Here is a 57,671-nt window from a genome sequence, read left to right as displayed (position 1 = left end):
CTGATTTCTTCAGATGCAGTTCTTAAATATTCAACTGTGTGCTCCTTCCTTTCTTCCCAGGATAAAGACTTGTCAGGTTCTGAACATCCTTCAACAATCACGGCGACTTCTTTTCCAAAATCACGTTCAATATCTGCCAAAGTTAAATCCGTATCTTCTACCGTGTCATGCAAAACACCAGCTGCTACCATTTCATCTCGGTATCCCGCTCTTTGTAAAATCATTCCGACTGCCGCCGGATGAGCAATATATGGTATTTTTGTATTTTTGCGATACTGCCCCTCATGTGCCGAAGAAGCAATTTGCAAGGCTTTGTCGATTAACTCCATCCTCATCTTCCTCCAGTTATCTCAGATACTTAATTACTTCTGTAATAAATCAGTAATTCCTTCCATCGAAAAATGGCAAATCTGATTATTTTCTCAAAATTATTCTGCTATATTTAGAATATAAACCTTTTGGAGGCTGACATGACAAAACTGACAGACCACTTAATCGTCATTTCTTTTGACTGTCTTTCTGAGCACGATGTTCCAATACTTAAGGAGCTGCCAAATTTTAAGAAGTTTATAAAGAACAGCTCTTTCTGTACCAAGGTAGAAACCATCTATCCTTCTGTAACCTACCCTTGCCATGCGACAATTGTAACCGGTAATTACCCAAATCGGCATGGTATTGTCAACAATACATTCATCCAGCCTGGCAAAATATCACCTGACTGGTACTGGCACAGGCGTCATGTAAAAGGAACAACCCTTTATGACGAGGCAAAAAAGGCGGGCATGAAAACTGCCGCATTATTATGGCCAGTAACGGCAAAAGCCGATATTGACTACAACATGCCTGAAATATTTGCTAACCGACCATGGCATCATCAGATTCCCGTTTCTCTTTTTAACGGAAGTCCTCTCTACCAGCTTGAAATGAATGCTAAATTCGGCCATATCAGAAACGGACTGAGCCAGCCTGAGCTTGACGATTTCGTTCTCGAAGCAACAGTTGAAACGATTAAAACGAAGAAGCCAGAATTGATGTTGATCCATTTTGTCGATCTTGACTCCCAACGCCATATGCAGGGATTTTCATCAGAAGAAGCTATCGCGGCACTTCACCGTCATGATGAGAGACTGGGCCGCATTATGGATGCCCTCAAAAATGCTGGAATATCAAAAAATTCAACCATCGCCATTCTTGGTGATCACAGTGCACTTGATGAGTCTAAAGTGGTCAAATTGAACGTATTATTTAAAGAACGAGGACTTATCCAAACCAACACTGCGGGTAAAGTGACCGAATGGAAAGCCTATTGCAAGAGTTGTGACGGCTCGGCCTATGTATATGTAAAAGATTCAAACGATGATGCTTCGAAAAACGCAGTTGCGGAAATTTTGGCAGAGCTTTTACAGGATGACAGCAATGGAATAGAATCAGCGATCACTGGTGCCGAGGCAAATGCCAAAGGAGCTGATGGCACTGCCTTCAGGATGCTGGAAGCTTCCCGAGGATTTTATTTTAGCGAGGCAATTGACGGTGACTACATCGAGGAAGTGACCGAACAGGATGCCAGGACAAAAAAGTACACCTTTGCCTGCCATGGATATTCTCCTGAAAAAGAGGGATATCACACTGTTTTCTTCGCTGCAGGAAAAGGCATTCGCCCAGGGATTTCAGTCAAGTCGATGCACCTTACAGACGAAGGCCCAACCTTTGCCCGCCTGCTCGGCCTCGACCTGGGAGATACAGATGGGTCCATCATCGAAGGGATTTTAGATATTTAGCACTAGGAAAGAAGGTCTTTTGAGGACCTGAAGCGAAGTATATTACCAGTTGGATTGGATTTTTTTGGTTAGGAAAGTTTTATTTCCAGTTGAGACAGCCTTATTAACGGTTGGATGGATTTTAGGTACGCTTGCAACAAATTTATTATCGGTTGAGTCGGTATAAATCAATTTACCAGACAAAAATACAATCTTATTGGGGGCAAAAAGATGAAAGGTTTTACGAAGGAAGAGAGCAGCTGGATTCGCTATGATTGGGCCAGCTCAGCTTATTCGATTATCATTTCGACGGCTGTTTTCCCGCTCTTTTATAAAGCTTCCGCTACCGAGGCTGGTGTGAGCCTATCAAATTCGACCGCCTACTTGGGTTATACAATTGCCATCGCCACCTTCATTTTGGCATTGATCGGGCCAATCCTGGGAACAATTGCGGACTATCAAGGAATGAAAAAACGTTTCTTCACTATATTCTTCACGTTAGGAATCACCTTTACAGCTGGTCTTGCCTTCGTGCCGAGCGGAAACTGGCTGATGCTGCTTGTCGTCTACACACTTGCCGTGCTCGGATCAACAGGTTCCAACGTCTTTTACGATGCCTTCATCGTCGATGTGACATCGGATGAAAGGATGGACAGAGTTTCAGCGCGCGGATATGGGATGGGTTACATCGGAAGTACGATTCCATTCATCATCAGTATCGCAATCATAATATTAGCCCAGACAAAAGTCCTTCCTATTTCTATGACATTAGCCAGCCAGACAGCTTTTATCATTACCGCTATTTGGTGGGGACTTTTCTCCATTCCGATGTTTAAGAATGTACATCAAAAGCATTACATCGAGCGTGAACCGCAACTGGTTCTGCAAAGCTTTAGGCGTTTAGGAAAAACCTTTAAGGAAATTCGCAAGTACAGGGCATTATTTTTATTCTTATTAGCCTATTTCTTTTACATTGATGGCGTCGGAACGATCATTACGATGTCTACAGCCTATGGAACCGATTTGGGCATCAGCTCTACTAACCTATTAATCATCCTTTTCGCTACCCAGGTAGTCGCCTGGCCATTCGCCATCTTATTCGGAAAGCTATCCGAGCGTTTTACCGGTAAAAAGATGCTTTATGTAGGAATTACGGTTTATATTTTCGTATGTATTTACGCTTACTTCCTTGAAACAACGACAGATTTCTGGATCCTGGCAATGCTTGTTGCCACGTCCCAGGGCGGAATCCAGGCTTTAAGCCGTTCTTATTTTGCAAAATTGGTACCGAAAGCGAATGCCAATGAGTTCTTCGGTTTCTATAACATCTTCGGAAAGTTTGCTTCAATTATGGGGCCGCTCATGGTCGGACTGACAGCACAGCTTACCGGCAATTCGAGCATGGGAGTGTTCAGCCTCGTCATCCTTTTTGTTATTGGAATGATTATTCTGGCCTTTGTACCTGAACCAGAACAGCAGCCCCAAGCACCCGAAATTGCCTAACCATCAGCCTCTGGGAAACCAGAGGCTTTTTTTAAAAATGAATGGAGGTTTTCTAGAAGTCTATGAAAACACTAAAGCTTTCCTTAATGATTATTGGCAGCCTGATCCTAGTTTTCATCATTGTCACCTTGTTCAATGCCCTCACCTTGGAATCCCGCCAGCCTTCACCCAAACATTTTAATGGCACCATTAAAGAAGGCCATGCGATTAATACCCTTTCAAAAGCGATTCAATTTAAGACGATTTCCTACCAGGACCGCAGCAAAATGGACCTGAATGAATTCGATCGTTTCATTACCTTTTTAAACGAGAGCTTTCCCATTGTTCATGAAGAGCTTGAGCTCGAAAAAGTGAATGGCCATGCGCTTGTTTATAAATGGAGTGGAGCGGACTCTGCGAAGCTTCCTATTGGTTTGACTAGCCATTACGATGTCGTTCCCGTCCTTGAAGGCACGGAGGATAATTGGGAGAATCCCCCATTCAGCGGGACAATCGCAGACGGAAAGATCTGGGGATGCGGTACACTGGATGATAAAATCGGTGTGATTGGAATACTTGAAGCTGTAGAACACTTGCTAAAAGAAGGTTATCAGCCTTCCCGCGATATCTATCTAATGTTCGGACATGATGAAGAAATCGGCGGTGATGAAGGAGCCGCAATGATCGTAAGCACCCTAAATGAAAGGGGCATCAGGTTTGATTTCGTTTTAGACGAAGGAGGAGCCATCGTCGAGAACATGGTTCCTGGTGTCAATCAACCCGTCGGTGTTGTCGGTGTTTCTGAAAAAGGTTCTGCGACTGCAGAGCTGTCAATTGAAGGAAGCGGCGGCCATTCCTCACAGCCAAAAGACCGGACCAATATCGGCAGGATTGCCAGCGCGATCGCCAGGCTGGAAGAAACCCAGTTCCCTGCAGATCTGAAAGGACCTGGTGAGGACCTATTTGAGTTTGTAGCACATGAAATGAGCTTTGCCATGAAATATGTCTTTGCCAACAAGTTCATTTTCGAACCGGTGATTGAAAAAATCCTGCTCCAGCAGCCTGCATCATCTGCGCTGATCAGGACAACGATCGCACCAACCATCTTCCAAGCCGGTGAGCAGTATAACGCCCTACCAGAAAAAGCATCTGCCATCATCAACCTTCGCCTAATGCCAGGTGATTCATTGGATGAAGTGAAGGAATACATGGAAGAAACGATTGATGACGATGGAATCAAAGTGACAATTGAAGGCTCGGAGGCTTCTGGAGTATCTGATGTTGACAGTTGGCATTTCAAAACAATCCAGCAAAGCGCAAGGAATGTATATGATGATGCAGTTATTGCCCCCTATCTGATGTTCGCAGGTTCCGATGCAAAGCATTACGACAGTATAGCCGAGAATACCTTCCGTTTCCTCCCAGTCCAGTTGACATCTGATGACCTCAACAGGATGCATGGAACGAATGAACATATCAGTATCGAAAACTATCTTAATGCTATCCGTTTTTATATGGAAATCATCCAGGAGAGCAACCAACCTTAAAGAAGGTGAATTCGTGAAAGTTTCTATACTTTCCTTTCTCATATTGTTTTTGTTTTGGTTTACAGCATCCACTATTTATTCCGAACCCGTCTGGTGGTCAATTTTTTCAGCAGAACGCACGACACACACACCTTTAAGTGAACAAGTCTCATTGATAAAAGTTACTTTTACATCCTTTCTTTTGCTTGGGATAAGAGCAATATTAAAAAGGGTCAGTACGTAACAAAAATATTTGTCTAAAAAAACTAAAAAACAAGACGATATAATTAAGCAGAGACTTTTAGCTTTATTGCAAGAAAGGGACAATCTGATATGAAACTCAACCTTCGAGCCTATATGGCTCTATTTTTTGGTGTTATCATCATTGCACTTACGATGCTGCTGAGCATAACGATCAGCAGACATTCCGGTGAAACGATCAAAAGAGAGATAGGAAACAGCCTGTCTACTACGGCCTATCATATGGCAGATAAACTGGATTCATTCATGTGGTCAAGGATTGGTGAAGTAGAAGTCCTGAGCCGAATAGAGGTTATAAAAACCCAAGATGACCTGCAGTCCGCACAGACATTGATGGACCAGTTAAAGTCCAGTATTCCTGTATTTTCATGGATTGGCCTGACTGATTCAGCTGGGAACGTGGTCGCCGCATCAGACAATATTCTGGTAGGATCCAATATTTCTAAGCGACCTGTTTATCAGGAAGGTAAAAAAGGAACTTTCATTGGCGATGTCCATAACGCAGTCCTTCTTGCAAACCTGCTTCCAAATCCAACTGGAGAGCCGATGCAATTTGTCGACATCAGCAAGCCATTAACAGATAAAGATGGAAATTTCACGGGTGTTTTGGCGGCCCATCTGAGCTGGGAATGGTCGAGACAAGTAAAAGGTAACATCGTCGAACCTTTAAAAGATGAACTAAGTGGAGCGGAAGTATTTGTGGTGAGCGGTATGGACAATACTGTGCTTCTTGGACCTGACGGAATGACCGGTGATGTGCTTGATATCAAAAGTGTACATAATGCAAGAACGGGTGACAACAGCTGGCTCGTGGAAAAATGGCCTGACGGCAAGGAGTATCTTACAGGTTTTGCAGTAGGTGACGGCCACCATGATTATTCAGGACTGGGATGGACAGTCATCGTCCGCATTCCTATAGAGAATGCGTTTGCTCCTGTTGAAAATTTAAAATCTTACATCATTAAACTTGGGACAATTACGGCTATTGTATTCGCGATTATTGGGTGGTTCGTTGCGGGATTCATATCGAATCCTTTGCGAAAAATATCAAAGGCCGCCCACAATCTAAGAATAGGAAAAGAAACGTCCATTCCTTATATAAACGGAATTAAAGACCTTGAAATTCTTTCCAGTTCACTAAGAGAACTGGTTGAATCTTTGGTAAGGACTGAATCCAATTTAGGAAAAATGGAAACCCTGGCTCACCAGGATCTTTTAACAGGTCTTGGCAATCGTTTCGCGCTGGATCAATTCATGAAAAAGGCGCAAATTGCGGGTCGCTCGCTATCTTTTTTATATTTGGATCTGGATGGATTTAAACAAATCAATGATACTTATAGTCATCAAACCGGAGACCTGGTCCTCCAAGAAGTTGCACGCAGACTAGAAAAAAGCACACGGAAGAAAGATTCCATCTTCAGGCTGGGCGGCGATGAGTTCCTTATCGTGCTGGACACACCAGATCTATCGGCCGAATCAGCGCTTGAAGCTATTGCCAACAAGTTGGTCACAAACATCAACATGCCCTATGATATGACAAATACCCAGCTAAAAATTGGCTGCAGCGTCGGGGGTGCCGTCTGGCCAGAGCATGATATTGATCCATTTACAGTTATTAGTTACGCAGATGAAGCGTTATATATTTCCAAAAGAAACGGCAAAAATAAATTTACCTTCCATAGGGGTAAGGTTAAAAAACAAATGCCAGGAGCATAACTCCTGGCATTTCGTATTGTCATCCATATTTAATCCAAGGGTATTTTCGCTTTCAAAAATTCTTTCATTATAGTCATAGGTTTTCAACGCAATCCCCTCGTGATTCAAGACTACATATGCCGGTGCTTTTTCAATCCCGGCAGTCGAGAAGGACTCTTGAGCTGCTTCCAACGATTTTGGGTGATAATTCAAATGAACTTTCGATTCATCAACGCCCTCATTCGCTAACCTGGTTCCATCCACTTCCTCATCACCGACGACGTATAAGCCATAAATACCTTCCTGATCCGAGACCAATCCTTTTAACTGCTGTTCCTCTTCACTGCAGCCTGTTAAAAAAGCGATAATTGTCATTGACAGTACAATTAGCAGCTTTTTCATTACGTACCTCCGGAAGATTAGTATTTAAAAGAAATACGTTTTAGTAGTGATAAAGGTATCAAATAAATGGATAATAATAATTCTTATCCTACTTCTCCATTTTTCTCTAAAAACCTCTCGAGCCATTCATAATCCACAGGCCCATTGGTGATGTGATATTGATACAGATCGTGTAATAGAATATCTTTTTCGATTAATGAGGGCATGGTCATTCTCTCGTCTTTATACTCCAATTGGAACTGGAATTGTTCATCTGGATATTCAGAAACAAAATCACGGTCGCCGACCTTTTTAACGTTATACTGACTTAAGAAATGAATGAGCTCCTTGAGTGAAGCATCATTTGTTATTTGACGATTATATGCTCTCTTTTCATCCATAATCGGAAGCTGTTTGTAATAGATTTTTTCAATTTCTCCTGGATCAAACAAAGACACTAAATTCTTTTCACTATAATCGTCCCATTTAGCAACTCCATACATAAGTAAAATTAAAATAGCGATTGATAATATATAAAAGTTTTTCTTTTTCAAACCCTATCTCCTTCCTTAGAGGATAAAAATAGTCCTAAAACCAACCCATAAATCCAGTGCCCTGCCATCCAGACAGCAAAGGCATATGCATTTGTTATTGTAGGTGTCCGATCTGAAAGAAGCGTCGTTGGAAATAGCAGCAAACCTACTATTAAGCTAACTCTAATAACTAATCGATGGATTGTTTCTTTTCCTAATTCCTTTCTGCTGATGTAAAAGTTCATAACGAAGGCAAGCATAATTGATATCACCATATGCAAACCAAACTCAACTACTTCCGATAATTTTATGTCCTTTAGAAATGGTATGTAATCCACATTCAGCAATAAGGTATACACTTTCAGGCTTGTTATAGATTGGGTGATTTTTAAAAACAATCCAAGGACGATCCCTGATGTCAGCCCTCCGGCTAATGGTTTTATTTTTGGATGAATAAGACTTCTTCCTCTCTAACTTAACATAAATTCTAATTACAAATTCACTTGTTATCTATTCGGGAAAAATGGTAGATATTCCTGTGGGTAAATAGAAAAAAGCAAGTCTCATAGACCTGCGTTTCACTGGTAAAGCGACTTTACTCTCTCAAAGTCGCTTAACAATTGTCTAATCTCTGATTGGGTCAACCTAACCGGCATTTGTTCATAAAGTGTGATGATTTGACCATCAGGATCCTTTTCGTGTTTCTTCAAATAATTATAAACTGATTCCATCTGGCACTCTTTGAAAATGGATTGGGTCTCAAAGCTTTTCACCCGCTGCAAAGAAAATTCATTTATGGATTGATCAAATTCACCCGAGATAATTTTTCCGTCGACAAACATTCTATCACTCCTTGGTAGCATGAAGATATTTTCCCCCATACCAAGGAACATAACACCGAGTTAACCGAAATATTTTTCATACTCTTCTTCAAGTAAATGAGGATTTAATTCTTCGTATGCTAACTCCTTGGAGGTGATACAAAGTCCGGCACAAACTGTTCCCAGTTTAAGCGATTCTTCAATTGATTTGCCCTTTAGGAACCCGAACAAGAAACCAGAAAAAAAGCTGTCACCTGCGCCGTTCGCATCTTTGTATTCATACTCGTTGATAATTGGAGTTTCCATCCATTCGTGGTTATTTGTAAGAGACGTCGCTCCATTTTTTCCGTGTGTACAGACAACCAGCTGTTTGCCCATGGATATCCACTTCTCCATCATAGGTTTATAATCAGGCATATTGTCAGAGCTGACAAAGATATAATCTGCGATTGCGATAAAATCCTCATGATACGGGTTACCGGGATTATAGTCGTGTAAATCGGTCCACACAGGCTTATTATATTTTTTTATCAACGGGATTAACTGCTTGGTGTACGCGATGATATTCAAAACAACCAAATCAGCCTCTTTGATTAACTGCTCGATCCTATGCAGGTTTAAATGCAAATCAGATGAAGACTGAGTAACAAATATCGATATCCTTTCTCCCTGCGGACTCATCAAATTGATATGCCTCTCTGTCCCCTGAGGATCATGGTCATAAACAAAATCGATATCGCCCTCATCGAGTTTCTTACGGATTTTCGACCCATATTCATCATTCCCGATTATTGAATGAAGTGTTACAGGTACCTTCAGCTTCGAAAGGTTCAATGCTTTGCCCGCACCAGTAGAACCCAATGTCTCAGAAAAAGCGGCATAGTGAATCGTTTGTGGCACCGGTTCTGGAAGTTTATCCAAATGTATGATCGAATCGAATGTAGTTCCACCTATTATAAGAACATTTCCCAACTCATTCTCCTCCTTATATCTTTCTTCCCTTAAGTTCAAAGAAGCTGTATCTCTCCCACTGAATTGAAAAACCAGATCATTAAGATAACCATTGGTCCGGGCAAGCTGCCACCAGAAACATGATGTTATTCAGGACATCTGGTAACTAGTGCACAATGAAATTTAGATAGTATGTATAACTTTAGAATAACAGTGCGGTGTAAATTATTTATATACATTTTTGTCTAAAACTCCACAAACTTTTGTAGAATCTTAGCCTTTTTCTTGAAGCAGATATAAGGGAAAACACCTATTAAATACCTTATCAAGCAAAAAGAAGCGTTATTCACGCTTCTCGAAACAAGACATTTCTGCGGTTTTTAATTTTTCTATAATATTAGGAGACTTTACTCATAGCTTCCGGACTTTTTCCCCATCAACAATCATCAAATTGATTCCCCAGCCTTCCGCGCTCAAAGAGTCTCTTCCTAACTTAGATAAATCGATCTCAGTCTCTATTCTGACCATTTGTCTCTCTTTTCCATGGAGGGTGACCTCGTATGGTCCTCCTTCATTCATTAGAGATAGAATTGGGTGGTCATCCTCGAACAGGTATTTTTCATAGAATTCGATATTGAACTGAACCGTCTGATTGCTGTGATTTTCAAGTGGAAGATGACAGACCGCATATAATGTTGTATCGTCTTTCATTTCAAAACGGTAAAAACTCTCTCCTCTTTCATACTCGACAGCGTAAATACCTGTCGCGAACGTTTTTTGATAGGCATTTACCAGTTCAAGCGGCAGGAGGACAACTAAAACGATAGCAATTAAAACCATGCGCTTATGGTATATTTTGAGGGATCTCACCAGAAAAAACAGACTGATGAAAAACAGAACAAGTCCAGAGACTCCAATATAACTGACTCCATTCATGGTAGTGAGGGTAAATCCAAAAGCTGACGATCGTTCCTGTCCTATAGGAGATTCATGAGGGAACGGAAAGTTCAGTGCTATTGATATGAAGAAAAAGATAATAGCAAGGATCAGATAGTTTTTATTCTTAATCATTAGGTTCATTCCCTTCACCCATGAAATAAATGTGATTCCTGCAAAGTAATTTATTGGGCAAGCTTATACAGAACATCAAATTGGATAATAAGCAGCACGATTCCAATCAGGAGAACTCCCTCTGCAATGGACAGGATGGACTCTTTAGGGTGATCAGAAGCTTTCCATTCGAAATAAGCTCGCAGAAAACTTTGCGCAGTGAACAGCAATGTCATGATCAGCAGAAAAAGATTGAGTGAGAAATTTTCATACATTAATTGATAAAATAAAAACAAATAAGCAATCACAGTCATAATACGCAGAAGCCATTCTGCATTTCGGTGAGCATTATTTATATGATTATAGGAAAATACCTTTTTTTTAACTTTAGGAATGTCGAGCGCTTTTCTTAATAAGAATTTCATCAGCCAGGCGATTGTTCCGATCAGGACAATAAGGAACACCAATAATCCCAAAAAATCCCTCCTTATCTATTATATTACCATTCCATCACAGTGAATGATAGAGAAGTATTACCTTTTCAACTTCAGTTACCTGCTGCCTAGGAATAGTATAATAAGAGTTAAGATCAATCCTTTTCTTTACCTGTTTTTAAGATTTTTTCTCAAAAAGAGCCTTTCGCAATAAAGCGAAAGGCTCTTCCTTGGGATTAAACGCTATTTCTTGCCTTTTTTCTTCACATTGATGATCAGCTTGCCAACTGCCGTTTTCCTTGTTTCGTTGCCATAGGAGTCTACTGCTTTGACCTCAACGACGGCTCCATCTGCGACGACATCCTTAGTGGCTGTATAGTATCCTACATAGTATCCTGGTGAAACTTCACGCATTGGAAGCTCTGTCGCATTCGTTATCTGAGAATTACTCGTTAATGGCATATGAATAACAAATGTTGCATCCAGGTTTGATTCACTCATGAACTCGATTTTTACACTTTCCCCTTTCTTCAATGTTTGATCCTGGTCTGGTTTCAAGTCTGAAATCACTGGAGCCGTGTATTTTACATCAACATTTACCGATTCTTCGGTTACATTTCCAGCTTTGTCTGTTGCAATTACCGTGATTTCGTTCATTCCCTCATCCAGCATGACCCTAGCTGAATAGGATCCATTTTCTACCTTCGCTGCTGAACCGTTAACCGTGACACCTTCAAGGTTTGCATCCGCAATTTCTCCGGTAACGGTAACCGTTTCTTTATTAATCTTGCTGCCGTCATCAGGTGAAGTGATGGACAATTCCGGTGCATTCGGATCATAAACCACTGTTACTGGTTCTGATGGATCAGTAATTCCCTGCTCTGTCGATGCTTTGGCTGTCAGTACATTCGTACCTTCATTGAGGGTTACCTCTACAGAATAGGAGCCATCATCGTTTGCAGCTGTGGTTGCAACCTCTTGGCCATCATTATAGATATGGACGGTCGTTGTTGGTGCTGCCGATCCTTCGACTGTTACAGTACCTTCATTTGTAAAAGAACCATCTGCAGGTGAAGCGATGCTTGGTGCTGTCACTTCATAATCAACCACTGCACGAATCATATAGTTTCCTTCATCCTCTGGAGAAGGCGACCAGCTTCCGCCCACCATCTGCCAGCTTCTTAATGCATTCTCACCGTTTTCATCAGTAGCCAGGCCTGGCGAGGCTGTGTTGATTCCTGCCTGGATGTAAACCAGGTAGAAATCTCCTTCAACCACGATGCCATGGCTGCTTAAATCAATATGTGTCCATTCACCATTTCTTAATGCGGTGGCGTCGATTGGGCCCGCCAGCTTCTTGCCTGGTGCACCATCAGTTCCACTTGCATCGTAAACTTCCACTTTGAAATCCGTACCGCCCGGAACTGGCCACTCTGTATCCCAGAAACGGAACAATCCTCCAGTAACCAGTGCTTTGTCATTGCCTTCTGCCAATGACATTTTTACAGCCCAGCCATTGCCAGCGTCATAGAATGCACGTGCATTTTCAGCGCTGCCATCATCATAGCCAATTTCACCTGGATAACCGATGAAAGGCTTGATTTCAAAGTTTTGCTCAACATCACCATCAAGCGTCACAGACGCTTCTTGACTGTAAAAATGCGGAGCAATTACCTTTACAGTGTATTCCCCTTCATATGCAGTCAACGAGTATTGACCATTTTCATCTGTTGCCACTGGTGCAATGTTCGCATCTTCCAGCAAGTAAATGGTAGCACCCTCAACAGGTTCACCTGTGGCTTTGTTCGTGATCGAACCAGATAATGTCCCTTTTGGCAATTCCTCGAGATTGAAGTTTGCCGTTGATTCTCCATCCTGCTCAATTTCAACTGTTTGAGTCTGTGGGCGGAAACCATAAGCTTCTGCTACAACCGTGAAGGTACCGGCTGCATGTGTCAGTTCGAAACTGCCATTTGCAGGGTTGGTTTTTACGGAACGTCCTGATTCGACGACCGTCACTACAGCCTGCATAGGCAATGCCATTAGACTTGCTGAGCTGTCTGCCTTTTGCTGTTTAGGCAATACCATCTGGATTTTATTGGGATCGACCTCCTCTTTCAGGCTAGCCTTCGTATCGTCCTTATCTACAGATGTATCTGCCTTAACTGGCGCAGCAAGCGGAGTATCGGATAAAACTACATCATCAAGATACCAGCCATCCCTGACCACGCTTCCGTCAGTTGTTACGTTGAAAGCGACATAAATCCTTTGGCCAGCATATTCACTTAAATCGACTTCTCCATCGATCCAGCCATTCGAAAGGTTATTCACGCGCAGTATTTGCACCCAGTTAACAGCATCGGTGGAGACAAATACATGACCGTAGTCATAATTTCTCTCCAGGTTGTACCATTGCTTGAACTGGAGGAAGCTGCTGCCTTCCGGTAAATCGATCGGCGGCATCTGCAGTGACATATTCGCACGGTTTTGATACGTTCCACCCAGGGCAGTTCCATAGACTTTTTCTCCTGAAAAAGCAGAGCCAGGACCACTTGTCGGAGTGCCCCACTCCCAGCTGTTGGCGTCTCCATAAGAGGTCCAGCCAGAAGCATCGTTCTCGAAATTCTGTTCATAGCCTACAGTGATTCCAGGCAAGACTGGCACGGTAAATTCGCTTACCGTTTCATTCCCCCCGAAGTCCACTGCTCTCCATTTGTATACGAATTCATTTCCGGAGACTGCTTCACCAGGTATATTGGTCTGGTACGTTCCATTTTTATAGTCTCCAGCAATACGTACGGCTGAAACAGCAGTCCAGGACCCATCCTCCAATTGATATTCCACTTCAACATTTGTTACACTGATGTTGTCGGCAGCTGAAGCCTCTAAAGTCAGCGGCATTCCTGCAAAAACCGTGGCAGGTTGGGAATGCTCCAACACTGGTGCTTCACTGTCGTCTCCATCCTTTGTTACCTGTCCTTTTAATTTCCCCAGACCTGAAACCACCGAGGAAACCGCATCAAAAACATTTAACAATCCAGAACCATAGCCATTATTCGGTGATTCAGGATAAGCATTGTCTGTTAATGGCAATGCCGTCGTTAATAGAATCTCTTCCAACTCATCAACGGTCAGACTGGAATTTGCCTGCAGCAGTAGAGCAATTGCCGCTGAAACATGCGGTCCGGCCATTGACGTTCCGTTCCATCCACCTTCATATCCGCTTCCAGGAACAGATGAACGGATATTGACACCAGGTGCTGTCAGTTCAGGCTTGATTTCACCATATGGTGACGGCCCTAAGAGTGAAAAGCTTCCCAAGTTATTATTAATGTCTGTCGCTCCTGTCGCGACTGATTCTGGATAATTAGCAGGGTTTGCAACGGAACCTGGCCCGCCTGGATTGCTGAATGTCGTATTCCCGGCAGAGAATTCAGGGAAGATTTCAGCAGCTCTCCAAGCTTGAACCATCGGACGGTACCATTCATCCAGACCCGGTCCGCCGCCCCATGAATTGTTGACAACGTCTGGAGCCAAATCCGGGTTCCCGTTTGGAGCAAGGATCCACTCACCAGCTTCTAATAAATCAACATCTGTACCTCCAGAGGCAGTGAAAGCTTTAACAGCAATCCATTTTGCGCCTGGGGCTACTCCGATCGCGTTTGAACCATCCGGCTCGGACCCCACCATTGTCCCCGTCACATGCGTACCATGTCCGTGGTCATCATATGGTGCAGATTGGCCGCCAACAGCATCAAACCAGTTACCTTCATTCGACACCTCTCCGGTGGCTGAGTCATAGCCCCGGTATTTTTCCTGTAATGCCGGGTGATTCCATTGAACACCCGTATCGATCGAAGCTACGGTAATCCCGCTGCCGTCAATCCCCATTTCCCAGACCGCTGGTGCTCCAACACGGTCAATATTCCATTCAATGGAATTTGTTTCAGCAACAGGATCCTGAACAGCAGCCGCTGATTTTTCTGGAATGAACAGTTGCCTTGTTTCATTTGGCAGAATTTTATCGACCTCGGCGAACCCAGCTACTTTATTCATTACCTCTTTGGTAGCTGTTACCGCAATTGCATTCACCACATGGTAAGAATGAATATCCTTCGCTGCGCCATTTTTCTCTTGTTCCTTAAGGAATTCCATCACATCGAACTGTGTTTCCTGTGCCTTTGCTTTTAGCTCTGATACAATTGTAGAACGCTTCATCGATTTCGTTTTTGCAGGTGTAGCCTTATTCAGGCTGGCTTTCTTCTCAGCCTCTTTAGCAACAGCCTTGGTATCAACCTGCTCTTTCATTTTTACAAGGAACGTAACTTTATCTTGATTCTCAAATTGCGTATAAAGCTTTTTGTTCACTTTCTGCTCTTCAGTCTGGACTGCTTCCTTTGCAGAAGCACTGATTCCCTTGGATGCTGCAGCTGTCTGGATCTGTGGCTGAAGCAGCAATGGCACGACAAGTGCAGTTGATAGAAGTACGGATAATAATCGGCGTTTTTTACGTTTCATCCATTTACCTCCTAAGTATTTTTCCTTTGAACTTCTTTCCTGCCCTCCTTTCGTCGCACACTCTATGTGAAAATAGGTGCTAAAACAACCATAGCCTTTTGTGGGTGGTAGTTTTGTCGAATCTTAGTACATAAAACTGAATATTCAGAAAATGATTATTTAGTTGCTGTTGGGAAATTTTTAAAATAATCCTTATAGAGTGTAAACCTATTTTGTAACATGCTAAGTCTATAACTTTCTAATTATTTCCATATGATAATCTCCCAGCTAGAAGTGGAAGAGATCGAAAAATGGCTATTCATTCCTAAATCAAACATCTATCCCTGGGTAAAATGTTCTGAAACTTACTCTAATACCCCATTCATTTATGCAAAAGGACCTATAAAAAACGCCAACGGTTAGTGCACATAGCGGATTTAGCCTCATTTTGCAGATCACAGTTTATTTATCGAATAAAAAAACAGAGACCATATGCCTCTGTTTTGTATTGTTTTTATTTAATTGTGAAGGTAATCCTTTGATTAAAGGACTTTTCCAAATCAGACTCCATCCAAACTTCGAGTTCATATGTTCCTTTTGCATACCTACGCTTACTTTTGACAGCATTTCCTCTTTTCGCACCAAACCTGTCTTAAGTTTGGCTTTCTTTTAACAGCTTTTCCTCTTTTTCCGCCAGACCTTTCTTAAGCTGGTATAAAAGAAAAAGTTTCAGAACTTACTAAATTTTTATTTCGCTTTTCGAAAAAGATGCTACAATACTAATTAAATCATTCATAAAGAAGGGAATATAATGGACAAAAAATTATGGCTTACATATGGCATGTTGACCTTTGCCACGTCTACTTGGGGAAGTGCATTTATTGCCGGAAAATATGCGGTCCAAAGCTTTGAACCGGCCACAGTCGCTTTTTTCCGGTTTTTTGGGGCTGCCATCCTCCTATTTCCACTCATGTTCATAATGGAGAAAAACCGTCAGAAACCGAACTGGAAGGATATCAGCTTATTTGCAGTTCTGGGCCTTACAGGAATCGCATTGTACAATATCTTCTTTTTCCTGGCCAGCAAACATGCACCTGTTATCAAAAGCTCTCTGTTCATCGCTTCCAACCCGGTGCTGATCGTACTTTTGTCGGCTTTATTTTTAAAAGAAACCATCACCCGCAACAACGTGATTGGATTGGCTATCGCCCTTTCAGGTGCCTTTTTCATCATTACCGATGGAAATTTGATGAATTTATTTAAACTTGGATTCGAGCCCATTGACTTCGTTTTGATGGGTGCGGTTGTAAGCTGGGCGCTTTACAGTGTAGTTGGCAAAATTGTACTGAAGAAGTTCAGCTCTGTGGAGTCGACTACCTATGCAGTAGCATTCGGTACGCTCTTTTTACTGCCTTTCGCCCTGGCAGAAACGTCATGGCAGGATGTACAGCAGGCATCGGGTACAACCTGGGTCGCGATTATCCATATGAGCGTTTTGGTTACGGTCGTGTCATTCGTCATGTATTACAACGGAATCAAAGAAGTTGGCGCCGCGAAGGCATCCATTTTCATCAACGTTATGCCGGTATCTGCGGTCATAATGGCTACTTTGTTTTTAGGTGAAAATTTCACTGCCGCTCATGCAATCGGAGCAGCTTTCGTATTATCAGGAGTTTATATTGGAACGAACCCGAGGCTTTTTAAAAAGAAGCCCAAAGCTGAGATAGTAAAAAATGAAATCGCATAAGGAGTGGCGAACATGATCCACAATATCGATCTGAAATCCGAAAACCTGCATGGTTCTTTTAGTAATGAATATAAACCAATCCTTACAATCCAATCCGGAGATTCAATCCGCATGCAGACTCCAGACATCGAATGGGGATATTCAGCATCCAAAGGAATCGATAGAGAGTTTTTCAAGTCTGCTGTAAATGAAGAAACTCCCCTTCACCCGATGATTGGTCCGATTGAAGTGAAGGGCGCCAAGCCAGGAATGGTGTTGGAAGTGAAGTTGAACGATGTTGTGCCAGGCTGGTATGGGACGAACTGGGCAGGGGGTAAAAAAACCTGGCAAAATGACGCAGTCGGTTTGGCAGGAACTGAGAAAATCCGCCTCGACTGGGAATTGTACCGAGATACGATGACTGCGAGGACTGAAGTGGTTTCCCGTCCGGTGAATGTCGCGCTTAATCCTTTCATAGGACTAATGGGAGTCGCACCAGCAGAACATGGCGTGCACCACACCTCTCCTCCCCGCTATTGCGGCGGGAATATCGACTGCAAGGAGCTAAAAAGAGGCAGTACCTTGTACCTGCCGATATCTGTTGAAGGAGCTTTATTTTCGATCGGGGACGGCCATGCCGCACAGGGAGACGGAGAAGTTTCCGGCACTGCAATCGAGTGCCCGATGGATTTAGTCGATATCACGTTAACTTTAAGAGACGATATGCAGCTGGCTATGCCAAGGGCAAAGACACCTGCTGGATGGATAACATTCGGTTTTAATGAAGATTTAAATCAGGCAGCTGCACAAGCCCTTGACGAAATGGTTGAATTGATCAGCGTGTTTTATAAAATCGAACGATCACAAGCTCTGGCGCTGGCCAGTGTCACAGTCGATCTGCGAGTTACACAAGTAGTAAACGGTGTTAAAGGTGTGCACGCCGTATTGCCGGATGGCAGCATAGCTTTATAAGTGTAATGGGGCAAATCCACAGTAAACTGGATTTGAACCCATGCTGAAACCGACTATAGAAATCTCTAAAGAAACTCAAAATCGGATGTGGAATTCAGTTAAGCTAAATTTGAAAAGGCTGTAATCTCAGATCCCTCCTCAAAGAAAAATCAGCGGGCTGACCCGCTGATTTTTTTACTTATTCTTATAAAAACGATCCCGGACTCGCTTCAGACGCGCATGATAATTCAAGATATCAAGTCTTGCCTTTTCTGCCTCCGGCGCGATCGGCCTTAAATTTTCGATATCCCAGTAGTCGATGATCACATCCAGGACTTGATCGAAATATTCAAGCGGTCCATAATTCGCCTCTTTCGCGATGATTGACATCCGATTATCGAAATCAGGCATTACAGCTCCCGGCATTTGGAAATTCATGATGACATTCCCCAGGTAGTAGCAATAATTAGGTTCAAGCTCCAGATGATACTTAATAACTTCGCGGTAGAATGCATAATGCAAGGTTTCATCCTTAGCAAGTCTGCGCAGCAATGTTGCTAATTCCCTGTCATGTGCGCCTGCTACTTTTGCGACATTATTGTAAAACACCATCGTGGCGAGCTCCTGCATCGATGTGTAAACCATCGTTTCAAATGGAGTATGAAAATCAGGATCCCAGCCATTCTCAAGCGTCATTTTATGTAACTGGTGCAGCCTCATTGGCTCAACATTCCTGGTAATCAAAAGATAAGTCTCAAGCAAATTTGAATGCTGATCCTCTTCCGCTGTCCAGGTATGGACGAAATCCTTGATGACCGACAATGACCCTTTAAAAGTCTGATCCAGATAGGATGTAAACCACGGCAAATTCACCTCGGTCAACAGCGCAGTCTCAATCGCTGTAATCACCGATGCCGGCAGCGTTACCTGGCTTTCATCCCATGGGACCCGTTTGAAGTCCATAGCCTTGTCCCATGGTAAAAATTCATGATACCCCCAATCTATTTTTTCCGCCCGCATTTTGTGCTCTTCATACAGTTCCCTAATCCTAGGTTCGAGTCTAAAATCCAAATGATTTGTTAACATTTAGTCCCTCCGTTATTCTTCGAAAACGATTTGATTAATTACTAGATGTTATGACCTGTTACTAATTTAAATTTTAACATATTTTCTGAATTTAACTTAATTAGAAGTTTTATATCTTAATAAATAGGTCCTTTGCAGTATGAATTGCTTAGTTGGTAAAACCCCAAAAATGGCGTTCTAATATAAAATCTTAAATCCCCTGCTTACTGAGCCGCTGTAACTCTTTCTTTCAAAATTGATGTGACACCATAGACATCTCTTTTCTATCAGCCTACCTTTTATTACGGATCATGTTTTCAAGTTCCTTCTTTGTGTGTCAGGATGAAGGATGGCCTTATCAGTAAGATCCAAGGTCCCTGGCTTTACCTTCCTGCCCCACTTTCTTGAAAACGACCGCCAATCACAGACCATTTCCAGTAAAAATTTTCGGGGCATTGGCAATGCCAGTTTTTTATTATGATCTACTACCCAATATTCCCAGTGATGTTTGTTCTTATGTTGGTGATTCAGCCAAGCATACCGCCATCTTAATTCCTCTTCATCGGTTAGTTTTCTTCCAGAAAAAAACTTCATCGCATAAGGAAAAAATTCTTTCGGGGAAAATTTTGATAAATCGTGAGTAATCCCCTGGATATATAGTCCCTCAATCCAACATTCAACAAGGACATTCATTTTGTGGTCAAGTAGGTATAATACATACTTCCAATAGGATTTCAGCATAAAAGTACCTGCCAATCTAATAATCTTAATTCTATATTCTGTTTATGTGTTTACATTTCCTTCCTGTCATTCCAACAATGAGAGGGTAAAAAAAAGCAACCCAATCCATGTTAAAGAGGGTTGCCAATTATCATAATTACTTTTTCAAGATACCTAAATAACTCTTCCATGGACCTACTGCCTCATCATATCTCTTTGCCAACACTCTGGTAATCTGGGAAATATGGGTTAAGTCGTGAACGGCCCATGTAGAAATCAATTCGCGTGCTTTCACTTCTCCATACTCAGGATGAAATCCCTTCATTTCAAACTGAGTATCATCTTTGAACAATTCTTTCAGTTTCTTAATACTTTTCGCCCTTAAATAACTGAATTCACGAATCTTTTCTTCGATTGACCATTCATTGTACTGCTGTAAATGTGAAAACCGGTCAAATACGGGGAATCTTTTATCACTTTTATCGCTTAACATTAACTCCAATCTAGGGATCCAGTTATATTTCTCACCTTCGATCAGATGGCCAACGACCTGGGAGGGATTCCAGGTTCCTTCCCCTTCATTGGATTCAAGCCAATCACTGGATAGACCACCTAAATATTGTTCTAATACATTTGGTGTCCGTTCCAATATCTCAATAACTTCCGGTAAGTTAAATGCCATTCTTTCTCAGGCCCCCTTTATTCATTTTCAAGCTATAGATGTAACACATTGTCATACTTCTGTTCTTTTTCTGAAAAAAATCAATGGTATGATAGATTTGTCTGATTATTTTTAAGATAAGAGAGTGAAATAGATGCTGACAATCAAAGAAGCTGCAGAACAATTAACATCATATGGGATGGAAACGACTGAACAGGAAGTCCAGACCTGGATCGATACAGGCTTTTTATCCGCTGAATCTGATAAAATAAATCCCAGGAATCTCGCAGAATTTGTTATTAAGAAAAACACTGACCTATTGGAACAGTCTCGTCGCGAAAATGACAAACTGAACGAACAGCTCGATCTTTTAAATACAAGATTACATATCGAACAATCAAAGGTTCGCACATTAAAAAAAATGCTCAATGACCATATAGAGGCGTCGGGTGCGCCCACTTCTGAACTTGAGCAATTGCTGGGGTTGAAACTGAATAGCAGCGCTCATTCACTTAAAAAAGAATTCAAAAAAATACTCAAGGCCCTTCATCCCGACCGCGGCGGCGATGAAAGACTCTTTAAAGTCTTCAAAGAACATTATGAGAAATTGTGATGAGCTTTAGAAGGTCGATTTGAAATCAATTTTTCATTGCTAAATAATATGTACTGATTCGCATTATCAGACCACCTGATACACCAATGGCTGCGGCTGCTGCAAAGCATATAATGGACAAATAGATGCAGGCCATGTATGTGAACAACCCGGCCATGAACAGAAATTCACCTTTATTCATGATGACTCCCTTTATCTTTGTTTTACACAGTTACTTCTATATAAACATGGAAATACCCTTTATTTAGGAGAAGAGTCGACGTATCAAGGCAATTCAGACGTCTCATTGAATGTTCCACTGCTAATACCTCCATAAAGCAAAAAAAAAAACCTCCAAATCCAACGATTCAGAGGGTTTTTGAAATTTATTCTTTCGGTTCAACCGGCCCTTCAAACACTTTTGCTTGTTTGGCAAAACTGAATTCATTCTTGGCCAGTCCTCCGAGTGATAAGTCGAAATACATATTAACATGATCGCCTGTTTGATGGGCTTTTTTGTTTTCCAATTCTTTTGCGCGCATGATCGCTTCTTCGAAAAGTTGAGCATGGGCTGCTTCGCGATCAATCAGGAATTGGAACATCTCCCTTGCTCCCGGGTCGTCCACATGGCGATATAACTCCTCATATACCTTTTTCGCACGCAGTTCAGCCGCTAAATCTGACTGCAAATTGGCGACGAGGTCGCCTACATTATTGATGAAATTACCTGTAAATGGAGTTCCTGAAGAATCCACAAAATCTAGTCCGTGACCATCGAGAATCATGCTTTTCTGAACAGTAGAATTAAAGTTGAAATGCATCATATTGTTGATATGGCTCTTAGCATCAGACAGAATATTCCCTTCACCGGACATCTTCCGTTCATCCGCACCCATCTCTTCAGTCTTCTGCTCTTTATCAGGACCACCCATTAACTGAGTGATACACTCCCCAACCATTTCAAGGTGGGAAATTTCTTCAGTAGAAATATCCATTAGTAAATCACGGATTGCCGGGTCAGGAGTGCTAAAGCTTTGGGCAAAATATTGAAGACAGGCTTTCAATTCACCGTTGGCACCGCCAAATTGTTCAAGTACTGCAGCTGCATGTGCTGGATTGGGGCTTTTAACTTGGACAGGAAACAATAATTCTTTTTTGTGGATATACATTATTCAGCCTCCATCAAGTATATTTTTACACTTAGACTCATTCCCGAGTGGCGTTTGTATAAACGTCTATTTTCTTAATTTTTAAAAATGTCCCATAACAATCCTGTTACTCGAAACAAAACCTTCATAAATGATATAATGACATTTCAGTTAAAAACGATATACTTATTACCATACATAGGAGGTGCACCCATGAGGAAATCGATAATTTTTATTATGTTATTAATGGTCGGTGCTATTATCAGCGGCTGTTCTGGGGGAAAATCCGAATCGAAAGGCCTTTCCCTTCCGGATGATAACGGTGAGGAAGTATCCTTTGAAAATATGGAGGAGCCTGCGCTCGTTTTCTTTTTTACCGGAGTTGGTTGAGACTTCTGTAAATCGCAGCTGGTCGAGCTGCAAAACCGAAAAGAATCATTCAGCCAGTTTCCAGGAAAGATTTATGCAGTAAGCGCATCGTCCGTTGAGGAACATAAAGCAATGAAAGAAGAACTCGGACTGGAATATCCCGTTATATCGGACAAGGACTTGAAGTTGATCAAGAAGGCAAACCTGTTGGACCCTGAGTCTCCAATTGCTGTCCGCGGATTTGCTGTTATTGATAAAGACGGCACCGTCCTACACTCGCAGCAAATCGATACATTCGGTATAGAGGCGGAAGGAATCATTCCTTACGCAGCTGATATTGCAAATGGAGAGAAACCTGCGGAGTAAACACGTAAGAACCACCTAAATTGCTAGGTGGTTCTTCTAATTGTTCATTCAGGTTATCCTATCAAGAAGTACCAATAAACAGAGCCTCCAACTATTACTTGAAATTCGAAAATTCCACAAGCTCGAGTTGGTTGCCGAATGGATCCTCAATAATGTTATATCTTCCTGGCGGGCAGGGCCTCGATTCATCGAACAAGATTCTTGCACCCTTTTCACGCAGAGTATTAACATCCTCATCAAGGTTTTCAGATAGAATGCCTAACAGCACCCTCTGACCTCCAGCTGCAATAGTTTCTTCACTCTTCTCGAGCACAATCGGGATCTCATTATGTACTAATGAAACGATATTTTCCCCATAATGTTTAGAGATTTCGAAGTCCAACACATTAGTATAAAATTCCAGAGCTTTTTCCATGTCGCCAACCTTAATGGTTAATACACAAACTTTTTTTAACAATACAATCACTCCTTTTTTATTTCATTAATTGTTAACAAATGATTCTGCTAGGTTTCTTTATTCAGGAAACTCTCAAGGCTAGGATTTCTTGATGTTCCGTTGCTTACTCAATTTTAACTGTTAGTAAATTGGTAACCTATAATCTATTCGTCTTGTTTCATCAAAATCCTTTTAAACATACTAAAAAATCCCAACCCTTTATTAGAGTTGAGCATTCGATCTAAAGGCTAACTATTTTAGCAACTGATAAAATTAATTGGTACGCTTGCAGCCATCATAAAAATAAGTTTTTTTCTCACAGATTAGCCTGCAAAAATTACATTTTCTATCGTCTTTTCAAAGACTGGGCCAATAATTTGGTGGATTCAATTAGGATAATAAGGTTGAGAGGAGAATATCTGTGGTGAGTCATTCGGGTAAAGATAGACATTGCAACAAATTAGCCAAGCTTTCAGTCCACTGGTAAGCTTGGCAGCAAAAGAAGGATAGCTTATGATTCCGAAGTTCTTTTCATAATCTCAAGTTCTCTCTCATTTCGCACTGCCTTTTCCCAGATGAAGTCCTGGTCTTTTTCTAACCTTTTAACTTGATTCAACATTTCTTGGTGCCTTAGTTCGTTCTTTGTTTCCATTTGGTCCATCTTGGTTTCTATTGGGTTCAGCTTGGATACCATTTGGTCCATTTTTGTTTCCATATTGCCCATTCTCATTTCAATTGCTTCGAACCTCTTTCCATGTTCCTTTTGGACAGTTTGCATCTCACTCATGCTGTTATGCAGGTTACCGACCATGGTGATCAGTTGCGACATCATTCCTTCTAATCGCTCAAGTCTTTCCTCTGTCATTTTTCTCACCTCCTTCACCACATTATAAAATAAATCTGTCGATTAGGGTAGAAAATTAAACCGCCTTCCTCCCTGGAAAGCGGCTCTTATGTCCTAATGAATCAACTGCGACAGCATCTTTTGCCTGGCATAAAAGTAAGATCCCACCTGGATTATAACGTAAATTCCCGCTATCTGGAGGAAGTGCATCAAAATATCAGGGTTTTGCATGATTCCTCCGACATCTGTTGACAAGATTGTCAGGTATAAAAAGGCCAGCGTTGTTCCTAGTATGATTGGAACGAAAAAGATCGTCGCTAATTCCCCTGTAACGTTTTGCTTAATTTCATTTGTTGACATCCCAATTTTATTAAGTTTTCGATACTTCAATTTTTCAGTATCCATTTCCGAGAATAGATTTAGATATAGCAATATAAAGGTGCCGAAAAAGAACATGATGCTTAAGAATGTGGTCACGTAGAACATCATTCCGTTGGTTGTTTTGTTAGTTTGGTAGTCCCCGATTTTTGAAGCAACCCTAAACAATTCGGATTCTGAGGTATGCTCCATATCAGGGTAAACCATTGACGGAGTCGTCTGATTGTTAACCTTGAATTTCTCGATTAACTCATCAACATCACTTTCGCTGTCTTTCCAATTGTCAACATTAATTAAATGCAAATTCAGTTCATACCCTTCCACTTCATTCCGCAAATAATCAAAATCGTCCTCATTTACAACAATAAATTCGTAGGCATTTGGCAGCAAATTGACCGTTCTTTCAATCACTCGATCCTTCAATGTATAAGTTACAGCTTCATTATTCAAAGTGAATTTTATCGAATTAGCAATATCCGTATGAGCATATTCTGGTTCAGAGTTTAAATAAAATAGGTACTCATTTTTCCCCAGCTTTACCTGACTCGAAGTCAGCATATTGTAATCATCCAGAGACATGATGTCATAGGTTTGGTATCCATCAACATATTCAAGTTTTTCATAATAGTTCAAGATCGGTATTTCGAGATGTTCCTTTATATCAAACAACCCATTTAGCTCTTTATCGGAAATCGAATTCTTGGTTTCTGACTGATAAAACCCAACATCAAATGGATTATTTATTACAGCCTCCTTTTCAGAAGCCTTGTAAAACGTCAATAATAACGTGCTATAGAAAATGGTGATCATGATCATCACTGTCACAAGCAAGATGATTGATGTTAGCTGCTTGAACTTATAATCCAGGCTTCTCAGGAACAGCAATCTGCGATAATAGAAGCCGGGAAACTTTTTAGCGAGACTGATCAAGAAACTGGCAGACTGATTGAGTGAAATATACAGGCCAAGGAACATCGCCAATGTCCAAAGCGGCAGGAATGAACCAGATGAGGTTTCATAAGTTAAATACAGAATAAGCAGTGAACCGGACAGGAGCAACAGCCCGAAACCGCCAATCAACGGACTTCTCATTTTTAATGTCTCTGCAAACCTGTTGCTTTTCATGCTTAAGACGAGGCTGCTTCTTAGAGTCTGGAACAATGATTTCCCGACGGCCAGCAGAAATACTGCCAGAAAAGCACCAATTGAGTAAAAAAACATTTTACCAGAGAAGTGAAAAGAAACTTCATTAAGTTCGACCAAATTCATTAACAGCATGAAAAATAGTCTGGAGAATACTGCTCCAGCAAGAATACCTGAGATAATGGATAGTATAGCAATCACACCATTTTCCAGGATCAACAACTTAGCGATGTCTCTTTTTGCCATGCCCAGAGTCATGAACAGCCCGAATTCACTTCTTCTCTGTTTGATAAAAACACTGTGTGCATAGCTGATGAAGAAAACTGTAAAGATGATCAGCACCGCACCAGGTATCGAAAGAGCATCCTGGAGGCTCTCCAATTTTTTTCCTTGCTCAACCCTGCTGTTAAAATAAATGGTCGAAAACATAAAGAAGAACATCACCGCAAAGCTATTGCAAAGGTAATAAAAGATATATTTTTTATAATTCACTTTCGCCATCTTCCAGACAATGTGGTTAAATGTCATAGGTTCTTCCTCCAAGGACGGCTAAGTTATCCATGATGCGGTCCAGAAATTCCTTCCTGTCCCCTTTTTTCACGATACTCGAATGAATCTTTCCGTCTTTGATAAAAACAACCTTTTGACAATAACTGGCTGCGAATACATCATGCGTGACAAGGAGGACTGTTGTCTTTAATTCATGTACGATTTTTTCAAAGCACTCCATAATGATTGCGGAAGCTTTAGAATCCAGATTCCCGGTTGGTTCATCAGCGAATATGATGGCAGGTTCATTTACCAGTGCACGGCTGACCGCGGTCCGCTGCTGCTGGCCGCCTGATATGTTGTAGGGATACTTTTCAAGGGTAGCCAGAATTTCGAAAAGTTGAGCCAGTTCCTGTACCTTTGCTTCCATATCGCTTGCCGGCTTCTTTTCAAGCACCATTGGCAGCATGATATTTTCTTTAACTGTCAAGCTGTCCAAAAGGTTAAACTCCTGAAATACAAACCCTAGTTGTCGGCGACGGAAAAGGGCAAGCTCATCCGCTGACATCTCGCTTATTTCCTGGCTGGCAATCGACACTTTCCCAGAAGTAGAACGATCTATGCCGCTCAAAATGTTCAGCAGAGTAGTCTTCCCGCTGCCAGAAGGCCCCATAATGGCAACAAACTCTCCCTCATTAATCTTAAGGCTGACCCCATCCAAAGCAGTAGTTGAACCTTCACCACTCGATCCACCATAAACTTTTACTATATTATTTATTTCTAAAATAGCCATTCTTTTTCCCCCTTTTATTTCCTTTCCGGTTCGACCCGAGATTTTTGACATTACCAGGCACCCTGTTCGTTCATTCAAGAGGACTAGCGGCATTTTTGTTAAAACTGCCACCGGTTCGCTCGGTACCCATAACAACATCCTAATATGTTCGTATTCAGGCAGCCATCGATGACGCTAAAAAATACCTTACACTTTTGTAAGGTATTCAATGACTTTTTCCAGCTAGCCACTTGATTTGGACTGTCGTTCCTTCCCCTTGTTTGGATTGTATTTCAATCGCAGCTCCAAGTTTGCCGGCAATTTTTTTGCTGAGGTAAAGTCCTATCCCAGTTGAGTTTGGAAACTTACGACCATTTTCACCTGTAAAGAATGGATGGAAAACCCGCTCAAGATCATAATCTGGAATTCCGACTCCTTGATCAACAATCGATAAGCAAATATGTTCGTCTTTTCTATCAATCTGAAAAACCAGCTTTTTGCTTCCTTCCTTTACCCCTGAGTATTTAATGGCGTTGGAGATAATCTGATCAATTAAAATTTCAATCCACTTTGAATCTGTAATAATGATTGCTTGTTCTTCCTCAAACTCAATTGAAGGGAAAATGGATGTATAAATCCACTCTCTTTTTCTGGCGTTGACCAGCTTCCGCAAAGTCGAAAGCAAATCAACAGCCTTAAGTTCAAAGTCGTTTTCAAAGCTGTCCATCCTGATCATCGTCAGACCCTGTTCTATGGAAGTATACAGCCGTTTGTTTTCCTGATGAATTTTTTCGAGTGCCTCTGTCTTTTCTTCATTATTGATGATCAACTCGATTACGGAAACAGGCGTTTTTAAATGGTGCATCCAGTGAGATAGAAAATAGAGTCTCTCTTTATTTTGCTCTTTCAATTCAGTGTATTTTTGGGAGTATTCCCCAACTGTCTTTGACAATAATTTCTTAAATGCTTTCTGTTCCTCCGTATAAGCATGAAACTCTACATCCTGATTCCTTAACTGTTGTGCAACTGCCGAGTTCGCTGGGTAAAACCGCAGCCAGTCCATCACTAAATAAACCAGCAGCAAAAACAGGCCGATCGACACCGGATAGAAAAATTCCGTGTCCGCCGGTACATTAAGGTAGAAAAACAGCAGGATACTGGCCAAATTCAATATGTATATCAAAATCAGAAGCAGACGATCTTTTAAAAAAGCTTTAACCATTCCTGTCACCTTGAGGATAATGAAGCATGTATCCTACTCCTCTTTTGCTTTTAATTAGATCCTTCAAACCAAGCTCTGAGAGTGTTTGTTTAATCCTCGTTACATTTACTGTAAGCGTATTATCATCCACGAATGTAACCGAATCCCATACTTCTTCAATCAGCTCTTCTCTTGAAACGAATGAATTCTCGTTTTCCATCAATTTTTTCAACAGTTTAAAAACGTTTTTAGAAAGTTCTACTTTTATCCCATTATAATCCAGGCTCATTGTTTTTTCGTCCAGGCACAATGAACCGACACAGATGTTTCTGTCATCCTTCACCGCATATTCTCCGTACACTCTTCTCATTGTTGCTTTGACTTTTGACTGCAGCATCTCGAATGTGAACGGCTTCGTGATAAAATCATCAGCCCCAAGTTCAATCGCCATAATTTGGTCCATTTCCTGGCTCCGGGCAGAGATCATCAGGATCGGTACAGTGGATTTTTGCCGGAAACTCCTGCACAAAAAATAGCCATCATAATATGGCAGGTTAATATCCAGCAACACAAGATCCGGATTGACTGTTAAAAACTCTTCTTCTATATTGGTAAAATGCTCAGGCAAAATTACATTGTATCCATAGCGCTCCAAATTTTCCTTAATTAGCCCGCAAAGCTGGTGATCATCTTCAATCAGCATCACTTTATACATTTTCAGAACTCCTCTTTATCTAAAACTCTCTTACCCTAGTATAAATTTTTCTCAACATAATATCAGCAGAATTTTCCATAAAAAAGAAGCAAGCCATTGCTCACATCTATTTACGTCGATTATTCGCAAGTGTATCGTTATTTTTCTAATTCCCAGAACAGCTATGTGAGCGCCGAAACCCTTTAGGTAGTATCCCCATCTTTATTCGGTACTTACAGATAAGTCCTGCTCATATTCTTATAAAAAACCATTAAAAAGGAGGCGAAGAAAAAAGATGAGCAAAGTTCAGGTTAAATTACGCCCCATAGTTGGCAGGTTAAATTTACCCACTGTCATAAAAACAGCAATTCTTCCAGGGGATTCATCCGATAGCTTATTTATTGCGACCCAGCCAGGAGAAATATTTTATATAAGCAACGGAGTTATAAAGACATTATTAAATATTCGCCAACGTGTGATTGAATTGGGTTCTAATGGTGGATATGATGAACGTGGATTGCTCGGTTTGGCGTTTCATCCCGATTTTCATTATAACGGTCTATTTTACCTTCATTATTCAGCAGCGGGAACACAAGGTCCAGGGGCGCGTTCTGGCTCTTTCCAGCCTGACCCTTGTGACCCGAAAACCTTAAACCTTAAGTGGGAGAATAGAGAGAACCAATATGATCATGTTGATACAGTCGAAGAATGGACTGTACAATCGAATGGCCAGCCTCGCAGACGCCGGACGCTGCTGAACTTAAGGAGACCTTTTTCCAATCATAATGGAGTCAATAGCTTAAACTTTTCACCTGAAACAGGAAAGCTCGTTTTAACAACAGGCGATGGTGGGTCAGGTTATGATCCATTCAATTTAAGCCAGGATGATATGGAGATTGCCGGTAAAATAATTGAAATTGATATAAGCAAGAATGCTTTCGGCTCTGAGCCACCCGCAGTTAGCCGTTTTGATGAGCTTCCTCCTTCTATTCAGGAGGCACTTACTGTCATAGCTAAAGGGGTCCGTAATATTCCCGGTATCGCCTATCAAAGATTTTATAACCAGTACATCAAGTATGTTGGAAATGTTGGTCAGGATTTTGCCGAGTCGATATTTTCATTCATTAATTATCGACCAGTGCCGGTAAGTGAGCTTACTCAAACTGCTTCAGGGAGAATGGAAAAGGAGAAAGAAGGAATTATTAATTTCGGCTGGCGGAGTTGGGAAGGTGCTTTCCCTACTCCAATTATAAGAACCTGTTCGGAAAATTCGACACTGGATCAGAAAACAATAGCCTTTTATAGGGAAGCAGTAAGAACTTCAATCGGTCGTTTGCCGCCTTTAACTAATTATTTTCATCAAGAACCCCGATTGAATAAGTATGGAGGAACTGCACTTACGGGGGTTCAGCCCTATATGGGAAACAAAATCCCTGAGTTATCGGGAAGTCTGGTGTTCACCGACCTCTCCAGGGCTAAAAGTAATGACCATCCTGACCAAGGCTTTTTAGCTTATACCAGGTTCAGGACAGATGGAAAACTGAATGATTTTCATGTGATTGAAACAGATTATGACTTTGGCTCCCAACCTGCTTATTATGTCAGTTTAGGGACAAATCAGAATCATACCAGGATGTTTTTAGGAGTATATGGCTCCATGAAAGTAACGGATTATAACCTGGGAACTGTATTTGAAATTGTTCCCCCCTAAGGTTTCAGAGATAACTAAATCATGAACGACTTTATTCTTTTGAAAAAGAATAGTGATATCTCAACCCAAATCACGCTGTATAGGAAGGCAAATAGGGAAATTCCCCCGGTTATCATGATTGAAAAGGACATAGATACAGCAGGGCCAAGAATAGGAAAGTGTAGAACATAAAGAAGAATCATGATTCCTATGAACAAGGTAACTGCCCCAGCAAAAATAACGCTTAATCTCTTGTGAAAGAATGAAAATCCCGTGCCTACTCCAAGAGCTAACAGGCCTGTCGTAAAAGGAAACACGAATAGTTCGCCCGGTTGTAAAATAAACAGCATTACTATTGTTAAAATATACGACATCGTACCAATGGGCAGAGAAAACATCGCACAAATCAAAATCGGCAGGGTGGCAAATGGACTGATTAAATATCCGATTCCTGGCAAAAAGCCTCCTGCTGCCTGTAATATGGCTGCCATAGACGCGAGGACGGACCCGACCATGAGTTTCTTCATTCTCGTTTGTTTTTGGAATTCTGAATGTGTATGCTGTACATCAGAAGGAATGTCTCTTAAAAAATACATGCTTCACCTCATTCAATGAATTTTCCAGTTACGATACAATATATTAACCAGATTAATGAGGTTGAACATGGAACTTAAATTTGGCAGCAAACCTTAGATGATACACAAACGCTGAAGGCGAACCATTAAACAGAATAATGACGTATGCTGACTGCATACGTCATTATTCTGCTGATTTTTTAGTTTACGGAATTTCAATTTCAAATCCTTCTAACATTTCCGGTAAAGGCTGGTGACGTGTTTTTAGCGTCAATCCTTTCTTTTTACCGGTATCAAATTCTTTTTTAAAACTTTGATCCTTAATTCGTTCAGGAAAAGGCTTTTCATCAAGTATGAGTTTTTCACCCTTTGCATCTTCAATCCAGAGCGTACTCATTGATGCATAATTATCAAGAATCGCCTCACCTTGGACATCATAGTAAACGATTGTACGGTCGTCTGCATACTTGATATCCGTTATAATAATGTCACCAAATTCACCCTGACTCATTCTAAAAGGCAACTCGATTTTATCCATCCCAACCGATTCTTCTTTTAAATCTCCCAATGGAAATTCTATACGATAAGGTATAACTTTAACTCTCCCCACCCTCTCATCAAGAGGCTCATAAAGTCTTTGAATTGTGGCATATTCTTTTCCATCGACTGTCTCACCATGAATCCTTCCATTCAAAAAATTAATGACACTCCCTTTATCATCAATCAGGTAAAATTCCAGACTATGAGGATCAAGCAATCCAGAGTCAGCAATGATTTTCATATCCAGAACTGTGCCAGCAGGTCCAATCTTCAATGAGTTAACATTTAGCTCAGCTCCCACTAGCTTTATGTCCTCATCAAGTCTTATAACCTTCACCTCATTTGATTGTTTGACAGGGAACTGAAACGTCCAATTACCCGGAACTAGTCCTACTGAATCAAAGTGAATCTTCATCTCAAATTGCTCAGGAAGTTCCTTCGTAGGTGTAATATCGATCACGCCCTTATACTTCTGAGGTGTTACAAATTCACCAGAATAACCGGAACTGAAGTTAATTTCCTTTCCATCTGCTTTGATTACCGGGCGCTCAAGTTCGCCAAGTGGCAAAATGGATTCCTGTGTGTATCCTAACGTCAATCGGGTACCATCGTAAAAAACCTCATTGATTGTCAGCGTGACACCATTATCTTTAGCTGTTTGGTCAACAACTTGCGTTAATCCTTTTTGTCCCGCTATCTTCAGACCCTCATCACCTATATCATTGAAAAAAGTTCCTACGATCGGGATGTTCGAAGCAACTTTTGCCATCGCTGGAGAAACCATGGCCGAGCCGATAAACAAGCCGAAGCCGACAACTGCAGCGCTCACCGCATACATAACAATACGCTTTTTTGGCTTCTTTATCTTTGTCTCGCTAACAGTCTCTGCAATAATAGTATCCAGCTTTTCAACTGGCACGGAGATTTGGTCCATTTCATTTTTTAAATCCGGGAATTGGCTACTCATTCACACAATCCTCCTTTAATCTTCCTCTTAATAAGTTCACGCCGCGATGGATTTTCGTTTTAACAGTACCCTCAGGACAGTCGAGGATTTCAGCGATTTCTTTTACTGGTAAGTCCTTATAAAACCGGAGAATCAGCACTTCTTTATACTTTTCCTCAAGCTCCATTACAGCCTCAAGCAAGTCAGAGTGACGTTCACTCTCAATATAGACCGGAGCCTTACTTTCAAGCGCATCCCGCTCCATCGGGATCACCCTTTTCTTTTTCCGTAAAAGATCAACAGCATTGTTAATGAGAATTCTCGTCAGCCACGTAGAGAAATACCGCTCATCTTTCAAATTAGCAATGGACACAAGTGCTTTATAAACCGTCTCCTGAAAAACCTCCAGAGCATCGGCTTCATTTTTCATATAAACATAAGCTATTTTGTAAAGTTTCAATTTCTCATCTTCCATCAATTCCTGGAAAGCCTTTTTGTTCCCTTTGATTGCACGGCGTACCTTTTTGATATCTGCCAAACCAGTGCCCCTCCCTTCTTCCACTGTTAGACAGACGGGTTATGTAAAACGTTTCAATAAATTTTCATAAAAAAAGAGCAAGACTGATTAAATCAGTTTGCTCCGTATATTTAAATTATACCATATCTAACCAATCTTTATTAGTCTATTATTTTTCCTAATTGCTGTTACCCTTAACTTAGACTGCTGGGAGGGTGATATATGATTGATTATAGGATTAAGTCCGTTGGGTGTTACTCAAAAAGGATTGGCGAATTAGTTTCAATGCTGGAACACACCAGAGCCGTTACCCTGAAGGAAATTAAGGGTTTAACTCAAATGGATTTGGATTATCTAACAGATGAGGAGTCAAATTCAATCGGAGCACTGTTGATGCATATAGCCTCAATTGAATTTGTCCATCAGGTAATTACCTTTGAGGAACGTGATATTAACAGCAAAGAGCTATTGAAGTGGCAGGCTGCATTAGAACTTGGGCACCATGCCAGACAAACAATAAAGCTTAACCATCTTGATTTTTACTTAAATGAGCTCGCACTAGTTCGAGAACGAACGTTGTCTCAAATAAAGAATTATAACGATGATTGGTTATTCGAAGAAAGGCAGTGGGATAATGGTGTGCAACATAATTATTACTATCTTTGGTTCCACGTGCTTGAAGACGAAATCAGCCATCGGGGACAAATTCGTTTAATAAAAAGAAGACTCCTGCAAAACAATTAAAAAGGCATTTTATGAATTTATACTCGAAAAAAGGGCTCCCGTGGGGAAGCTCTTTTTCAATAGTCTCTTTAACTGCACTAAATACAGGCTACTAATCTTCCTCTTTTCTTACCCATTCATCATCATCATTCTTCTCATACTCATTTTTAACGGCGCTCCATGCCACCTTAAAAGCAGTTTCCTCCTCATCGTATTGCTCTGAGGCTGAATTGAATGCCTCTTTGAAAATTTCCTGGGCATGATGTGGCAGATTATCCTTTACTGCGTCCGGCAGATCTTTTAAAGAATTATAAGGCACAATGCTAACCTCCTAAAGTAGAATCTATCTTCTACTTTTCCCGCAATGGAGACTGTTGAAACCATTCTGTTTGGACAGGCACACTATAAGGAACTCTCTCAATATACGGGCACTGGTTTCTTTTTCAGATAAAAGGGGAACATCTTAATAATCAGAGATTCATAGAGGAAGTGTACAAGCAATGAATTCGCATTCAACTATTGAAGTCAGAAATAAATTGAGAGAAGCTAAACCGTGGGTGCGCCGGTTTGCTCGTTTTGGCTACATTGCCAAGGGCCTTGTTTACGGTATGGTCGGAGTGCTCGCTGCCTTAGCCGCTTTTGGACCCAGCGGAGACACGACAGGAACCTCGGGGGCACTTCAATCGCTCGCTGCTATTCCATTCGGCGAAGTTGCCTTATGGTTCATCGGAATCGGCTTAATTGGCTACATCTTGTGGGATTTTATTAAAGCCATAAAAGATCCTGCAAATGAAGGAACAGATGCCAAGGGATTGATTAAAAGAACAGGCTATTTCATCAGCGGGCTGATTTATAGTAATTTAGCTTTTGGGGCGATTAAATTAGCCAGTAACACTGGTTCAGCAGGTGGTGAAAATTCGGGGAAGACGATTTCGGCCAAGTTAATGGAGCAGCCATTCGGTGTTTGGCTGGTCGGAATAATAGGCGCTATTATAATTGGTTATGGTGTTTACGAACTTTATAGCGGCGCCAAAGAAAAGTTTATGTCAAAATTCAAAACATATGAGATGAATGATAAAGAACGCAAAATTGCACGCCTTTCCGGTAAAATTGGGCTCATCTCCAGGGGAATCGTTTTAAGTATGGTCGGATTCTTCTTCATTCGCACCGCATACACTCATAACCCGAATGAGTCAAAAGGGCTGGGCGGTGCATTAACAGAACTCGCAAACCAGCCATTTGGGAAATCATTATTAGCGATCGTGGCAGCCGGCCTGATCTTATACGGCATCTACCAAATTATCAAAGGCCGCTACCAACAGATGAATTTTGGGTAAAATAAAAAATAGATAGATATGAAATGATAAGCTAGTACGGTTTCGAATGGCCGTACTAGCTTATCTTATGTAATAAAGCTGAGTGGTAAAACTTCATGATTCATTTCGCGAATATACTGTCCAAGAACAGATAAATCCCAGTACAACTTAAAATGATATAGGTAAAAATCCTGAATGCTCGCTGATTGATCCTTTCATATAATTTTTGACCGAGAAACATACCGAACAGAACGATCGGCACTGCAAACATACTTGCAATCATGATCGTTTTGTTTGATCCCATAATGAGCACCTGGGTGACAAGGCTAACGAAATAGATAAACAGATAAAACGCCAGCGTCGTTCCTCTCAGCTTCGCTTTTTCAGTATCCGTACCCGCAAAATAAAGCAATAATGGCGGTCCTGGCATTCCAATGCTCGTCGTTAAAAGACCAGATAACCCACCAACCAGATAGTCCCTAAATGGTGTTGCATCGACCCTGAATTTTAAAATCAATAACAAGGTTAGCAGCAACAGAAGGATACTAACCCCTAATTTAAACGCCTCTATGTTCATGGAAACAAAGATTAATATGCCAAACGGTACCCCAGCAATGCTTCCCAAAGTGAATCTTTTCAGTAAAATAACGTCAATATCCTTTTTGATTTTCCAAATAAGAGTCACCGAGATGATCAATGACAATATGATATTTATTTGAATCGCTTCATATGGCAGAAATAGCATTAATAGGAACGGAGTCGCCATTATAGAAAAGCCAAAACCCGTACTTGTTTGCAAAACAGAAGCGACCAGGATAATAATGATGAAAATGAATGAAGTTACCAAATCGGACCTCCTGTTATATCTCAAAAGAAAAAAGCCGCCTTTTTGGCAGCTAGATACTTAAACCTTTGATTATCACTTATCTTCCACCATATTTTAACTTAATTTTCTCCTCTTTACCATTCCACTTAACGGTTATTTCAAATGTAGTATCCTGATTATCTAAGGGTCTATAATCAGAACCCTTCGGAATATGGGAAGTACCTTCGCTGGAACTTGATGAAGTGAAGACCTCATTGACATCAATCGGTTCCCCTTCTAATACTTCTCGAACTGAGCTGCCATAATCATATGAGTATTCCACGGTGCGCCCTAAATCCGGTTCATTGCCAATATACTTTAGCTTTAAAGTATGTTTTCGTTCATATTTCATTTCATAATGGTTTTCGAATTTCTCATGATCTCGATATTCGACCTTGCCTTTCTGAATCAATTCTGCGGACCAATGCTCACTTGTACCTGTATACGTCTGATAATAATCCTTTGTAGTTGTGCACCCAGATAATATGGATAAAATGAAGACAAATAGAATAGTTAATCGTTTCATCCAGTTCCTCCTCCTCTGAATATATCTGTAAGGTACCTTCTTTAAAAAAGTTTATTAACAATCGCTAATTAATATCTCTATTTAGATGTTTCGATGGTTTATCGTCCCGGAGTACGTAAAATTTCTTGAATCACAGATTCAGCTTCTTTATTATCTTTAATTACGAATAAATGATCTGCTTCCCTTTCCTCTGGATCGATTACATCCTCTTTTAAAGAATCAGCCATCTGCTTAGCCAATACTTGCTCAAAATTCGTATAGGAACCTCTGAATATATTGGTGCTCCGTTTACTTTCTGTAACGCGAGCTTGGAGAACATGGTATGGGATGTCAAAATGTACAATGATATGTATAAAGTCATCTTTCGGAAAGAACTTTTCAAAAAGGTGCGACCGGTCTATTACGCTTTGATTAGAGTTACAAATGATAAGATGATGATCGGTATAGTCTATTGCGTAATTGACAATCATCCTCGATATAGCATGCTTAAATGTATTTGGTCCGTTCTTGGGTTGCAGTTTTTCATAATAAGTATTGATAAATTTCGCGTGGATGTCCTGGTCAATAACCGTAGAGTTACACAATTCTTTTTCTAAAGCACGCGCAAATGTAGTTTTTCCACTGTGAGTATTGCCAACAGTTATAATCGCAAGCCTTTTCAACCTTTTCCCGCCTTTATACTGTATTTCTTAAACATATTATCTTATAATTTTACAAAAAATTGAAACTTTTCTTTTCGCTAATCGTAACACTTCAAAAGGGGGTAATCTTCATCGGTAAAATCATTAGCTTTTTAGCAACTTTGGCCGTCATCGGGTTAATTAACTTTGGGGTAACTTTAATAACGAATTTTAGTTTTATAGATATTTCTGTTTTTGTGGCATTAGCCTGTGTATTTCTCATTTATTTCTTTAGCTCAACAGGCGGAGTTACAAGCCGCAGCATTGATATGCAAGTTCAGGGTGAAACAGGAATCAAAATGAACCAAACAAAACAAACTTTTTCACCTTCTTATGCTTTTTACGCTTCGATTCTCTATTTGCTTGGATCAGTGATAGCCACATTTTTTATGTACAAAGAATACTTTATGTAGTTGTTAGTAATTGAATTCGAGTATGGAACGACGGTTGTTTCATATTCATTTATTTACATTGGCAGTTTGTAAAAAAGGCCATAAGAAAGACCGTTTTCAGCTGAAAAACGGTCTTGGGCATTAGGCTATTGCAATTTTTATTTTTCCATCACTGCAAAGTAATTCTCCTCATCATCCGCAAAGTTAAATACTTTTCCTGAAGGCATGTTCACAATTTCCCCTACTACAACATTTTTCTTTGATAAATCCCTGCGCAATTCCTCAAGATTGTCAGAATAAAACATTAAAGATGGTGTACCAAGATGGAGTCCAGGCGACATTTTTGCCACGAAATCTTTATTATGCAGCACGATACTTGTTTCTGACTCTTTACTAGGGGAAATTTCAATCCATCTAAACCCTTGCCCATTATCTTCTTCTGCATTAATTATAAAACCCAATTTTTCCGTCCAGAACTTTGCAATAGCATCTTGATCATTTACGTACACCATGATCTGACCAATTTTATTTATCATGTATTTTTTCACTCCTTGTAAAAGTCTATAGATAGATTCTATAATTATGGGCCATAATCCTCCTGCCCTTTTATGCTATTCTTGAATGACAAGAATCGTCTTATCCCACGCCTTCTGGTTGCTGCATTCCTCCAAAACATAATCAGTGCGTGAATCAGTCTTCACTACTGCAATCCCTTTGCAGTTCGCTTCTTCAATACTTCGTGATCCGAACCCGTCTCTGGTAGAATCGTAGGTTGAGTGGATTTCTGTGCCGTCGAATTGCAAGTCGTGGATCATGGGTGCTCCCTCAGTTGTATATTTGACGATCCTGACTTTATCATTCTTACCTTGCTCAAGGTGATCGACAAATGCATAAAATCTCTCTAAATTCGTAATGTCTCCATGCATATTGACTATATCATCCGGTGCCTGAATGTATTCAGGAGGATCAGGAAGATTTGCAGCTTCCTCTTGGATTGTTTGCTCCTCGCTCTGACATCCTGCCAGCACCAAAGTTAACAGCATTATGAATATGATTTTTTTCTTCATTGACCTATCACCACTTTCCTGGTGTTCATTTAAATAATAATGGGTAATCTGTATGTATCTTTAATTTTAATAAAGGTGTGTTGTTCTATGAAGAATATATTTTTCTCAGAGGTAGCCGTTCCAATTGAACCTCCGTTTGGCTTCATTCCAGGAAAGCAATCGGAACGAGATTTTACTTTTGAAAAAGAGGATTGTTTTAAGGATTACATATTGGAAAAGAATGGTCAATCTTATGATGTTAGTCTTGATGATAAGGGGCAATGGCACTTCTTTACCTCCATCGAATGTAGATCGCTAGATGAATTGAAACTTTCGAGGCAGATTTTTCGACCTCCTTATTTAAAAGATGAGAAGTTAAAGCTGATTGATTTAATGATGATGCTGGATATTAAGCCATTATATGAAGGTCATGATAAAGCATACGGGCATGTTCTTTCACTCGTCCATCAGCTGGATTCTGTTTCCGCTTTCAATCAGGCGAGGATTGCCAATTATGATGGCAGCGATGATCCAACCATTATCAAGAAGATCCATTTTATCGAAAATGAGTACAAGGGTGAGAAAACTCGCTTTATCTCAGGCTTCGAGACCCGATCCTTTGCAACTGTGACAGAAAACGAATTTTATGCAAAAGAAATTCACTTGCCTGGCAATGCGCGTAATTATTTGAAACTCTTTATCTATTTCTCAAGATACGGCATCCTTCCATCCCAGCAGATGATGCCAAGGTTCCTCGGAAACCTGTGGGCCTCAACACAAAGCTTGAATACCTCTGCCAACCCAGCGTTTTTTAAGGATGAAGGGATTGAATGATTTACAACTTAGTCTCTGACTGTATAAGATTTGACCCAAATATGTGATTCTCCTCTTTCATGGGCACATGTTGGCTTTACTCGGAGTCCTGAATTCGTTATCCTTCTCCTTTACGGTGGGCCCACTAATGGTTTTGGATCAGTGGGCTAAATTCTCACACAATGGTGCGGTACTTGTCCCTTCCCCCTCAAAAGGATTCACGGTTGTTTAACACCCGATATTCTCAACCTCTTAACATTATTACAAGCTGTTTTTAATACAATTCTTGTAGAGGTGATAAAAATGCCAAGGGTTAAATATGTCGACAGTGACGTTGCATTGATTGCCAGGATGATGAGGGCGGAAGCTGAAGGTGAAGGACCGCTGGGGATGCTAATGGTTGGTAATGTAGTTGTTAATCGACTGAAAGCGAATTGTCTGGATTTTAAAGATTTAAGGTCTGTACGAGATGTGATTTTTCAAATTCAAGGAGGAAACTATTCATTCGAGGCCGTTCAAAAGGGGAATGTTTTTTATAACAGAGCAAGAAGTGTAGAAAAGAGATTGGCTAAACAAACCTTGGATTATTGGAGACAACAACCTTCCAAGTATGCTCTTTGGTATTTTAATCCGTATGCTCCATGCCCTCCAACCTGGTACAATCAGCCATTCGCAGGACAATACAAGCAACATTGTTACTATGAACCAATCGCTAATACATGTGAAGGTGCTTATAGATGGTAGGATTAACCTACAGCCTGGAGAATTAGCGGTTATAAATAAGCCGGGGCAAGATATTCTCACCCCGGCTTCAAAGTCAACGATCATTTTGTATTGGTAAACCCGCCATCAATACGGACGACTTCCCCATTAATATACTCCGCTTTGGATGTTAGCAGGAATGTCACCAGTTCGGCAACTTCTTCCGGCTTGCCCAAACGTCTCTGAGGAATGCCTTTCGTTGCGTTTTCCTTCATCGCTGGATTCGCCTCGTAAAAAGCCTTTACCATTGGTGTCTCGGTTGGACCCGGAGCAATGGCGTTCACACGAAGTCCGTCTTTACCATACTCTGCGACCATGCTTTTTGTTAAGCCAATTATTCCATGCTTTGTAGCAGAATAGGTCACAACGGAATCCTGTCCAATTACGCCTGCACTTGAAGCGGTGTTCACAATCGAACCTCCGCCATTCTTCAGCATAACCTCAGCGACATAACGGACTCCATAAAGTGCACCCAATAGGTTGATCCCGACAATCTGTTCAATTTCTTCAATGGATGAATCCAGGAAATACGAACCGCTTCCCGATATCCCTGCATTATTAAAGAAGTAATCAATTTTGCCGAATTGTTCAACCGTTTGATCGACATAATTTTTAACATCTTCTTGCTTTGAGACATCAGCTTTGATGAAAACAGCCTCGACACCGAGCCTTTTTACCATTTCGACTGTTTCATTTCCGCCTTTCTCACTGATATCAACCACTACGATATTCACTTTTTCTTCCGCTAGTCGAAGTGCGGTCGATTGACCTAATCCACTTCCACCACCTGTGATAATTGCTACTTTATTGCCATTTGCCATCACAAAATCAACTCTCCTTAACATATTTTCCAACTTGGGTTATTTTCTCCTGAAGGACTAAATTTATTTCCCCTTCTTCTCCAGAGCCTTGACCAGCTCTTCTCCCATTAACTCAGAGGAAAATGGATCACGGCTTGTCACGAGCTGCTCGTCCGCCCAGACAGCATGTCCTGTTTTTTCGAGGTCTCCTTGATCATATTGGCTGATTTTCCGCATTTCCTGTTCGAGACTAAACGGCAGGATATCCAACAGACCTTCAGGCTCCATCTCATCTGGATAACCGGTCACTTTTTTACCAGCGATAAAGCTGTCACCATTTGGACGCTTTGCATATACAAGCGGTGCAGGGCCGTGGCATTCAGCAGCGACAATGCCGCCTCCGTCGTGAATACTGTTCATGATCTTATGCAAATCCTCATCTTTAGCCAGATCATACATCGCACCATGACCGCCTACCACTAGCACGACATCGTAATCGTCCGCATTCACATCTGAAAGCTTCATCGTATCGTCCGCTTTTCCAGACTCATAAAGCTTCTTATATTTACCTTTCGGATCATATTCTTCACTGATACTCATTTTATCGATAACCGGCTTGCCTCCTAGCGGTGATGCCAGGTCGACTTGATGACCCGCCTCTTCAAGAAGCTGCATCGGGGCGAATAATTCCTCTCCCCACCAGCCAGTTTCATAATTTTTTTCCTCGTCCTTATGTCCACTTGATAAAACCGCTAATACTTTTGCCATTGAAAATACCTCCTTTTGCTGATAACAGAATATATTTTCCCTATTCCACCTGATTTACTCATGAAATCTAATTCCTCCTTTTGCCATAAAAAAGTCAAAGTGAAAAATCTTTTTATAGATTCGTTGAATCAGAGTTCTATTTTCTCGATGGAACATGATTTATAGCAACTTTTTAATAAGACTAGGATGGCTAATGACATACAAACCGCCTGGTAATGAAGCCAGGCGGTTTTGTATGTCTATTCACTCTGCACATAAAATAAAGCTATTCAAAGATTGCTCATTGTCCATCTTTGCATTTATTAATTCATAATAGCTGTTAACCAAAGTTTGAATCATATCCGGTGCGTTCGCAAATTCATGACGGATGCTATTGGCATAACTCTTTTCCCAATTGCCATCCTGTAAATACGTGGCATCCACGATACCGACTTTAATGATTTTAAACTCAGCCCTTTCTAGCAGCTCTTGGATTAGTGCTTTGTGAAACAGGTTTTGTATATTCCCGTCATTATTTACGAAGGTCGAGTGCAAAGCCAGAATGGAGGCAGCCAAAAAATGTGAGCGCTGCGTTAAATAAGAATAGTCGAGATCCCATTCCGCTATACAAACACGTTTCGCCATTTTTCGCAATTTTTGAAAATAACGAAGCAGTCTTTCAGTGCTCTTAAAATACCAGGAACTATGAGATAAAATGGCAATATCAAATATCTCGCTACATTCATAAACATCAAAATCCATTTCAAAATGGAATTCAATTCGGTCTCCTAATACAGACTTCTTGATTCGGTCGGTTGCCTGTCCTAAAGTGAACGGAGCTCCATAATCTCGACTGGCAATATCGATCGCCGTGACCTTGCCCTCATTTCCTACTGTGTCTGCTAATGCCACCGTTGTATCTCCCTGTCCACAGCCAATTTCCAAAATTCTCATTCCTTTTTCTATTCCAAACGCTTCGACGAGATCCAGTCGATGCTGCAGTTGGACCTGCTGGATTTCATCGTCTTCAAACAATTGGTATGTATTCAGGAACTTTTCAGTTTTACTATTTAACGCAAATTCTGTCATAAATCTGCCTCCAAGCGCCTGATTTTATGCCGTAAATAAACTCCCCACCACAGGAAATTCTCCTGCAGCTGGGGAGTTTGCATAAAGTATTTACTCCGCTACTACCTTCGCTTCTACAAACTGATCAAAAAACTCAAGAATCGTGCGGTTCACAAGAATCTCGTTTTCCTTTTTCGAGAATCCATGTCCCTCGTCTTCAAGTACAAGGTATTTCACGTCACGGCCTTTTTCCTGAAGAGCTTTAACAATCTGGTCGGATTCCTGCTTAACGACGCGTGGGTCGTTTGCACCCTGGATGATCAGCATTGGTTTTGTCATCGTCTCCAGATAAGTAATCGGTGAATACTCTGTCAGCTTATCGAAGTCTTTGACCGGATCGCCGACCCACTGATTCATTATTGGTTTCCAATGTTCAGGGACAGAATTAATGAATGAGAATAAATCGGATGGGCCGAAAATATCGACGACTGCCTTGAAGTATTCCGGATGGCGCCCGTGCAATAGCAGTGCCATATATCCGCCAAAGCTTCCACCCATCAATAATGTCTTATCCCTGTCAGCTAATCCATTTTCGTAAAGGTATTCGAGGCCAGCAATGTTATCAAGGCGTGGTCCTTCGCCCCAGTTACCCTCGACCATCTTGGTGAACGCCAGGCCGTAACCCGTTGATCCGCGGAAATTCGGTGCGAAAATGCTATAGCCTCTGTTCACAAGGAACTGGAACATCGCCCGGAAGAATTTCCGTTCTGCTGCCTGCGGGCCACCATGAGGCCAAAGGATGACATGGCCATTGCTCACTTCTTCCTTCGCCTTGAAAAATAACGCTTCCATACTCATGCCATCATATGATGAGTATGTCAGAACTTCAGGATCTACAAGCTCCTCTTCCTTGACTCCTGGAACAGCCAGGTTCGTCAGCTCCTTCCACTCATCACTGCCCGCTTCTTTCATGTAAATGTTATTAGGTTTTGTTGCTGATCCGGCCAGAATATATACATTGCCACTCTTAGCGACTGTGCCACCCTGGATAATCGAAGCAGGCAATTGACTGTTTGTATATGTGCCTTCGGCTAAATCGTATTGATATAAATAATCATTGACCCCTTTAGATGTAACAAAATAAAGGCTATTTGTACTCTTATCATATCGGATAGGCCCGAACTCTTCTTTTTCAATCGAAAGAACTTTGGTAAACTCGTGTGTGTTAAGATTGAATTTTGCAAGATAATCAAAATCCTCACCATATGTAGTGACAAAGTAGTACTCGTCACCTACAAACACTCCCTCACCGACTGTGAATTGCTCATCTGTTTCAGGAGTCAGTGAGTACGACTTTCCATCTTGAAAAATAAATCCAGGAGCGTATGTATTGGCATATTGTTTTAGGTAGACAAAATTATTCTCTTCTTCATCAACAGCCACTAAAAAGCAAGCAGCGCCCTCTCCCTCAATGACAATGCTCTCATCACCTGATACGATATCATACCGGTAAATATTCAGATAGGTTTCGTTACCCTTTGTAGAAGTGTAGTAAAGGCGTTGATCGTCCTTTGATAAGAACGGATATATGTGGCGATGCCCTTCAGCCGTGCGAAGCGGCACCATCTCTCCACCTGCAGGAGGGAGTGCGTATAACTGGCCATTTTCATCACCATCATTATCAAAACCAACCACCATAAAGCTTCCATCATGCGAATAGCTCAATGCCTGGCATGTCTGGTCAATAAATGTCAACGGATATGGATATTGGTTCGGCAAATCCATCGCCCACAAATTATATTTCCCTGTTAAATTCGTGCTGAAGACCAATTGCCTCTCATCTGGACTTACTGTAAAACTTTGAATATTAAAGGTCCGATAAAAATTCTCTACATCCGGCTTTTTAAATTGAATCAATTTCCCCAACCCCTGTTCTTTTTGAAATTTCTATCTATACTGAAAACTTAAACAGAACTAGGGCTAAATGTCCAGTCAAAACCATAACAGACTTACGACAAAAGCTGTCCGAACTTGGGCCTGCTTCAGACAGCTTTGAAGGGAATCAGTGAAAAGTTGTCCGAACCTGGTGCTGCTTAAGACAAGTTTGCAGGAAATCCAGATAATTTATTTTTTACGTTAACAGAAATGCCATCTGCCACAATAACCAATAATGCGACAAAGCCTGAAAATAAAGTCAAATCCTGCGCTTTCCCGAGAAATAATTTACGGCTTTTAGAAGGATTTCCCCTCGTAAAATAGAATATTAAAAACACAGAAGAATGTCTGGAGGTCACTAATTTGTTACTTTTCTTTTGATTCTTATCAACTGCCTAAAAAATAATTGGGAGTTGATAAAAATGTTATATAAAAATTCACTTGAGGGAATTACACCTGAAATGCTGGAAGGCTTTTTTGACGGTTGGCCAACACCGCCAAGTCCAGAGACTCATTTAAAGTTATTAAAGAACAGCAGCAAAGTCGTCTTAGCGTTCGACAAAGATACCAATCAAGTTGTTGGGTTCATCACAGCAGTTAGTGATGGAGTTCTATCCGCTTATATCCCCTTCCTTGAAGTGCTGCCTGAGTACAAAAATAGAGGTATCGGCAAGGATCTGGTCCTTCGAATGATGACCGAACTTGCTGAAATATATATGATTGACTTGTGTTGTGACGATGACCTGGTCCCCTATTACGAAAAACTCGGCTTGATAAAAGCTAACGGAATGCTTATAAGGAATTATGAGAAGCAGTCAGGGAGTACGACGGGATCTTAGTTTTAGATATGAAAATTACCGCCAAGTATTTCACAACCAGATAGTAATTACTATAAAAAGAATTCAGTCCATATTTTAGGACTGAATTCTTTTTACGAGACTATTTATTTTTTCCTGCAAAATTATTACATTGATGAATGAGAAATTTAGAGAACCCTAAAGTGCTATTCAATCTATTCATTTCTGAGTCAAAAATTTTTTCTTTTTCACCACTACGTATATTCATGGCTTCTCTAATAATATTGTGCCATTCCACTGGAAGCTGTTTTATTCCATATTCCCCAGCGTCCAGCTTGGAAATTATATCGTTTTCCTTAATCGTATAAAATTGACGCAGCAACCCGAGAACGGTCCATTCTATTTCTAAATCAATTTCGCTGGATGGCAGCTTAACCAACTGATCAATTGATGCTTCTGCCATTTGAGTCCTGTTGGACCAGTAAAAATTCATGTTTTCAACTACATACGAAGTTAGCTCCTGTGGCTGAGTATCAATATTAAAGTCTGCTATCTCCGGTCCAAATACCTTCTTTCCTTTACTTTTTAAAACCCACCAGGTTATAGGATTAAAATTAAAGTAGTCGCCGAATGCCAGTTTACCATTGTTATAATACGGATATTCTTTGTGATCATCGCTGCTTTTGTGTAACTTCCCTATATCCTCGCGAAGAGCATATACTCCGTCCATTTCTGGCTTCTTATATTTGTTCTCAATTGTTTTATGAATATATGATAAAGCTTCCGAATCTCCCTCTGTTAACTGGCGATTTATCAACGTAATAAAGTCAATGTCACTAGAATCATCAATGTAGGCATCCAATGCGAGGGATCCATGTATATATACCCCTTCGATGGTGCCAGGCAGATGGTCATTTAATAGGTTAATATAATCCTTTATAACTTTTTCGACAATATCAGGTAATACCATTACTATATCCCCTTTTTTAAAAAACTTGCTATAGCAAGGTCTGTTTTGAAAATTTATTGAGTTTATATGTAAGTAATTCAACAAAAAGATGCCTCGATCCTTCGAGGATTAAGGCACACATATTTGTTCATCATATAATTAAGTTCTGTCTCTAGTTTTGATTTATATCCTTTTCTTCAATCTTTACCTTTAACACCAACACCGTATCATCTTGTTCAATTATTTCTTTTACATTTTCCTCATCCTGTAAATCAACATTATTAAGTGAATCATTTTCCGTCTCCCTGTATACCGCCAGGATTTTTGTTTCACCCAATTTTAACTTTACTTTTCCCTTGATAGCATAGTCCCAAGTACTAAGACGATTAGCGTTAGATTTTTTTTCAATGACCTGGGGTTGAGTCCTTACATCAGGACCATAAAGAAATACCAATGGGGCTTCAGTGTTTGGATTGATCATTCCAAAACCCATCGACCCTTCGTCAACTTTATTTGGACTGTTACCATAGGATAATTGCGTTAGCGCTTTGGTATCCTTTGTTCCTTTATTGTATCGCTCTACCCAAAGATTCACCCAGCTTTTATCAGCATTAGGCAAGGTGAAGTCAAAATCAAATAAAATACCTAAGTTTAAATCTTCAAAGGTATTCACGTGCTCAGAATCGGAGTTCACTGAGATAGTACCGGTATTGTCATTTGAATTTGAGCAACCTGAACTCAATACTAAAACGAAAATGAAGATAAAACTGTAAATTGAATAATATTTTTTCAAAGATCAGCACCCTCCAGTCATTTACGAATATTATTAACCTGCTTCATCCTTGCCTACTGTTAATAACAGATTCGTTGATTCTCCTTATATTAATATTTTCAATATTAGTAGAGAATTCCACTACATCGTTATTCCAGTCTTGTGTTTGATGGTAAAGCTGGGAACGTTCACATATTCCATGTACTTTACCTTTCCATTAAATTCCAAATAGGCTTGATACCGAGTCCTAATGGCTGGATGTGCGATAAAGTCAAGAACGCGGTCCTTCGGTACCCAGCGGCTATCCGTTGTTTCCTCGGAAACAGATAACTCGCCACCAACAGGTTTACATACGAAATCAAATATCACTTGGGTGGGCACATCCGTCACGCCATCATACCATTTGAAAGTTCCTGTATTTGAATACACTCCTACTAAATAGCTCACCTCGACATTAATTCCGCTTTCTTCTTTGATTTCACGAACCAAAGCGTCCATCAGATTTTCTCCAGCTTCAACTTGTCCTCCTGGGTAAACCCACCCACCATCCCGTGTTTTTACTATAAGGATGTTTCCTGCTGAATCTTCAACAAACCCGCCTGCGGAAACGATATGCGTAGGGAATGACATGATTTGACCTCCTTCCTCTGTTCTAATTATCAATTTTATAAAATCATTGATTGCTTAATAGTTATATATTCTTCAATAAAGCCCCATTCTTCCGTGCCAGCTTTTCCATTACTGATACTAAAAGGACTGACACAGTGAAGTAACAGACGCCTATAAAAATTTCTTTACCTAACAGCTGATACACATCATAATTCTCCAGGCTATAGATCGAGCGGAGTGCTTCTATGCTATGGGTAAGCGGGAGCATTCGGGCTAGCAATTCTAATGGCTCGGGCAATAACGTTACTGAAAAGTTGACTCCGCAGAAGACTTGGAAAAACGCCAATGATATATTCAGGAATAAGTTAACATTAGAAAACAAAAGGCTCACTGAGGCAAAAAGCAATGAGAAACTTATAACGGAAAACATGGTAATAAGTATAAGCAATAGCAGTGTATCCAAATTACCGGCTGGCATTGTGATACCAAATAACACCCACCCTATAATCAAGCCTACGATGAATACAAATAACCCATCCAACAGAGGAACAATCCCCTTCAGTAATATGATTAGCAGTGTCGGAGTGGGTGAAGCGATATTCAATTCCAATGTTCCATATCTTCGTTCCATTCTGAACATATTCATATAGTTGATCATGATAGTTTGGCAGGTGTAATAGGCGATGTTGCCGATTACAACATATTTTAAATAATCCGATCCAACCAGTGAGCTGGCTAATGTTGCAAAAAAGATATAATGCATGAACGGGTCTACAATACGAAATAAGATAAATAACCTAATTGTTTGAAAGGAATAGATCGCTTTATATGATAGGTTAGTAAAACCATATTTATTGATTAAAAACATCAGATCGCCCCCAGACTGCCGGTCTTACGCAACACTACCTCAATTTTTTTCACAATAAAATAAGCCAAGAATAAATAAATCAGCCTCACTACAATTGAAATCGCCATAGATGAAAACATAGTTTGGGATAATACTAACGTATCCTGTACTGACTTGATTCCCCAGGTCATTGGTATCAGATAAGCAATGAATTTTAGCACAACTGGAAACTGTTCAACAGGGATGAACACTCCGCAAAGCAAGATCATCGGTGTAAGGATCAGGTTTTGGAAATCGAAAACATTTTGAGAAGCAACAAATACTATGGCTAAAATAAGGCCTACAACACTTAAAGAAAACATCAGAACGAGTATGGAAAGTAAGAAGTAACCGTAGTTGGCGATCCCGATGTTGAATTGAAAAATAAATCGAGCGTAAATAAAACTTAAAGCCATGGAGATCAAGGCAATAACAGAATTACTTAATGCTTTTGTCAAAATGACCACAAACAAGGAAGCTGGCGCAGCAATTAGCAGCTTAAGTGTGTCATTCCACTTCTGTGAAATCAACGCGGATCCTGATGAATACAATACATAGCTCCACATGCTGATCAATGCAGATGCCAACACAAATTTATCTGAATTAATATCTCCCCTTATTTGCTTTAAAAAGTAAACAATCGACAAAAACATAAGGGGCTGGAAAAATAGCAGAAATTGATACATCTTATTATTAAAGTTAGTAAAATATTTAATTTCTCTTATTAGCAGATACATATTCTCACCCTACACCCTTCATATGATAGATATAGGCATCCTCAAGCGATATGTCTCTCTTACTCAATTTTAATATATCTCCAAATTGGTTTAAGTAGGCAGATACCCTTTCAAGATCATTTTCGTTCACTTCAAAATTCAAGCTATAATAAGGCTCTTTAATGACTTCGATTTCCAGCTTATTGAGATAGTGGTCTGCTTTTAGCTTATCGATATCATAAATACTCATCGTAGCTTCGTAAAGATTAAGGTGGTTACAGCTCTGCTTTATGAAATCCGGTTCGCCAATGAGGCTTATTTTCCCGCCTTTAATAAAAGCAATACGATCACAAAGTTCATCGGCTTCCTGCATATAATGAGTCGTTAAAATGATGGTAATCCCTTTGCTTGATAAATCTCTTACAATATCCCTCAATAATTTTGCCCCGATTGGGTCCAGGCCAATTGTCGGTTCATCAAGAAACAGAATCTCAGGATTATTGATTAAACATCTGGCAATATGTAATCGTTGAGTCATACCCTTGGAATAGGTATGGATTTTTTGATCCTCAGCGTCCTCTAATTTAACAAGATTTAATAAATCCTTAATCAACCCAGCTTGTTCTTTATTTTTAATCTTATAAAGCGTACAAAAATAATGCATATACTCTTTTGCGGTAAGTCTTCCATAAACGCCTCTTTCGCCTCCGTAAACAAAGTTGATCCTATTGCGAATCATATGACTCTCTGATGCAACATCATAGCCGAGAATCTTGGCTTCACCAGCAGTAGGCAGCAATAAAGTAGTTAATATTTTGATAGTAGTCGTTTTACCAGCCCCATTCGGTCCAAGCAACCCAAATACTTCCCCTTTTTTCACATCAAAAGAAACATCATCCAATGCATTTTTCAAGCCTGTTTTTAATTTATAAGAACGCGAAATCCCTTTAACCTCAATAACCTTTTCCATCTTATCCCCCTAAACTATTTTTACACTGATAAATATTACCATAATTTCTCAAAAAATCTATATATTGTTTAAATATTCTTGCAAAACAGTAGTGATAGAGAAGCTTAGGGAGAAGCCATTAATACCTGTCAAAATGAAAAAGCGCAGCCCAATGGATGCGCATTAAAACTTTATCAAAAGTAGTTTACTCTTTAAGATTTTCCTTTTTATCCAACTGTTTCACTTTATGTAGGATCTGAAATAATATTGTCGTAGTAAAAGAAAACTGAATAATAAACAAAATTAAATAAAGGAATTCAATATTATCTCCGCCAATAATAGACCCTAATCCATATACTAAAACAAAACTTCCGATGAAGGTCATGATGAACACAAATAACCAATTATCCATAACTTGTTCTCCTTTTACTGGAACTGTCTAACTCTGCTATTAGGTAAGCAATAGAATTTATTTATTCCACTAATCTGCCATTAAGAGCATTAAAATTTCCCTTTAGATAAATACCTTATCTATTTCGGCTCTGTCGTAATCTAATATCCACCTGTTATATCTTTGGTAAATATCCTTTATTGCTTCCGGAGATGCAGCCAGTACATCACACCCCCTGTCATCGTAAACGTGGAATATGGTTTGCCTTTGCACATTCAAAAAATAGATCCTATGAGAAACACTTGGCTGGATTCCTAAATCCTGATTGCAAATTGCTTTTAACAAAGGAATGTATCGGAGGTCAGAAACTTTGCATCTTAGAGCAAATCTGTGAGTTTTATATTTTCCTTCTTCGTCATCTTCTGGGAAAACATAAGGCAATCCCTTATGCTGCAATTTATATAGGGCTGTTTTTTCGTACAAATATGGAGAAATAATCCTTCCTCTGTGCTTATAGGTCTTTCCATCTTCATAATCATCGGCGTCCACTACGATAATAATTTCCTCGTTATTAGAATGCAGGGAATGAAATAAAGATATAGCCCTTTTGTAAACTTCTTGTACATAAGGACTGTTTTCGTCATTGTAATCTCGATCGAACTCTACCCCTAATTCAAACCGTATGCCTATTTTCCAGTTATAAAATAAAGGTGGCCTTAGAGGCAAATCTGGAAAATTCTTGGCCATAAAGATATTTAATGACAAATCAGCACCTCCTTTTTTAAAATACCCTTTCTACATTAAGCTTTCCTTCCACTTTGTTCAACTAGGTAAAAGCTGCTTTACGTTTGCCGTTCCATTTATCCATCTTTTAGAATATTCATCGAGCTCTGTTTCAGAAAATCATATTGTTCCTGATTTGTATCCAAGAATGCTTCGTCTCTATTCGATGGAATATCCATATACTCAATATCTTCATTGAACTGTGAATCCGTAAAATCATAACATTCACCATTGATTTCGTTGTAATAATGCCATCCTTCAGATAATAAAGTCTTTCTTATTTGTCCCCCAAGGATATCATTCACTACTAATGCAGTTACACCGCACTGGCCCTTGGCAGGATTGTCTTTAGTCCATTTTGAACTTGAATATTTTGACCAAGAGTTTAATAATGCTTCTTGTAAAGCTGCAATAGATATTATTTCCCGCATTTTGATAATATCCCCTTTATTAACTTCAGAAATAATTACTCATTGGTCAATCGTTTTGTTTCATCTACCAATGAAATCTTCCCCAAAAATCCAATAACATTTAGGTCTAAAATATATGATGGATTATCAAAGTTTCGATAATTCACTTCTCTCTTCATTACAAATGTGCCTGGTGAATATCCTCCGCTCGAAACTTGCATTGTAATCACCTTGTTTTCCCCATCCTCTATAACTTTTACCTTAAATGCATCGCAATTATAATCTAAACAATTAACATCATAAGTTTGTTCCATCCATATTACAAAATCTGTTTCGTTTGGTTTTGTTAAAGCGAAAGTGGTGCTAACAATCAAAATTACGCCTATTAAAGACAAGACAATCCATTTTCTCTTTTTCATAAGAAGCTCCCCCTTAAAGCATTGGCCGGACTTAATGGCCGCGTGACATTTGGTTAAATAAGGAATCTATACAAAGGGCGGAAACCCGCTGGATCACTAATGTCATTACTATCCACTTACTTTGTCCCCCTTTAGTCGCATATTCAGCTATCCAGCAACATTGAGTATATGTATTCAGAAAAAAAGGCGATTAATCCTACCTCGATCATCGCCCGTTCGGGTTAATTGTAAATTACTTTTCATTATCTAAATCACTTTTATTGGCTTTGACTCCATAATGTTTTTCGATAAATTGGCCAACAACAGATTGGTTAATCCCTTCCCTGACTGCTTTTAAAATGACTAAATACATAATAATTACACTTGCAATCAAAAAAACTATATTAAAAAGCAGGACAAAACCTGGCGCACCAATATTTGATAGCATATTTACACCCCACTACTAATGTTAGCCTAGTATTATTGAAATATGAAAATGTGCTGCAACAGTACTCATTCAAATTCATAAGTTTTATACTCGCCAGTATCGGATGAGAATTTTAATATATTCCTGTCACTTGGTATCCCTTCAAAATAAGCCCCAATACAGCCTGTTGTACATCTGTGGCCAGCAATAAGAATATTTAACTCTCTTATTCTATGCTGATTCTCAAGTTCTTTCATAAAACTAAACACCCTTTTTATAAACACATCAGGGTCTTCAATCCCTTTATAAACCGATGAATCAGGTAATGGACCAGCCATCTTCACCTCGTTAACATTTAACCTGTCGGCTTCTCCTAAATCAAAAACATCCAGTCTATCATCTTTAAAGGCATTATGGCCGGTAACTATTTCTGCTGTTTGCATTGCTCGATCCTGAGGTGAAGAAAAGACAAAATCGAATTTTATCTTTTGCAGCCTATCTCTCAATGCTTTGGCTTGTTCTATTCCATACTCGTTCAAAGGCAAACCCTTTCTCCCTTGCATTTTTCGTTCTTTATTCAAGTCTGTTTGTCCATGTCTGATTACAAAAATCAAGTGTGCTCCCCCCTTTTTTAGTTCATCAATAAAGAATACAGGAAACTGCCGTCATTAAATCACCATATCTATGACTTTCCTGATATGGTCTTCGTGATCTTCAATCTCCACTTGATTGCTCAGGTATTTATTCAGTCTAAGAATTTCCGGGACGATATTGACAACTATATTCATAATTTGTTTAGGATTCCGGCCGCATTCCCAACTTTCTAAAAGCGATAATTGCCCTTGATCCAATTTGCTTCTTTCACCCTCAATCTTTGACCAAACACCATAAGGGCTATCCAGATGTTCTTCCATTTCCATATACCATCCAGAAACGATTAACCAGCGGACTCGATCTAGATTTGATAGAGCATAGTAGATTTCTCCCCTCATAACGGCACGATAAGTTTCGTGTATGAAAGCCAGAAGTTTCCCGCGCCAAAACTCAACTTCCCCTGCTGAAGGTTTATAAACTTTATGTGATGAGCTACGAATGACATGACTAATAATATTTTTCGGGTCGTAAAGTACCTTATAACCTTTTAGCCAAATAGATGGTGCAACTTCCTCAGGTGAATGATACCAGCTGTCTATTTTCACAAAGCAATCATAATGGGTAACTACAACAGGTGATGAAGGGTTAAAATCCTCGTAAAATAAAACACTTCCCCATTTAGCTGCCCTGTTACGCTTCTCTTTAATAAAATCTGCTTTCAGTTCTGGATTAACAATAATATGTAAATCTATATCAGAGTAATTGTCGAAATTTCCTCTAGCTAATGACCCCGCCTGATAAATTGCCAAAACATTTGGATCAGATGTTAAATCAGTCAGTGCACTATCCAAAAGAATGTCACGATGTTTAGGCAAAGCTAAATCTCTTTCTAAATGTTTACTTACAAATCCCACACATAATTCCCATCTCCTTAACGTTAGCGAACCTATCACTTGAACTATTCTACATTTGGAAAAGAAATTCCTTTTTTATTAAGCTCGCCCTTTTTCCAACAAAAATGAAATCAACGAAAAAAGCGTTAATCCTTGGATCAACGCATGATAAGACCTACAACTTACGGCCAATATATAGTAAATGTTGACTTGTACCTAGAAGATATTCATCGGTGCTTAGACGATAACCAATTTCTATCCATTTTCTGTACTCACCATCTTCTAGAAAGGTTATTTCTTTCTCCTTATAACCTAATACATTTTCTATACCAGCGAATTTTAATTCCTTTAATCCAGTGCTATCCATAAATTTTCTTGCTTCATTTGGTTTTGTAAAATACGCGGTCGTAAAACCGTTTCCGCCTTTATTTTCTCCAATTTGAAAATAACCAAGTATTTCTTGAACAGATTCAATTGGATATAAGTTCATTAGATGGTCTTGTAAGGGAGCATAACTGGAGATAAAAGTAACAATCATAATTCCGTTTGGCTTTAATAAGTTTATCGCCCCTTCGACCGCTTTTCTCCTCTCTGATTCTTTTATCAAATGGTATAACGGTCCCATTAGAAGGACGACATCGTATTGATGATCCATTCCCTCCAACTCCAAAGCATTGCCGTGTATGTATCCCCCTAAAGTTATCCCTTTTTCAAAGGATTTCTGTTTTGCTACTTCAATATTTTTTTTCGACAGGTCTAAAAGAGTTACTTTATGTCCTCTTTCTGCTAAATGAATAGCATACCTGCCCGGACCACCGCCAATATCGAAGATTTCAAGATTGTCCCCTATGATGAATTCATCAAGATATCGTTTTGTAATATCAAACTCAATTTTATGGCGATTCAGCCTTTCCCATTCGTCGTATTCATGATCATACCAATACTCGACCTCATTCATCTTGCAGCCTCCTAAAAGGAAATTTTAAACAAATTATAATCCTTTAAAATTAGGAGTTCTCGCAAACTTTTGTATTTTTTCTTACACTTATACTTGCCTCATAACTTAGTCAAATAAAAAATGCATCACCGTATGTAAGGTGATGCACCGTTTTGATCAGTGTTTAATCGTTTCATTCAAACGGACTTTCGAAAGTACTCCTGCTATAAATGGAAGTAACGCAACTAAACCGATTGCCCAGTTGACACCTAACAGGTCGGCAATAATTCCTGCCATTAATGCACCGAATGCATAACCGCTATCTCTCCAGAATCGGTATACTCCCATTGAGGAAGCTCTCCAGTCTGGTTCGGCAACATCACTGATTGCTGCTTGTAGAGTTGGATAAACCATCGCTGTGCCGAGGCCCAACAAAAGAGCCCCAAAAATCCATAGCGTATATTGATTTGCAGCTAGTATGAACCACAATGCAGCGGCTTGTGTCCACATCCCATAAGTGATCAGCACTTTTCTGCCAATCTTATCGCTTAATGTCCCAGTGAACAGTTGAAAAATGCCCCAGGCAGCTGGATATACCGCTACGATTGTTCCTATTTGCACTACGGATAATCCGGCAGTTGCGAAGTAGATGGGGAAAAGACCCCAGGCCATTCCATCCTTAAGATTCGTTGATAAACCCGCAAAACTAATGGTTGAAAGGTTCTTGTTTTTCCAGGTTGTCAACGCAAATACTTCTTTTGCCGATCGAGTTATTCCAGTACTGACGGTTCCACTATTCTTAATTTGAAGCTTCAAATGCTCTTTAGTATCCTTAACAATTAACGATAGGATTAATCCGACTATAACTATACCTATTCCAATGTAAAATGGCTCAGGTCTCAATGAATAGGATGAGGCAATATAACCAGAGACAGCCGCCATAATCGCTACTCCTGAATAGCCGGCAAACTCATTCAAGCCAACTACAGTACCGCGCTGGTTCGCTTTTGAAATATCGATTTTCATATTCACCGTCATCGACCATGCCAATCCCTGGTTAATCCCCAGCAGGATATTCGCGACAATGATGACCCACCATGCGTGTGCAAATATAATGAGGATTGGTACGAAAAGACCAACAAACCAGCCGAGCAATAACACTTTCTTACGTCCAAGCCGATCTGCAATTTGACCTGCGAAATAGTTTACAATAGCTTTGGAAAACCCAAAACTGATTATGAATGATAGCGCAGCACTTGCAGATGCCAGTCCGAACTGCTCTTCCCCAAGCAAAGGAAGAACGGTACGCTCAATCCCGACCATTGAACCGACGAAGAGATTCGTCACGACCAATAGCACAAACTGAACGATGTTTTCCTTGATTCCGATTTTAGGCTGCATCCTTCTCACTTCCAAAAATAAGTCTTCAGGCTTTTAAAATTGCTGTTCTCGAGGTAACAGCTTGTGAAGCAGTTAAATGTGTAAAAGCTTTAATGCTGTATTTGTTTCCATTCATTAATACCTGCATCCAGCAATGTAGCTTGATATCCTCTTGATTTTAGAAACTCTACCGCTTCAGTAGCATAGACACAATAAGGTCCCCGGCAGTATGCCACAATCTCTTTATCTTTTGGCAATGAATCCAGGTGGTCTTCAAGTTCCGAAATCGGTACTGATAAAGCATGTGGTAAATGGTCGTGCTTATATTCTTCAAATGGTCTTACGTCCAGTAAAGTGACAGTATCCTGATTCAACTTTTCTGCTAACTCCTCAAACGAAATAGGACTTAGTGAGTTTTCTCTCAAAATGTGACCTTCCCTTACAAGCTTCACATTTGATATTCTCTCCTCAGCCGTTCCTCTTAACGCCAGCACAAACATTAACACTTGTTCACTAGCTAAGCGATAAACCACATAGTTTTTGTCCTTTGTGTAATTGACGAGCTTAGACTCGAGCAATGAGTGCAAATGCTTTGAGGTATTGGCTATGCTCATTTTCGTATCAGTAGCCAGAGCTTCAACCGTTTTTGGGCCCTGAGTCAACAAATCCAATAACTCAATCCTCTTTGGACTGGAGATTGCTTTTCCAATCCGAGCAAACTCGCCGTAAATGAAATCCTTAAATTCCCGAGATTCGATAATGAACACCTCTAAAAAACGACTATTCAACTAATTAGTTGAATAGTAACATCAGAACAATCTCTTTGTAAATACCTTTGCTCTAAACTAAATAAAACCCTGCCATAGTGTTATCCTGCTGGCATGGTTTTATATATT

General features: G+C 40.2%; 63 protein-coding genes and 1 pseudogene (1 of these 64 running past the window's edge). 15 read left to right on the top strand and 49 right to left on the bottom strand.

Annotated elements, in window-relative coordinates:
* Positions 1-329, bottom strand: partial view of an HD domain-containing protein gene (locus tag J7I80_RS05095; RefSeq protein ID WP_214736299.1) — the 5' portion only. Its footprint begins 211 nt before the window's first position; only the first 329 of its 540 coding nucleotides appear in the window; its start codon is at positions 327-329; its stop codon lies beyond the left edge, outside the window.
* Between the two features lie 141 nt (positions 330-470).
* On the opposite strand from J7I80_RS05095, the gene J7I80_RS05090 reads away from it, so the two are divergent.
* The 4 genes from J7I80_RS05090 (at position 471) to J7I80_RS05075 (ending at position 6,742) form a co-directional block, all read left to right on the top strand.
* Positions 471-1,778, top strand: a complete 1,308-nt coding sequence (locus tag J7I80_RS05090; protein WP_214736298.1) for an alkaline phosphatase family protein — start codon at positions 471-473, stop codon at positions 1,776-1,778.
* 210 nt (positions 1,779-1,988) lie between these two features.
* The gene (locus J7I80_RS05085) at positions 1,989-3,260 is read left to right on the top strand and encodes an MFS transporter (RefSeq protein WP_214736297.1); all 1,272 of its coding nucleotides are present in this window, start codon (positions 1,989-1,991) and stop codon (positions 3,258-3,260) included.
* Positions 3,261-3,322: 62 nt separating this feature from the next.
* Entirely contained in the window at positions 3,323-4,786 is a 1,464-nt protein-coding gene (locus J7I80_RS05080) for a M20 family peptidase (protein ID WP_214736296.1), read from the top strand.
* Positions 4,787-5,098: 312 nt separating this feature from the next.
* Complete coding sequence (locus J7I80_RS05075) at positions 5,099-6,742, top strand: sensor domain-containing diguanylate cyclase (RefSeq protein ID WP_214736295.1); 1,644 nt, start codon at positions 5,099-5,101, stop codon at positions 6,740-6,742.
* Here J7I80_RS05075 and J7I80_RS05070 read toward each other — a convergent pair.
* From J7I80_RS05070 to J7I80_RS05035, 8 genes are all read right to left on the bottom strand, one after another.
* The gene (locus J7I80_RS05070; protein ID WP_214736294.1) at positions 6,662-7,123 is read right to left on the bottom strand and encodes a hypothetical protein; all 462 of its coding nucleotides are present in this window, start codon (positions 7,121-7,123) and stop codon (positions 6,662-6,664) included. The genes J7I80_RS05075 and J7I80_RS05070 overlap by 81 nt on opposite strands.
* An 83-nt stretch (positions 7,124-7,206) precedes the next feature.
* Positions 7,207-7,656 carry a hypothetical protein gene (locus J7I80_RS05065; protein WP_214736293.1) on the bottom strand — a complete coding sequence of 150 codons (450 nt, stop codon included), beginning with the start codon at positions 7,654-7,656 and terminating at the stop codon, positions 7,207-7,209.
* Positions 7,653-7,982 carry a hypothetical protein gene (locus J7I80_RS05060; protein WP_251027603.1) on the bottom strand — a complete coding sequence of 110 codons (330 nt, stop codon included), beginning with the start codon at positions 7,980-7,982 and terminating at the stop codon, positions 7,653-7,655. Before J7I80_RS05060 ends, J7I80_RS05065 begins: the two co-directional genes overlap by 4 nt.
* 231 nt (positions 7,983-8,213) lie before the next feature.
* A complete protein-coding gene (locus J7I80_RS05055; protein ID WP_214736292.1) occupies positions 8,214-8,477 on the bottom strand; it encodes a hypothetical protein in 264 nt (87 codons plus the stop codon).
* A gap of 60 nt (positions 8,478-8,537) precedes the next feature.
* On the bottom strand, positions 8,538-9,428 hold the full coding sequence (locus J7I80_RS05050; RefSeq protein ID WP_214736291.1) for a carbohydrate kinase family protein: 891 nt from the start codon (positions 9,426-9,428) through the stop codon (positions 8,538-8,540).
* A 390-nt stretch (positions 9,429-9,818) separates the two neighbouring features.
* Entirely contained in the window at positions 9,819-10,478 is a 660-nt protein-coding gene (locus J7I80_RS05045) for a DUF202 domain-containing protein (protein WP_214736290.1), read from the bottom strand.
* A 50-nt stretch (positions 10,479-10,528) separates the two neighbouring features.
* Positions 10,529-10,933 carry a DUF4181 domain-containing protein gene (locus tag J7I80_RS05040; protein ID WP_214736289.1) on the bottom strand — a complete coding sequence of 135 codons (405 nt, stop codon included), beginning with the start codon at positions 10,931-10,933 and terminating at the stop codon, positions 10,529-10,531.
* 201 nt (positions 10,934-11,134) lie between these two features.
* Positions 11,135-15,409, bottom strand: coding sequence for a S8 family peptidase (locus tag J7I80_RS05035; RefSeq protein WP_214736288.1), 4,275 nt, complete (start codon positions 15,407-15,409; stop codon positions 11,135-11,137).
* 790 nt (positions 15,410-16,199) lie between these two features.
* Between J7I80_RS05035 and J7I80_RS05030 the strand changes: the two genes are divergently transcribed.
* Both J7I80_RS05030 and J7I80_RS05025 read left to right on the top strand, forming a co-directional pair.
* A complete protein-coding gene (locus J7I80_RS05030) occupies positions 16,200-17,135 on the top strand; it encodes a DMT family transporter (protein ID WP_214736287.1) in 936 nt (311 codons plus the stop codon).
* A gap of 12 nt (positions 17,136-17,147) precedes the next feature.
* Positions 17,148-18,086, top strand: a complete 939-nt coding sequence (locus J7I80_RS05025; RefSeq protein WP_214736286.1) for an acetamidase/formamidase family protein — start codon at positions 17,148-17,150, stop codon at positions 18,084-18,086.
* Between the two features lie 174 nt (positions 18,087-18,260).
* Here the strand turns inward: J7I80_RS05025 and J7I80_RS05020 are convergent, their stop codons facing one another.
* The 3 genes from J7I80_RS05020 to J7I80_RS05010 all read right to left on the bottom strand — a co-directional run bounded on the left by J7I80_RS05020 (position 18,261) and on the right by J7I80_RS05010 (position 20,532).
* Entirely contained in the window at positions 18,261-19,151 is an 891-nt protein-coding gene (locus J7I80_RS05020) for an acyl-ACP desaturase (RefSeq protein ID WP_214736285.1), read from the bottom strand.
* A 288-nt stretch (positions 19,152-19,439) separates the two neighbouring features.
* The gene (locus J7I80_RS05015) at positions 19,440-19,871 is read right to left on the bottom strand and encodes a DUF5662 family protein (protein WP_214736284.1); all 432 of its coding nucleotides are present in this window, start codon (positions 19,869-19,871) and stop codon (positions 19,440-19,442) included.
* Between the two features lie 136 nt (positions 19,872-20,007).
* Complete coding sequence (locus J7I80_RS05010; RefSeq protein ID WP_214736283.1) at positions 20,008-20,532, bottom strand: DinB family protein; 525 nt, start codon at positions 20,530-20,532, stop codon at positions 20,008-20,010.
* A 133-nt stretch (positions 20,533-20,665) separates the two neighbouring features.
* On the opposite strand from J7I80_RS05010, the gene J7I80_RS05005 reads away from it, so the two are divergent.
* Positions 20,666-21,124, top strand: a complete 459-nt coding sequence (locus J7I80_RS05005) for a J domain-containing protein (RefSeq protein ID WP_214736282.1) — start codon at positions 20,666-20,668, stop codon at positions 21,122-21,124.
* A 25-nt stretch (positions 21,125-21,149) separates the two neighbouring features.
* Here the strand turns inward: J7I80_RS05005 and J7I80_RS05000 are convergent, their stop codons facing one another.
* A complete protein-coding gene (locus J7I80_RS05000; protein WP_214736281.1) occupies positions 21,150-21,305 on the bottom strand; it encodes a hypothetical protein in 156 nt (51 codons plus the stop codon).
* A gap of 184 nt (positions 21,306-21,489) precedes the next feature.
* On the bottom strand, positions 21,490-22,272 hold the full coding sequence (locus J7I80_RS04995; RefSeq protein ID WP_214736280.1) for a manganese catalase family protein: 783 nt from the start codon (positions 22,270-22,272) through the stop codon (positions 21,490-21,492).
* Positions 22,273-22,464: 192 nt separating this feature from the next.
* On the opposite strand from J7I80_RS04995, the gene J7I80_RS04990 reads away from it, so the two are divergent.
* Both J7I80_RS04990 and J7I80_RS04985 read left to right on the top strand, forming a co-directional pair.
* On the top strand, positions 22,465-22,641 hold the full coding sequence (locus J7I80_RS04990) for a hypothetical protein (RefSeq protein WP_214736279.1): 177 nt from the start codon (positions 22,465-22,467) through the stop codon (positions 22,639-22,641).
* A gap of 15 nt (positions 22,642-22,656) precedes the next feature.
* Positions 22,657-22,986: pseudogene (locus J7I80_RS04985) on the top strand (redoxin domain-containing protein); the annotation flags it as partial.
* Between the two features lie 94 nt (positions 22,987-23,080).
* On the opposite strand, the gene J7I80_RS04980 reads toward J7I80_RS04985, so the two are convergent.
* The 6 genes from J7I80_RS04980 to J7I80_RS04955 all read right to left on the bottom strand — a co-directional run bounded on the left by J7I80_RS04980 (position 23,081) and on the right by J7I80_RS04955 (position 28,964).
* Positions 23,081-23,443, bottom strand: coding sequence for a VOC family protein (locus J7I80_RS04980; RefSeq protein WP_251027602.1), 363 nt, complete (start codon positions 23,441-23,443; stop codon positions 23,081-23,083).
* Positions 23,444-23,933: 490 nt separating this feature from the next.
* Positions 23,934-24,287 (bottom strand): hypothetical protein, encoded by a 354-nt coding sequence (locus tag J7I80_RS04975; protein ID WP_214736278.1) that lies wholly within the window; start codon positions 24,285-24,287, stop codon positions 23,934-23,936.
* Between the two features lie 93 nt (positions 24,288-24,380).
* The gene (locus J7I80_RS04970; protein ID WP_214736277.1) at positions 24,381-26,315 is read right to left on the bottom strand and encodes an FtsX-like permease family protein; all 1,935 of its coding nucleotides are present in this window, start codon (positions 26,313-26,315) and stop codon (positions 24,381-24,383) included.
* Complete coding sequence (locus J7I80_RS04965; protein ID WP_214736276.1) at positions 26,305-27,069, bottom strand: ABC transporter ATP-binding protein; 765 nt, start codon at positions 27,067-27,069, stop codon at positions 26,305-26,307. The genes J7I80_RS04970 and J7I80_RS04965 overlap by 11 nt, the downstream gene beginning before the upstream one ends.
* Before the next feature lie 205 nt (positions 27,070-27,274).
* Positions 27,275-28,270, bottom strand: a complete 996-nt coding sequence (locus J7I80_RS04960) for a sensor histidine kinase (RefSeq protein WP_214736275.1) — start codon at positions 28,268-28,270, stop codon at positions 27,275-27,277.
* Complete coding sequence (locus tag J7I80_RS04955) at positions 28,263-28,964, bottom strand: response regulator transcription factor (RefSeq protein ID WP_214736274.1); 702 nt, start codon at positions 28,962-28,964, stop codon at positions 28,263-28,265. Before J7I80_RS04955 ends, J7I80_RS04960 begins: the two co-directional genes overlap by 8 nt.
* A gap of 274 nt (positions 28,965-29,238) precedes the next feature.
* Here J7I80_RS04955 and J7I80_RS04950 point away from each other — a divergent pair, with 274 nt between their 5' ends.
* On the top strand, positions 29,239-30,654 hold the full coding sequence (locus tag J7I80_RS04950) for a PQQ-dependent sugar dehydrogenase (protein ID WP_214736273.1): 1,416 nt from the start codon (positions 29,239-29,241) through the stop codon (positions 30,652-30,654).
* 14 nt (positions 30,655-30,668) lie between these two features.
* On the opposite strand, the gene J7I80_RS04945 is transcribed toward J7I80_RS04950, so the two are convergent.
* The 3 genes from J7I80_RS04945 to J7I80_RS04935 form a co-directional block, all read right to left on the bottom strand.
* Positions 30,669-31,229, bottom strand: a complete 561-nt coding sequence (locus J7I80_RS04945) for a YybS family protein (protein ID WP_214736272.1) — start codon at positions 31,227-31,229, stop codon at positions 30,669-30,671.
* Positions 31,230-31,413: 184 nt separating this feature from the next.
* Positions 31,414-32,715, bottom strand: a complete 1,302-nt coding sequence (locus J7I80_RS04940) for a DUF4179 domain-containing protein (RefSeq protein ID WP_214736271.1) — start codon at positions 32,713-32,715, stop codon at positions 31,414-31,416.
* Positions 32,708-33,232, bottom strand: a complete 525-nt coding sequence (locus tag J7I80_RS04935) for a sigma-70 family RNA polymerase sigma factor (protein WP_214736270.1) — start codon at positions 33,230-33,232, stop codon at positions 32,708-32,710. Before J7I80_RS04935 ends, J7I80_RS04940 begins: the two co-directional genes overlap by 8 nt.
* Before the next feature lie 201 nt (positions 33,233-33,433).
* Between J7I80_RS04935 and J7I80_RS04930 the strand changes: the two genes are divergently transcribed.
* On the top strand, positions 33,434-33,955 hold the full coding sequence (locus J7I80_RS04930; RefSeq protein ID WP_214736269.1) for a DinB family protein: 522 nt from the start codon (positions 33,434-33,436) through the stop codon (positions 33,953-33,955).
* A gap of 91 nt (positions 33,956-34,046) precedes the next feature.
* Here J7I80_RS04930 and J7I80_RS04925 read toward each other — a convergent pair whose 3' ends face one another.
* Entirely contained in the window at positions 34,047-34,253 is a 207-nt protein-coding gene (locus tag J7I80_RS04925; RefSeq protein ID WP_023614440.1) for a ChaB family protein, read from the bottom strand.
* Positions 34,254-34,434: 181 nt separating this feature from the next.
* Here J7I80_RS04925 and J7I80_RS04920 point away from each other — a divergent pair, with 181 nt between their 5' ends.
* Positions 34,435-35,271 carry a DUF1206 domain-containing protein gene (locus J7I80_RS04920; protein WP_214736268.1) on the top strand — a complete coding sequence of 279 codons (837 nt, stop codon included), beginning with the start codon at positions 34,435-34,437 and terminating at the stop codon, positions 35,269-35,271.
* A 100-nt stretch (positions 35,272-35,371) separates the two neighbouring features.
* Here J7I80_RS04920 and J7I80_RS04915 read toward each other — a convergent pair whose 3' ends face one another.
* The 5 genes from J7I80_RS04915 to J7I80_RS04895 form a co-directional block, all read right to left on the bottom strand.
* A complete protein-coding gene (locus J7I80_RS04915; protein ID WP_214736267.1) occupies positions 35,372-36,097 on the bottom strand; it encodes a sulfite exporter TauE/SafE family protein in 726 nt (241 codons plus the stop codon).
* Positions 36,098-36,173: 76 nt separating this feature from the next.
* Positions 36,174-36,641: a hypothetical protein gene (locus tag J7I80_RS04910; RefSeq protein ID WP_214736266.1), complete on the bottom strand. Its 468-nt coding sequence runs from the start codon at positions 36,639-36,641 to the stop codon at positions 36,174-36,176.
* 98 nt (positions 36,642-36,739) lie between these two features.
* Complete coding sequence (locus J7I80_RS04905) at positions 36,740-37,303, bottom strand: ATP-binding protein (RefSeq protein WP_214736265.1); 564 nt, start codon at positions 37,301-37,303, stop codon at positions 36,740-36,742.
* A gap of 568 nt (positions 37,304-37,871) precedes the next feature.
* Positions 37,872-38,249: a VOC family protein gene (locus J7I80_RS04900; RefSeq protein WP_214736264.1), complete on the bottom strand. Its 378-nt coding sequence runs from the start codon at positions 38,247-38,249 to the stop codon at positions 37,872-37,874.
* Positions 38,250-38,324: 75 nt separating this feature from the next.
* Entirely contained in the window at positions 38,325-38,780 is a 456-nt protein-coding gene (locus tag J7I80_RS04895; RefSeq protein WP_214736263.1) for a DUF4362 domain-containing protein, read from the bottom strand.
* An 87-nt stretch (positions 38,781-38,867) separates the two neighbouring features.
* Between J7I80_RS04895 and J7I80_RS04890 the strand changes: the two genes are divergently transcribed.
* Both J7I80_RS04890 and J7I80_RS04885 read left to right on the top strand, forming a co-directional pair.
* Positions 38,868-39,593: a hypothetical protein gene (locus tag J7I80_RS04890; protein WP_214736262.1), complete on the top strand. Its 726-nt coding sequence runs from the start codon at positions 38,868-38,870 to the stop codon at positions 39,591-39,593.
* Between the two features lie 282 nt (positions 39,594-39,875).
* A complete protein-coding gene (locus J7I80_RS04885) occupies positions 39,876-40,316 on the top strand; it encodes a cell wall hydrolase (protein WP_214736261.1) in 441 nt (146 codons plus the stop codon).
* An 80-nt stretch (positions 40,317-40,396) separates the two neighbouring features.
* On the opposite strand, the gene J7I80_RS04880 is transcribed toward J7I80_RS04885, so the two are convergent.
* The 4 genes from J7I80_RS04880 to J7I80_RS04865 all read right to left on the bottom strand — a co-directional run bounded on the left by J7I80_RS04880 (position 40,397) and on the right by J7I80_RS04865 (position 44,866).
* Positions 40,397-41,155: an SDR family NAD(P)-dependent oxidoreductase gene (locus tag J7I80_RS04880; protein ID WP_214736309.1), complete on the bottom strand. Its 759-nt coding sequence runs from the start codon at positions 41,153-41,155 to the stop codon at positions 40,397-40,399.
* A gap of 63 nt (positions 41,156-41,218) precedes the next feature.
* A complete protein-coding gene (locus J7I80_RS04875) occupies positions 41,219-41,902 on the bottom strand; it encodes a type 1 glutamine amidotransferase domain-containing protein (protein WP_214736260.1) in 684 nt (227 codons plus the stop codon).
* A 243-nt stretch (positions 41,903-42,145) separates the two neighbouring features.
* Complete coding sequence (locus tag J7I80_RS04870) at positions 42,146-42,970, bottom strand: SAM-dependent methyltransferase (RefSeq protein ID WP_214736259.1); 825 nt, start codon at positions 42,968-42,970, stop codon at positions 42,146-42,148.
* A gap of 90 nt (positions 42,971-43,060) precedes the next feature.
* Entirely contained in the window at positions 43,061-44,866 is a 1,806-nt protein-coding gene (locus J7I80_RS04865; protein WP_214736258.1) for a S9 family peptidase, read from the bottom strand.
* 440 nt (positions 44,867-45,306) lie between these two features.
* Here J7I80_RS04865 and J7I80_RS04860 point away from each other — a divergent pair, with 440 nt between their 5' ends.
* A complete protein-coding gene (locus J7I80_RS04860) occupies positions 45,307-45,723 on the top strand; it encodes a GNAT family N-acetyltransferase (protein ID WP_214736257.1) in 417 nt (138 codons plus the stop codon).
* A 100-nt stretch (positions 45,724-45,823) separates the two neighbouring features.
* Here the strand turns inward: J7I80_RS04860 and J7I80_RS04855 are convergent, their stop codons facing one another.
* The 16 genes from J7I80_RS04855 to J7I80_RS04780 all read right to left on the bottom strand — a co-directional run bounded on the left by J7I80_RS04855 (position 45,824) and on the right by J7I80_RS04780 (position 57,542).
* Positions 45,824-46,651: an aminoglycoside adenylyltransferase domain-containing protein gene (locus J7I80_RS04855; protein WP_214736256.1), complete on the bottom strand. Its 828-nt coding sequence runs from the start codon at positions 46,649-46,651 to the stop codon at positions 45,824-45,826.
* Positions 46,652-46,802: 151 nt separating this feature from the next.
* The gene (locus J7I80_RS04850; protein ID WP_214736255.1) at positions 46,803-47,423 is read right to left on the bottom strand and encodes a hypothetical protein; all 621 of its coding nucleotides are present in this window, start codon (positions 47,421-47,423) and stop codon (positions 46,803-46,805) included.
* A 120-nt stretch (positions 47,424-47,543) separates the two neighbouring features.
* Complete coding sequence (locus J7I80_RS04845) at positions 47,544-48,032, bottom strand: NUDIX hydrolase (RefSeq protein WP_214736254.1); 489 nt, start codon at positions 48,030-48,032, stop codon at positions 47,544-47,546.
* Positions 48,033-48,093: 61 nt separating this feature from the next.
* Entirely contained in the window at positions 48,094-48,879 is a 786-nt protein-coding gene (locus J7I80_RS04840; RefSeq protein ID WP_214736253.1) for an ABC transporter permease, read from the bottom strand.
* Positions 48,879-49,634 (bottom strand): ABC transporter permease, encoded by a 756-nt coding sequence (locus J7I80_RS04835; protein WP_214736252.1) that lies wholly within the window; start codon positions 49,632-49,634, stop codon positions 48,879-48,881. The genes J7I80_RS04840 and J7I80_RS04835 overlap by 1 nt, the downstream gene beginning before the upstream one ends.
* 4 nt (positions 49,635-49,638) lie before the next feature.
* On the bottom strand, positions 49,639-50,583 hold the full coding sequence (locus J7I80_RS04830; protein WP_214736251.1) for an ABC transporter ATP-binding protein: 945 nt from the start codon (positions 50,581-50,583) through the stop codon (positions 49,639-49,641).
* A 184-nt stretch (positions 50,584-50,767) separates the two neighbouring features.
* A complete protein-coding gene (locus J7I80_RS04825; protein ID WP_214736250.1) occupies positions 50,768-50,974 on the bottom strand; it encodes a hypothetical protein in 207 nt (68 codons plus the stop codon).
* Positions 50,975-51,076: 102 nt separating this feature from the next.
* Positions 51,077-51,700 (bottom strand): DUF3885 domain-containing protein, encoded by a 624-nt coding sequence (locus J7I80_RS04820; protein WP_214736308.1) that lies wholly within the window; start codon positions 51,698-51,700, stop codon positions 51,077-51,079.
* 113 nt (positions 51,701-51,813) lie between these two features.
* Positions 51,814-52,167 (bottom strand): YunG family protein, encoded by a 354-nt coding sequence (locus J7I80_RS04815; RefSeq protein ID WP_214736249.1) that lies wholly within the window; start codon positions 52,165-52,167, stop codon positions 51,814-51,816.
* A 35-nt stretch (positions 52,168-52,202) separates the two neighbouring features.
* The gene (locus J7I80_RS04810) at positions 52,203-52,565 is read right to left on the bottom strand and encodes a hypothetical protein (protein ID WP_214736248.1); all 363 of its coding nucleotides are present in this window, start codon (positions 52,563-52,565) and stop codon (positions 52,203-52,205) included.
* A gap of 232 nt (positions 52,566-52,797) precedes the next feature.
* A complete protein-coding gene (locus tag J7I80_RS04805) occupies positions 52,798-52,992 on the bottom strand; it encodes a hypothetical protein (RefSeq protein ID WP_214736247.1) in 195 nt (64 codons plus the stop codon).
* Between the two features lie 65 nt (positions 52,993-53,057).
* Positions 53,058-53,585 (bottom strand): histidine phosphatase family protein, encoded by a 528-nt coding sequence (locus J7I80_RS04800; RefSeq protein WP_214736246.1) that lies wholly within the window; start codon positions 53,583-53,585, stop codon positions 53,058-53,060.
* Between the two features lie 54 nt (positions 53,586-53,639).
* Positions 53,640-54,479, bottom strand: a complete 840-nt coding sequence (locus J7I80_RS04795) for a nucleotidyltransferase domain-containing protein (RefSeq protein ID WP_214736245.1) — start codon at positions 54,477-54,479, stop codon at positions 53,640-53,642.
* A 154-nt stretch (positions 54,480-54,633) separates the two neighbouring features.
* A complete protein-coding gene (locus tag J7I80_RS04790; RefSeq protein ID WP_214736244.1) occupies positions 54,634-55,416 on the bottom strand; it encodes a class I SAM-dependent methyltransferase in 783 nt (260 codons plus the stop codon).
* 156 nt (positions 55,417-55,572) lie between these two features.
* Positions 55,573-56,796, bottom strand: coding sequence for an MFS transporter (locus J7I80_RS04785; protein WP_214736243.1), 1,224 nt, complete (start codon positions 56,794-56,796; stop codon positions 55,573-55,575).
* Between the two features lie 89 nt (positions 56,797-56,885).
* A complete protein-coding gene (locus J7I80_RS04780) occupies positions 56,886-57,542 on the bottom strand; it encodes an ArsR/SmtB family transcription factor (protein ID WP_353050082.1) in 657 nt (218 codons plus the stop codon).
* Positions 57,543-57,671 lie beyond the last annotated feature (129 nt).

It is taken from the genome of Bacillus sp. ISL-41 (assembly GCF_018613235.1).
In the GTDB taxonomy this organism is placed as follows: Bacteria; Bacillota; Bacilli; order Bacillales; family Cytobacillaceae; genus Mesobacillus.
Note: the sequence above shows the minus strand (reverse complement) of the source record. Positions and strands in the feature narration are given on the sequence as shown.

Coding starts and splice junctions, on each gene's coding strand:
- J7I80_RS05090 (WP_214736298.1), top strand. CDS start 471: ATGACAAAACTGACAGACCACTTAATCGTCATTTCTTTTGACTGTCTT.
- J7I80_RS05085 (WP_214736297.1), top strand. CDS start 1,989: ATGAAAGGTTTTACGAAGGAAGAGAGCAGCTGGATTCGCTATGATTGG.
- J7I80_RS05080 (WP_214736296.1), top strand. CDS start 3,323: ATGAAAACACTAAAGCTTTCCTTAATGATTATTGGCAGCCTGATCCTA.
- J7I80_RS05075 (WP_214736295.1), top strand. CDS start 5,099: ATGAAACTCAACCTTCGAGCCTATATGGCTCTATTTTTTGGTGTTATC.
- J7I80_RS05070 (WP_214736294.1), bottom strand. CDS start 7,123: ATGAAAAAGCTGCTAATTGTACTGTCAATGACAATTATCGCTTTTTTA.
- J7I80_RS05055 (WP_214736292.1), bottom strand. CDS start 8,477: ATGTTTGTCGACGGAAAAATTATCTCGGGTGAATTTGATCAATCCATA.
- J7I80_RS05045 (WP_214736290.1), bottom strand. CDS start 10,478: ATGATTAAGAATAAAAACTATCTGATCCTTGCTATTATCTTTTTCTTC.
- J7I80_RS05035 (WP_214736288.1), bottom strand. CDS start 15,409: ATGAAACGTAAAAAACGCCGATTATTATCCGTACTTCTATCAACTGCA.
- J7I80_RS05030 (WP_214736287.1), top strand. CDS start 16,200: ATGGACAAAAAATTATGGCTTACATATGGCATGTTGACCTTTGCCACG.
- J7I80_RS05025 (WP_214736286.1), top strand. CDS start 17,148: ATGATCCACAATATCGATCTGAAATCCGAAAACCTGCATGGTTCTTTT.
- J7I80_RS05020 (WP_214736285.1), bottom strand. CDS start 19,151: ATGTTAACAAATCATTTGGATTTTAGACTCGAACCTAGGATTAGGGAA.
- J7I80_RS05015 (WP_214736284.1), bottom strand. CDS start 19,871: ATGCTGAAATCCTATTGGAAGTATGTATTATACCTACTTGACCACAAA.
- J7I80_RS05010 (WP_214736283.1), bottom strand. CDS start 20,532: ATGGCATTTAACTTACCGGAAGTTATTGAGATATTGGAACGGACACCA.
- J7I80_RS05005 (WP_214736282.1), top strand. CDS start 20,666: ATGCTGACAATCAAAGAAGCTGCAGAACAATTAACATCATATGGGATG.
- J7I80_RS05000 (WP_214736281.1), bottom strand. CDS start 21,305: ATGAATAAAGGTGAATTTCTGTTCATGGCCGGGTTGTTCACATACATG.
- J7I80_RS04995 (WP_214736280.1), bottom strand. CDS start 22,272: ATGTATATCCACAAAAAAGAATTATTGTTTCCTGTCCAAGTTAAAAGC.
- J7I80_RS04990 (WP_214736279.1), top strand. CDS start 22,465: ATGAGGAAATCGATAATTTTTATTATGTTATTAATGGTCGGTGCTATT.
- J7I80_RS04975 (WP_214736278.1), bottom strand. CDS start 24,287: ATGACAGAGGAAAGACTTGAGCGATTAGAAGGAATGATGTCGCAACTG.
- J7I80_RS04970 (WP_214736277.1), bottom strand. CDS start 26,315: ATGACATTTAACCACATTGTCTGGAAGATGGCGAAAGTGAATTATAAA.
- J7I80_RS04965 (WP_214736276.1), bottom strand. CDS start 27,069: ATGGCTATTTTAGAAATAAATAATATAGTAAAAGTTTATGGTGGATCG.
- J7I80_RS04960 (WP_214736275.1), bottom strand. CDS start 28,270: ATGGTTAAAGCTTTTTTAAAAGATCGTCTGCTTCTGATTTTGATATAC.
- J7I80_RS04955 (WP_214736274.1), bottom strand. CDS start 28,964: ATGTATAAAGTGATGCTGATTGAAGATGATCACCAGCTTTGCGGGCTA.
- J7I80_RS04950 (WP_214736273.1), top strand. CDS start 29,239: ATGAGCAAAGTTCAGGTTAAATTACGCCCCATAGTTGGCAGGTTAAAT.
- J7I80_RS04945 (WP_214736272.1), bottom strand. CDS start 31,229: ATGTATTTTTTAAGAGACATTCCTTCTGATGTACAGCATACACATTCA.
- J7I80_RS04940 (WP_214736271.1), bottom strand. CDS start 32,715: ATGAGTAGCCAATTCCCGGATTTAAAAAATGAAATGGACCAAATCTCC.
- J7I80_RS04930 (WP_214736269.1), top strand. CDS start 33,434: ATGATTGATTATAGGATTAAGTCCGTTGGGTGTTACTCAAAAAGGATT.
- J7I80_RS04920 (WP_214736268.1), top strand. CDS start 34,435: ATGAATTCGCATTCAACTATTGAAGTCAGAAATAAATTGAGAGAAGCT.
- J7I80_RS04910 (WP_214736266.1), bottom strand. CDS start 36,641: ATGAAACGATTAACTATTCTATTTGTCTTCATTTTATCCATATTATCT.
- J7I80_RS04900 (WP_214736264.1), bottom strand. CDS start 38,249: ATGATAAATAAAATTGGTCAGATCATGGTGTACGTAAATGATCAAGAT.
- J7I80_RS04895 (WP_214736263.1), bottom strand. CDS start 38,780: ATGAAGAAAAAAATCATATTCATAATGCTGTTAACTTTGGTGCTGGCA.
- J7I80_RS04890 (WP_214736262.1), top strand. CDS start 38,868: ATGAAGAATATATTTTTCTCAGAGGTAGCCGTTCCAATTGAACCTCCG.
- J7I80_RS04885 (WP_214736261.1), top strand. CDS start 39,876: ATGCCAAGGGTTAAATATGTCGACAGTGACGTTGCATTGATTGCCAGG.
- J7I80_RS04880 (WP_214736309.1), bottom strand. CDS start 41,155: ATGGCAAATGGCAATAAAGTAGCAATTATCACAGGTGGTGGAAGTGGA.
- J7I80_RS04875 (WP_214736260.1), bottom strand. CDS start 41,902: ATGGCAAAAGTATTAGCGGTTTTATCAAGTGGACATAAGGACGAGGAA.
- J7I80_RS04870 (WP_214736259.1), bottom strand. CDS start 42,970: ATGACAGAATTTGCGTTAAATAGTAAAACTGAAAAGTTCCTGAATACA.
- J7I80_RS04860 (WP_214736257.1), top strand. CDS start 45,307: ATGTTATATAAAAATTCACTTGAGGGAATTACACCTGAAATGCTGGAA.
- J7I80_RS04855 (WP_214736256.1), bottom strand. CDS start 46,651: ATGGTATTACCTGATATTGTCGAAAAAGTTATAAAGGATTATATTAAC.
- J7I80_RS04845 (WP_214736254.1), bottom strand. CDS start 48,032: ATGTCATTCCCTACGCATATCGTTTCCGCAGGCGGGTTTGTTGAAGAT.
- J7I80_RS04840 (WP_214736253.1), bottom strand. CDS start 48,879: ATGTTTTTAATCAATAAATATGGTTTTACTAACCTATCATATAAAGCG.
- J7I80_RS04835 (WP_214736252.1), bottom strand. CDS start 49,634: ATGTATCTGCTAATAAGAGAAATTAAATATTTTACTAACTTTAATAAT.
- J7I80_RS04830 (WP_214736251.1), bottom strand. CDS start 50,583: ATGGAAAAGGTTATTGAGGTTAAAGGGATTTCGCGTTCTTATAAATTA.
- J7I80_RS04825 (WP_214736250.1), bottom strand. CDS start 50,974: ATGGATAATTGGTTATTTGTGTTCATCATGACCTTCATCGGAAGTTTT.
- J7I80_RS04820 (WP_214736308.1), bottom strand. CDS start 51,700: ATGGCCAAGAATTTTCCAGATTTGCCTCTAAGGCCACCTTTATTTTAT.
- J7I80_RS04815 (WP_214736249.1), bottom strand. CDS start 52,167: ATGCGGGAAATAATATCTATTGCAGCTTTACAAGAAGCATTATTAAAC.
- J7I80_RS04810 (WP_214736248.1), bottom strand. CDS start 52,565: ATGAAAAAGAGAAAATGGATTGTCTTGTCTTTAATAGGCGTAATTTTG.
- J7I80_RS04805 (WP_214736247.1), bottom strand. CDS start 52,992: ATGCTATCAAATATTGGTGCGCCAGGTTTTGTCCTGCTTTTTAATATA.
- J7I80_RS04790 (WP_214736244.1), bottom strand. CDS start 55,416: ATGAATGAGGTCGAGTATTGGTATGATCATGAATACGACGAATGGGAA.
- J7I80_RS04785 (WP_214736243.1), bottom strand. CDS start 56,796: ATGCAGCCTAAAATCGGAATCAAGGAAAACATCGTTCAGTTTGTGCTA.